At 45.8% G+C, this 57,671-nt stretch carries 44 protein-coding genes (2 of these 44 cut by a window edge); 14 read left to right on the top strand and 30 right to left on the bottom strand.

Translation table 11 applies throughout. The annotated features are described in order from the left end of the window. The 4 genes from rplJ to rpoC all read left to right on the top strand — a co-directional run. Positions 1 to 160, top strand: the final stretch of a protein-coding gene (gene rplJ, locus OC193_RS14785; RefSeq protein WP_010435550.1) for a 50S ribosomal protein L10. 335 nt of this gene lie to the left of the window's left edge; the window shows 160 of its 495 coding nt (coding positions 336–495); the start codon falls outside the window, past its left edge; its stop codon occupies positions 158 to 160. 57 nt (positions 161 to 217) lie between these two features. Beyond that, complete coding sequence (rplL, locus tag OC193_RS14780) at positions 218 to 586, top strand: 50S ribosomal protein L7/L12 (protein ID WP_017631516.1); 369 nt, start codon at positions 218 to 220, stop codon at positions 584 to 586. A gap of 235 nt (positions 587 to 821) precedes the next feature. Further along, positions 822 to 4,850, top strand: coding sequence for a DNA-directed RNA polymerase subunit beta (rpoB, locus tag OC193_RS14775; protein WP_017060526.1), 4,029 nt, complete (start codon positions 822 to 824; stop codon positions 4,848 to 4,850). A gap of 92 nt (positions 4,851 to 4,942) precedes the next feature. Next, positions 4,943 to 9,145, top strand: coding sequence for a DNA-directed RNA polymerase subunit beta' (rpoC, locus tag OC193_RS14770; RefSeq protein WP_048663029.1), 4,203 nt, complete (start codon positions 4,943 to 4,945; stop codon positions 9,143 to 9,145). Between the two features lie 351 nt (positions 9,146 to 9,496). On the opposite strand, the gene OC193_RS14765 is transcribed toward rpoC, so the two are convergent. Continuing rightward, on the bottom strand, positions 9,497 to 9,994 hold the full coding sequence (locus tag OC193_RS14765) for an Rsd/AlgQ family anti-sigma factor (protein ID WP_048605474.1): 498 nt from the start codon (positions 9,992 to 9,994) through the stop codon (positions 9,497 to 9,499). 165 nt (positions 9,995 to 10,159) lie between these two features. Between OC193_RS14765 and nudC the strand changes: the two genes are divergently transcribed. Continuing rightward, positions 10,160 to 10,969, top strand: a complete 810-nt coding sequence (gene nudC / locus OC193_RS14760) for an NAD(+) diphosphatase (protein WP_048663028.1) — start codon at positions 10,160 to 10,162, stop codon at positions 10,967 to 10,969. Positions 10,970 to 11,268: 299 nt separating this feature from the next. Continuing rightward, a complete protein-coding gene (hemE, locus tag OC193_RS14755) occupies positions 11,269 to 12,336 on the top strand; it encodes a uroporphyrinogen decarboxylase (protein WP_017060530.1) in 1,068 nt (355 codons plus the stop codon). A 103-nt stretch (positions 12,337 to 12,439) separates the two neighbouring features. Here the strand turns inward: hemE and OC193_RS14750 are convergent, their stop codons facing one another. Together OC193_RS14750 and OC193_RS14745 are read right to left on the bottom strand one after the other, a co-directional pair. Continuing rightward, entirely contained in the window at positions 12,440 to 13,033 is a 594-nt protein-coding gene (locus tag OC193_RS14750; RefSeq protein WP_048663027.1) for a uracil-DNA glycosylase family protein, read from the bottom strand. Next, positions 13,033 to 13,959, bottom strand: coding sequence for a D-2-hydroxyacid dehydrogenase (locus tag OC193_RS14745; protein WP_048663026.1), 927 nt, complete (start codon positions 13,957 to 13,959; stop codon positions 13,033 to 13,035). Before OC193_RS14745 ends, OC193_RS14750 begins: the two co-directional genes overlap by 1 nt. Before the next feature lie 71 nt (positions 13,960 to 14,030). Here OC193_RS14745 and OC193_RS14740 point away from each other — a divergent pair, with 71 nt between their 5' ends. Beyond that, positions 14,031 to 14,618: a YjaG family protein gene (locus OC193_RS14740; protein ID WP_048663025.1), complete on the top strand. Its 588-nt coding sequence runs from the start codon at positions 14,031 to 14,033 to the stop codon at positions 14,616 to 14,618. Between the two features lie 80 nt (positions 14,619 to 14,698). On the opposite strand, the gene OC193_RS14735 is transcribed toward OC193_RS14740, so the two are convergent. Then, positions 14,699 to 15,865 carry a CNNM domain-containing protein gene (locus tag OC193_RS14735; RefSeq protein ID WP_048663024.1) on the bottom strand — a complete coding sequence of 389 codons (1,167 nt, stop codon included), beginning with the start codon at positions 15,863 to 15,865 and terminating at the stop codon, positions 14,699 to 14,701. 270 nt (positions 15,866 to 16,135) lie between these two features. On the opposite strand from OC193_RS14735, the gene hupA reads away from it, so the two are divergent. After that, the gene (hupA, locus tag OC193_RS14730) at positions 16,136 to 16,408 is read left to right on the top strand and encodes a nucleoid-associated protein HU-alpha (protein ID WP_004729753.1); all 273 of its coding nucleotides are present in this window, start codon (positions 16,136 to 16,138) and stop codon (positions 16,406 to 16,408) included. Positions 16,409 to 16,455: 47 nt separating this feature from the next. Next, complete coding sequence (locus OC193_RS14725) at positions 16,456 to 17,154, top strand: DUF1481 domain-containing protein (protein ID WP_048659209.1); 699 nt, start codon at positions 16,456 to 16,458, stop codon at positions 17,152 to 17,154. Positions 17,155 to 17,336: 182 nt separating this feature from the next. Here OC193_RS14725 and purD read toward each other — a convergent pair whose 3' ends face one another. Next, a complete protein-coding gene (purD, locus tag OC193_RS14720; RefSeq protein ID WP_048612396.1) occupies positions 17,337 to 18,626 on the bottom strand; it encodes a phosphoribosylamine--glycine ligase in 1,290 nt (429 codons plus the stop codon). A 283-nt stretch (positions 18,627 to 18,909) separates the two neighbouring features. Beyond that, complete coding sequence (gene purH / locus OC193_RS14715) at positions 18,910 to 20,502, bottom strand: bifunctional phosphoribosylaminoimidazolecarboxamide formyltransferase/IMP cyclohydrolase (RefSeq protein ID WP_010435512.1); 1,593 nt, start codon at positions 20,500 to 20,502, stop codon at positions 18,910 to 18,912. A gap of 325 nt (positions 20,503 to 20,827) precedes the next feature. Between purH and zntR the strand changes: the two genes are divergently transcribed. Continuing rightward, positions 20,828 to 21,268, top strand: a complete 441-nt coding sequence (gene zntR, locus OC193_RS14710; protein ID WP_048659207.1) for a Zn(2+)-responsive transcriptional regulator — start codon at positions 20,828 to 20,830, stop codon at positions 21,266 to 21,268. A gap of 89 nt (positions 21,269 to 21,357) precedes the next feature. Here zntR and fis read toward each other — a convergent pair whose 3' ends face one another. From fis to OC193_RS14665, 9 genes are all read right to left on the bottom strand, one after another. Next, positions 21,358 to 21,654, bottom strand: coding sequence for a DNA-binding transcriptional regulator Fis (fis, locus tag OC193_RS14705; RefSeq protein ID WP_004729744.1), 297 nt, complete (start codon positions 21,652 to 21,654; stop codon positions 21,358 to 21,360). 23 nt (positions 21,655 to 21,677) lie between these two features. Beyond that, the gene (gene dusB / locus OC193_RS14700) at positions 21,678 to 22,646 is read right to left on the bottom strand and encodes a tRNA dihydrouridine synthase DusB (RefSeq protein ID WP_032546269.1); all 969 of its coding nucleotides are present in this window, start codon (positions 22,644 to 22,646) and stop codon (positions 21,678 to 21,680) included. Positions 22,647 to 22,786: 140 nt separating this feature from the next. Beyond that, the gene (prmA, locus tag OC193_RS14695) at positions 22,787 to 23,674 is read right to left on the bottom strand and encodes a 50S ribosomal protein L11 methyltransferase (RefSeq protein WP_009844690.1); all 888 of its coding nucleotides are present in this window, start codon (positions 23,672 to 23,674) and stop codon (positions 22,787 to 22,789) included. A gap of 170 nt (positions 23,675 to 23,844) precedes the next feature. Next, positions 23,845 to 25,188 carry an acetyl-CoA carboxylase biotin carboxylase subunit gene (gene accC / locus OC193_RS14690; RefSeq protein WP_017062706.1) on the bottom strand — a complete coding sequence of 448 codons (1,344 nt, stop codon included), beginning with the start codon at positions 25,186 to 25,188 and terminating at the stop codon, positions 23,845 to 23,847. 15 nt (positions 25,189 to 25,203) lie between these two features. Beyond that, a complete protein-coding gene (gene accB / locus OC193_RS14685) occupies positions 25,204 to 25,659 on the bottom strand; it encodes an acetyl-CoA carboxylase biotin carboxyl carrier protein (protein WP_048659206.1) in 456 nt (151 codons plus the stop codon). A gap of 74 nt (positions 25,660 to 25,733) precedes the next feature. Continuing rightward, positions 25,734 to 26,183, bottom strand: a complete 450-nt coding sequence (gene aroQ, locus OC193_RS14680; RefSeq protein WP_048659205.1) for a type II 3-dehydroquinate dehydratase — start codon at positions 26,181 to 26,183, stop codon at positions 25,734 to 25,736. 322 nt (positions 26,184 to 26,505) lie between these two features. Next, on the bottom strand, positions 26,506 to 28,455 hold the full coding sequence (gene acs / locus OC193_RS14675; protein WP_009844693.1) for an acetate--CoA ligase: 1,950 nt from the start codon (positions 28,453 to 28,455) through the stop codon (positions 26,506 to 26,508). A 218-nt stretch (positions 28,456 to 28,673) separates the two neighbouring features. Further along, entirely contained in the window at positions 28,674 to 29,306 is a 633-nt protein-coding gene (locus OC193_RS14670) for a 3'-5' exonuclease (protein WP_048663023.1), read from the bottom strand. 11 nt (positions 29,307 to 29,317) lie between these two features. Further along, on the bottom strand, positions 29,318 to 31,150 hold the full coding sequence (locus OC193_RS14665; protein ID WP_048663022.1) for a DUF294 nucleotidyltransferase-like domain-containing protein: 1,833 nt from the start codon (positions 31,148 to 31,150) through the stop codon (positions 29,318 to 29,320). Between the two features lie 190 nt (positions 31,151 to 31,340). On the opposite strand from OC193_RS14665, the gene OC193_RS14660 reads away from it, so the two are divergent. Continuing rightward, complete coding sequence (locus tag OC193_RS14660; protein ID WP_048659203.1) at positions 31,341 to 32,537, top strand: 3-phenylpropionate MFS transporter; 1,197 nt, start codon at positions 31,341 to 31,343, stop codon at positions 32,535 to 32,537. 118 nt (positions 32,538 to 32,655) lie between these two features. Next, complete coding sequence (locus tag OC193_RS14655; RefSeq protein WP_048663032.1) at positions 32,656 to 36,087, top strand: hybrid sensor histidine kinase/response regulator; 3,432 nt, start codon at positions 32,656 to 32,658, stop codon at positions 36,085 to 36,087. Between the two features lie 93 nt (positions 36,088 to 36,180). Here the strand turns inward: OC193_RS14655 and OC193_RS14650 are convergent, their stop codons facing one another. The 4 genes from OC193_RS14650 to OC193_RS14635 form a co-directional block, all read right to left on the bottom strand. Then, positions 36,181 to 37,566: a class II fumarate hydratase gene (locus OC193_RS14650; protein ID WP_048663021.1), complete on the bottom strand. Its 1,386-nt coding sequence runs from the start codon at positions 37,564 to 37,566 to the stop codon at positions 36,181 to 36,183. A 12-nt stretch (positions 37,567 to 37,578) separates the two neighbouring features. Beyond that, positions 37,579 to 37,962, bottom strand: a complete 384-nt coding sequence (locus tag OC193_RS14645; protein WP_026084247.1) for a hypothetical protein — start codon at positions 37,960 to 37,962, stop codon at positions 37,579 to 37,581. 203 nt (positions 37,963 to 38,165) lie between these two features. Next, on the bottom strand, positions 38,166 to 39,869 hold the full coding sequence (locus tag OC193_RS14640; RefSeq protein WP_017062715.1) for a sodium:solute symporter family protein: 1,704 nt from the start codon (positions 39,867 to 39,869) through the stop codon (positions 38,166 to 38,168). Between the two features lie 10 nt (positions 39,870 to 39,879). After that, positions 39,880 to 40,146, bottom strand: a complete 267-nt coding sequence (locus OC193_RS14635; protein ID WP_010435433.1) for a DUF4212 domain-containing protein — start codon at positions 40,144 to 40,146, stop codon at positions 39,880 to 39,882. A 416-nt stretch (positions 40,147 to 40,562) separates the two neighbouring features. Between OC193_RS14635 and OC193_RS14630 the strand changes: the two genes are divergently transcribed. After that, the gene (locus OC193_RS14630) at positions 40,563 to 42,314 is read left to right on the top strand and encodes a potassium/proton antiporter (protein WP_048659201.1); all 1,752 of its coding nucleotides are present in this window, start codon (positions 40,563 to 40,565) and stop codon (positions 42,312 to 42,314) included. Here the strand turns inward: OC193_RS14630 and OC193_RS14625 are convergent. The 11 genes from OC193_RS14625 to aspA form a co-directional block, all read right to left on the bottom strand. Beyond that, positions 42,311 to 42,940, bottom strand: a complete 630-nt coding sequence (locus tag OC193_RS14625) for a response regulator (RefSeq protein WP_019821543.1) — start codon at positions 42,938 to 42,940, stop codon at positions 42,311 to 42,313. The genes OC193_RS14630 and OC193_RS14625 overlap by 4 nt on opposite strands. Before the next feature lie 211 nt (positions 42,941 to 43,151). Beyond that, complete coding sequence (locus OC193_RS14620; protein ID WP_048663020.1) at positions 43,152 to 45,017, bottom strand: protein-disulfide reductase DsbD; 1,866 nt, start codon at positions 45,015 to 45,017, stop codon at positions 43,152 to 43,154. A 175-nt stretch (positions 45,018 to 45,192) separates the two neighbouring features. Continuing rightward, positions 45,193 to 45,681, bottom strand: coding sequence for an arginine repressor (locus OC193_RS14615; protein WP_048659199.1), 489 nt, complete (start codon positions 45,679 to 45,681; stop codon positions 45,193 to 45,195). A 326-nt stretch (positions 45,682 to 46,007) separates the two neighbouring features. Continuing rightward, a complete protein-coding gene (gene pyrI, locus OC193_RS14610; RefSeq protein WP_004729721.1) occupies positions 46,008 to 46,472 on the bottom strand; it encodes an aspartate carbamoyltransferase regulatory subunit in 465 nt (154 codons plus the stop codon). A 15-nt stretch (positions 46,473 to 46,487) separates the two neighbouring features. Beyond that, positions 46,488 to 47,417 carry an aspartate carbamoyltransferase gene (gene pyrB / locus OC193_RS14605; protein WP_017062721.1) on the bottom strand — a complete coding sequence of 310 codons (930 nt, stop codon included), beginning with the start codon at positions 47,415 to 47,417 and terminating at the stop codon, positions 46,488 to 46,490. A 489-nt stretch (positions 47,418 to 47,906) separates the two neighbouring features. Further along, entirely contained in the window at positions 47,907 to 48,917 is a 1,011-nt protein-coding gene (locus OC193_RS14600; RefSeq protein ID WP_048663019.1) for an ornithine carbamoyltransferase, read from the bottom strand. A gap of 147 nt (positions 48,918 to 49,064) precedes the next feature. After that, on the bottom strand, positions 49,065 to 49,976 hold the full coding sequence (gene arcC, locus OC193_RS14595; RefSeq protein ID WP_016790859.1) for a carbamate kinase: 912 nt from the start codon (positions 49,974 to 49,976) through the stop codon (positions 49,065 to 49,067). A 72-nt stretch (positions 49,977 to 50,048) separates the two neighbouring features. Beyond that, positions 50,049 to 51,272, bottom strand: coding sequence for an arginine deiminase (gene arcA / locus OC193_RS14590; protein WP_017062724.1), 1,224 nt, complete (start codon positions 51,270 to 51,272; stop codon positions 50,049 to 50,051). An 820-nt stretch (positions 51,273 to 52,092) separates the two neighbouring features. Continuing rightward, complete coding sequence (locus OC193_RS14585) at positions 52,093 to 53,541, bottom strand: YfcC family protein (RefSeq protein ID WP_048659196.1); 1,449 nt, start codon at positions 53,539 to 53,541, stop codon at positions 52,093 to 52,095. Between the two features lie 510 nt (positions 53,542 to 54,051). Then, entirely contained in the window at positions 54,052 to 55,359 is a 1,308-nt protein-coding gene (locus tag OC193_RS14580; RefSeq protein WP_048663017.1) for an anaerobic C4-dicarboxylate transporter, read from the bottom strand. A gap of 180 nt (positions 55,360 to 55,539) precedes the next feature. Beyond that, positions 55,540 to 56,991, bottom strand: a complete 1,452-nt coding sequence (gene aspA, locus OC193_RS14575; RefSeq protein WP_048659194.1) for an aspartate ammonia-lyase — start codon at positions 56,989 to 56,991, stop codon at positions 55,540 to 55,542. A gap of 284 nt (positions 56,992 to 57,275) precedes the next feature. Between aspA and OC193_RS14570 the strand changes: the two genes are divergently transcribed. Further along, positions 57,276 to 57,671 carry the 5' portion of an FxsA family protein gene (locus OC193_RS14570; RefSeq protein ID WP_048659193.1) on the top strand. The gene runs 129 nt beyond the window's last position, so 396 of the gene's 525 nt are visible here — the first part of the coding sequence; its start codon is at positions 57,276 to 57,278; its stop codon lies off the right edge, out of view.

Here is a 57,671-nt window from a genome sequence, read left to right as displayed (position 1 = left end):
ATTTGAAGGCGCAGTTACTGATGCTGAAGTACTAGCGACACTACCAACTTACGACGAAGCTATCGCACGCCTAATGATGTGCATGAAAGAAGCTTCTGCTGGCAAGCTGGTTCGTACTATCGCTGCTGTTCGCGACCAAAAAGAAGAAGCTGCGGCATAAGCCTTGCTTTTCACTGGTTGCTATTTAAACTTATTGTTGACTTAAAAGAGAATTGTTATGTCTATTACTAACGAGCAAATCCTAGACGCAGTTGCAGAAATGTCTGTAATGCAAGTTGTTGAGCTTATCGAAGCTATGGAAGAGAAATTCGGCGTTACTGCAGCTGCTGCTGTTGTAGCTGGCGGCGCAGCTGGCGGTGACGCTGCTGCTGAGCAAACTGAATTCGACGTTATCCTAACTGCTGCTGGCGCTAACAAAGTACAAGTTATCAAAGCTGTACGTGGCGCAACTGGCCTAGGTCTTAAAGAAGCTAAAGGTCTTGTAGACTCAGCTCCTGCAGCGCTTAAAGAAGGCGTTGACAAAGCTGAAGCTGAAGCTCTTAAAGCACAGCTAGAAGAAGCTGGCGCTTCTGTTGAAATCAAGTAATTATTACTTAATTTCATAGCCGCAAGGCTAATGGCTGGTGGTTTATTAACCACCGGCCTTTTTGCGCTGTAGGGCTATGACGAAATTTCCGCTGTTTAACCGTCATAATCCGAGCAAAAAAACAGTCATTTTTTCGAAATGATTGTTCACTACCACTAAACAGCTGTTTGTCACCACCCCCTCTGAAGAGTGTTTTGGGTGGTTTGGGTCACTTATCAGCGAGCTGAGGAACCCCATGGTTTACTCTTATACCGAGAAAAAGCGCATCCGTAAGGATTTTGGTACTCGTCCACAAGTTTTGGACATTCCATACCTGTTATCGATCCAGCTTGATTCTTTCGACAAATTCATCGAACAGGATCCAGAAGGTCAATACGGTCTTGAAGCTGCTTTCCGTTCTGTATTTCCAATTCAGAGCTACAACGGCAATTCTGAGCTGCAATACGTTAGCTACCGTCTTGGTGAGCCAGTTTTTGACGTTAAAGAATGTCAAATCCGCGGTGTTACTTACTCAAAGCCACTACGCGTAAAACTACGTCTAGTTATCTTTGATCGAGATGCACCAGCAGGTACTGTAAAAGACATTAAAGAACAAGAAGTCTACATGGGCGAAATTCCGCTTATGACAGACAATGGTACTTTCGTAATTAATGGTACCGAGAGGGTTATCGTATCCCAGCTGCACCGAAGCCCAGGCGTGTTCTTCGACAGTGATAAGGGTAAGACCCACTCATCAGGTAAAGTTCTTTATAACGCACGTGTAATTCCTTACCGTGGCTCATGGTTAGACTTTGAGTTCGATCCTAAGGATAACTTATTCGTACGTATCGACCGTCGTCGTAAGCTACCAGCATCGATTATTCTTCGTGCACTTGGTAAATCGACTGAAGAGATCCTTGATCTGTTCTTCGACAAAGTGAACTTCGAAGTTAAAGACCAAACTCTTCTTATGGAGTTGGTTCCTGATCGTCTACGTGGTGAAACTGCGTCATTCGACATCGAAGCAAACGGCAAAACTTACGTTGAGACTGGTCGTCGTGTTACTGCTCGCCATATCCGTCAACTTGAAAAAGATGGCGTTGAGCACATCGAAGTACCAGTAGAGTACATCGTTGGTAAAGTTGCATCTAAAGATTACATCAATGAAGCAACTGGCGAGATCATCGTTGGCGCGAACCAAGAGATTAGCCTAGAAGCACTTGCTAACCTGTCTCAAGCAGGCCACAAGGCTCTACAAACTCTGTTCACGAATGACCTAGATCACGGTCCATTCATGTCAGACACTCTACGTGCAGATAGCACAGTAGATCGCATCTCTGCATTGGTAGAAATCTACCGCATGATGCGTCCTGGCGAGCCACCAACGAAAGAAGCTGCAGAGTCTCTATTCGAAAGCCTATTCTTCTCTGAAGAACGTTACGACCTATCAACTGTAGGTCGTATGAAGTTCAACAGCTCTATCGAGCGTGAAGAAGAAGAAGAGCGCGGTACTCTGGATGAATCAGACATCATCGAAGTGATGAAGAAACTGATTGGTATCCGTAACGGTATTGGTGAAGTGGACGATATCGACCACCTTGGCAACCGTCGTATCCGTTCTGTAGGTGAAATGGCAGAAAACCAATTCCGTGTTGGTCTAGTTCGTGTAGAACGTGCCGTTAAAGAACGCCTAAGCCTTGGTGACCTTGATGCAATCATGCCTCAAGATCTTATCAACGCTAAGCCGATCTCTGCTGCAGTTAAAGAATTCTTTGGCTCTTCACAGCTTTCACAGTTCATGGACCAAAACAACCCATTGTCAGAAGTTACGCACAAACGTCGTATCTCTGCTTTAGGTCCTGGTGGTCTTACTCGTGAGCGCGCAGGCTTCGAAGTACGTGACGTTCACGTAACTCACTACGGTCGTCTATGTCCGATCGAAACGCCTGAAGGTCCAAACATCGGTCTAATTAACTCGCTATCTGCGTTTGCACGTTGTAACGATTACGGTTTCCTAGAAACTCCGTACCGTCGTGTAGTTGATGGTGTAGTAACAGAAGAAGTTGATTACCTGTCTGCAATCCAGGAAGGTCAATTCGTAATCGCGCAAGCAAACACCATTCTTACTGAAGAAGGTACGTTTGCAGATGAGCTAATCACAGCTCGTCAAAAAGGTGAATCTGGTCTTCACCCACGCGATCACGTTGACTACATGGACGTTGCGACAAACCAAGTTGTATCTATCGCTGCTTCGCTTATCCCGTTCCTAGAACACGATGATGCGAACCGTGCATTGATGGGTGCCAACATGCAACGTCAAGCTGTACCAACACTTAAGGCTGATAAGCCTCTAGTAGGTACGGGTATCGAACGTAACATCGCAGTTGACTCTGGTGTTACAGCAGTTGCTAAACGTGGTGGTCAAGTTCAGTCTGTAGACGCTTCTCGTATCGTAGTTAAGGTTAACGAAGATGAATTGGTACCTGGCGAAGCTGGTATCGATATCTACAACCTAACTAAGTACACGCGTTCGAACCAAAACACATGTATTAACCAACGTCCAACTGTACTTCCAGGTGAACCAGTTGCACGCGGCGATGTTCTTGCTGATGGTCCTTCAACAGACCTCGGTGAACTTGCTCTTGGCCAAAACATGCGTATCGCATTCATGCCTTGGAACGGTTACAACTTCGAAGACTCGATCTTAGTATCTGAGCGCGTAGTTCAAGAAGACCGTTTCACGACAATCCACATCCAAGAACTATCTTGTGTGGCTCGTGATACTAAGCTGGGTTCTGAAGAGATCACAGCTGATATTCCAAACGTAGGTGAGTCTGCTCTGTCTAAACTAGACGAGTCAGGTATCGTTTACATTGGTGCTGAAGTTAAGGGTGGCGACATCCTAGTTGGTAAAGTAACCCCTAAAGGTGAAACTCAACTGACTCCTGAAGAGAAGCTACTACGTGCTATCTTCGGTGAGAAAGCATCTGATGTTAAAGATACTTCTCTACGTGTACCAAACTCTGTTTCGGGTACTATCATCGATGTACAAGTCTTCACTCGCGATGGCGTAGAGAAAGACAAGCGTGCACTTGAAATCGAACAGATGCAGCTTAAAGAAGCTAAGAAAGACCTAACTGAAGAGTTCCAAATTCTTGAGGGTGGCCTTCTTAACCGTGTTAAAGCTGTACTTCTGTCTGGTGGTTACTCTGAAGCTAAGCTTGATACTATCGGTCGTAAGCAATGGCTAGAGCAAGTTCTAGAAGACGATGCGCTACAAACACAGCTTGAGCAACTTGCTGAGCAGTGGGATGAGCTAAAAGCAGACTTCGATAAGAAGTTTGAAACTAAGCGTCGTAAAATCACTCAAGGTGATGATCTAGCGCCTGGCGTTCTTAAGATTGTTAAAGTTTACCTAGCGGTTAAACGTCGTATCCAGCCTGGTGATAAGATGGCCGGTCGTCACGGTAACAAAGGTGTAATCTCTAAGATTAACCCTGTTGAAGACATGCCATACGATGAGAAAGGTCAGCCTGTAGACATCGTACTTAACCCGCTGGGTGTACCATCGCGTATGAACATCGGTCAGATCCTAGAAGTTCACTTAGGTTTGGCTGCGAAAGGTATCGGTGACAAGATCAACCAAATGGTTAAGGAACAACAAGAACTGCATAAGTTCCGTGAGTTCCTACAGAAGGTTTACGATCTTGGTGATACTCGTCAGAAAGTTGATATTGCTGAACTGTCTGATGATCAAGTTCGTACACTGATCAAGAACCTACGTGGCGGTCTACCGATTGCTACTCCTGTGTTCGACGGTGCTTCTGAGTCTCTAATCAAAGAACTACTTAAACTGGGTGATCTGCCAGAATCTGGTCAGCTTAAACTGTTTGATGGTCGTACTGGTGATTCGTTTGAGCGTCCTGTAACTGTTGGTTACATGTACATGCTGAAACTGAACCACTTGGTTGATGACAAGATGCACGCTCGTTCAACTGGTTCTTACAGCCTAGTAACTCAGCAACCACTTGGTGGTAAAGCTCAGTTCGGTGGTCAGCGTTTCGGTGAGATGGAAGTATGGGCACTAGAAGCATACGGTGCTGCATATACTCTACAAGAAATGCTAACAGTTAAGTCGGATGACGTTAACGGCCGTACTAAGATGTATAAGAACATCGTAGACGGTAACCATAGCATGGAACCTGGTATGCCTGAGTCGTTCAACGTACTGTTGAAAGAGATTCGCTCGCTAGGTATCAACATCGAGCTAGAAGACGAAGAGTAATCCCTCCTCTTTTTTAAAAGAAGATAGGATTATTTGGTAAAAGGGAGCTTGCTACAGCAGTGAGCTCCTTTAACTCCTTACAGGAGCTGAATGTGAAAGACTTATTAAACTTTCTAAAAGCACAGCATAAGACCGAAGAATTTGATGCAATCAAAATCGGTCTATCTTCACCAGACATGATCCGTTCATGGTCTTTTGGTGAAGTTAAAAAGCCGGAAACAATTAACTATCGTACGTTCAAACCTGAACGAGATGGTCTGTTCTGTGCACGTATTTTTGGTCCAGTTAAAGACTACGAATGTCTTTGTGGCAAATACAAGCGCCTGAAGCACCGTGGTGTTATCTGTGAGAAGTGTGGCGTTGAAGTTACACAAACTAAAGTTCGTCGTGACCGCATGGGCCACATCGAGCTAGCTTCACCAGTTGCTCACATCTGGTTCCTAAAATCACTACCGTCTCGTATCGGTCTACTAATGGATATCCCTCTACGTGATATCGAACGTGTTCTTTACTTCGAGATGTACGTAGTAACTGAACCAGGTATGACTGATCTAGAAAAATCTCAGATGCTTACTGAAGAAGAGTATCTGGATCGTCTAGAAGAGTGGGGTGACGAATTCACTGCTAAGATGGGTGCTGAAGCGATCAAAGATCTGCTTGCAACAATGGACCTTCATCAAGAAGTGGAAGAAATGCGCGAAGAGTTAGAAACAACTAACTCAGAAACTAAGCGTAAAAAAGTTACTAAGCGCCTGAAGCTAGTTGAAGCGTTCATTGCATCGGGTAACGATCCGCAATGGATGATTCTGACTGTACTTCCGGTTCTGCCGCCAGATCTACGTCCTCTAGTACCACTAGATGGCGGTCGTTTTGCGACTTCAGATCTGAACGACCTTTACCGTCGTGTGATCAACCGTAACAACCGTTTGAAGCGTCTTCTAGAGCTAGCTGCTCCGGACATCATCGTACGTAACGAAAAACGTATGCTGCAAGAGTCTGTTGATGCACTTCTAGATAACGGTCGTCGTGGTCGTGCTATCACTGGTTCGAACAAGCGTCCTCTGAAATCTCTTGCTGATATGATCAAGGGTAAACAGGGTCGTTTCCGTCAGAACCTTCTAGGTAAACGTGTAGACTACTCTGGCCGTTCTGTAATCACAGTAGGTCCATACCTTCGTCTACATCAGTGTGGTCTTCCTAAGAAGATGGCACTTGAGCTATTTAAGCCGTTCATCTACAGCAAGCTAGAAACTCGTGGCATGGCTACGACAATCAAAGCTGCTAAGAAGATGGTAGAGCGCGAAGAAGCTATCGTTTGGGATATCCTAGACGAAGTAATCCGCGAACACCCAGTACTGCTTAACCGTGCACCTACACTTCACCGTCTAGGTATCCAAGCGTTTGAACCAGTACTAATCGAAGGTAAAGCGATTCAGCTTCACCCACTAGTGTGTGCGGCATACAACGCCGACTTCGATGGTGACCAAATGGCGGTACACGTGCCTCTAACTCTAGAAGCACAGCTTGAAGCACGTACACTGATGATGTCGACGAATAACATTCTGTCGCCAGCGTCAGGTGATCCGATCATCGTACCTTCTCAGGACGTTGTATTGGGTCTTTACTACATGACACGTGACAAGATCAACGTGAAAGGCGAAGGTATGTACCTTGCTGGCCCTGCTGAGGCTGAAAAGGCATACCGTACTAAGACTGCTGAGTTACACGCTCGCGTTAAAGTACGTATCACCGAGACTGTAGTAGACGAAGATGGTAACAGCACTACTGAAACGAAGATGGTTGATACAACTGTCGGCCGTGCAATGCTATGGCAAATCGTTCCAGCTGGTCTACCGTACAGCATCGTTAACCAAAAGTTAGGTAAGAAGCAGATCTCTACTCTTCTTAACGAGTGTTACCGTAAGCTTGGTCTAAAAGATACAGTAGTATTTGCTGACCAAATCATGTACGCAGGTTTTGCATACGCTGCACTTTCTGGTGTTTCTGTAGGTATCGACGATATGGTTGTACCTCAAGCGAAATACGATGAAATTGAATCTGCTGAAGAAGAAGTTCGCGAAATCCAAGAGCAATTCCAATCTGGTCTTGTTACTGCGGGTGAGCGTTACAACAAAGTTATCGATATCTGGGCATCTACGAATGACCGCGTTGCGAAAGCAATGATGGATAACCTATCTTCTGAAACAGTTATCAACCGTGACGGCGAAGAAGAACAGCAAGAATCGTTCAACAGCATCTACATGATGGCCGACTCGGGCGCACGTGGTTCTGCAGCTCAGATTCGTCAGCTAGCAGGTATGCGTGGTCTGATGGCGCGTCCAGATGGTTCAATCATCGAAACGCCGATCACAGCGAACTTTAAAGAAGGCCTAAACGTCCTTCAGTACTTTATCTCAACGCACGGTGCTCGTAAGGGTCTTGCGGATACAGCACTGAAAACAGCAAACTCGGGTTACCTAACTCGTCGTCTAGTAGACGTTGCTCAAGACGTTGTAGTACACGAACATGACTGTGGCACGCATGAAGGTATCGACATGATGCCTCACATCGAAGGTGGTGACGTTAAAGTTGCACTTTCTGAGCTTGCTCTAGGTCGTGTAGTAGCTGAAGACGTTCTTAAGCCTGGTACTGAAGATGTACTGATTCCACGTAATACTCTGATTGATGAGAAGTGGTGTCAAATCATGGAAGACAACTCAGTAGATAGCATGAAAGTGCGCTCTGTTGTTACCTGTGATGCAGACTTCGGTTGTTGTGCGCAGTGTTACGGTCGTGACCTAGCACGTGGTCACCTAGTGAACCAAGGTGAAGCAGTTGGTGTTATCGCTGCACAATCTATCGGTGAACCGGGTACACAGCTAACGATGCGTACGTTCCACATCGGTGGTGCGGCATCTACTGCAGCAGCAGAGAACAGCATCCAAGCTAAGACAACTGGTACTGTGAAACTTCACAATGCTAAGTTCGTAGTTAACAAAGATAAGAAACTGGTTATCACTTCTCGTGCATCTGAGATGACGATTATTGATGAATTCGGCCGTACTAAAGAGAAGCACAAACTTCCTTACGGCTCGATGCTAACCAAAGGCGACAACGCAGCAGTTACTACTGGTGAAGTTGTAGCTAACTGGGAAGCGCATACCATGCCAATCATCACTGAAGTGGCAGGTCGTATCCAATTCGTAGATATGATCGATGGTATTACAGTTTCTCGTCAAACTGACGATCTAACGGGTCTTTCTTCAAGTGAAGTTACAGACGCAGCAGCTCGCCCAGCAGCAGGTAAAGATATGCGTCCAGCTATCAAACTTGTTGATGAGCAAGGTAACGACGTAATGATCCCTGGTACTGATATGCCAGCTCACTACTTCCTACCTGGCAAAGCGATTGTAAACATTGAAGATGGCGCTGAAGTTGGCATTGGTGACACACTATCTCGTATCCCTCAAAAATCGAGCGGAAACAAAGATATCACCGGTGGTCTACCACGCGTAGCTGACCTATTCGAAGCTCGTAAGCCTAAAGAGCCTGCGATCCTTGCTGAGCACACAGGTACTGTGTCTTTCGGTAAAGAAACGAAAGGTAAGCGTCGTCTAGTAATCACTCGTGAAGGCGGTGACGCTTACGAAGAGATGATTCCTAAGCATCGTCAATTGAACGTGTTCGAAGGTGAGAAGATTGAACGTGGTGATGTAATCGCCGACGGTCCTGAAACTCCACACGATATCCTGCGTCTACGTGGTATCCACGCAGTAACTCAGTACATCGCGAACGAAGTTCAAGAAGTTTACCGCTTACAAGGCGTAAAGATTAACGATAAGCACATCGAGACTATCGTTCGTCAAATGCTACGTAAGTGTACAATCACTCATTCTGGTGACTCTCCGTTCCTACCTGGCGAACAAGTTGAGTACCACAATGTTAAGATTGCTAACCGTAAGCTAGAAGCTGAAGGTAAAGAACTAGTACGTTTCGAACGTGATCTACTAGGTATTACTAAAGCATCTCTTGCAACTGAGTCATTCATCTCAGCTGCATCGTTCCAAGAAACGACTCGCGTACTAACAGAAGCTGCGGTTTCTGGTAAGCGTGATGACCTTCGCGGTCTGAAAGAGAACGTAATTGTTGGTCGTCTGATCCCAGCTGGTACTGGTTTCGCATACCACCAAGAGCGTCAAAAGCAACGTGAAGAAGAGCAAGAAGGTCCTTCAGCTGAACAAGCTACTGACAACCTAGCAGCACTTCTAAACGCTGGTTTCTCTTCAGAAGAGTAAGCTCTACGAGTAGTCTCTAAGAGATAAGAAAAAGGCACCTTTGGGTGCCTTTTTTGTATCTGGCGTATTGGTGTTTAACGAGGGCCTATAGATTAGAATTTGATAGGTTTGCTTGATTGCTTGATTGCTTGGCTGGTGGACTTAGTCACGAGTACTTTTTCGAAGGTAGTTTTGAGTGTTTGCAGCAAGAGCATGAGGGTGAAACTGGTGACAAGTGTTAAGTCTGGTTATCGCAAAACATCAGAGTAGGGACGAACCAATAACCTCTGGTAGAAGAGTTGGATGTTTTAGGTAACGATACAGACAAAACAAAAAGCTTGCACAGAGGCAAGCTTAGAAGATGTTAAGCCATTACGCTCCTGGTGGGACCGCTAGGCTGTCGGCAATTTGTTGTATCAGTTGGTCTTCAACCGCAAATCTCGCCTCAAGAATCTCACCAACGAGTGATAGCTCACTATCAAAGCTTTCTAATGTATCGGTCGCTTCAATGGCAGCGTATTTATCGGTGAAGTTGAGCAGTGGATCTGTGGTAAGAACGATATGACCATAAGATTGGTTGATTTCGTCTGTTGCTTTGAAGCCAGTAGACTGCCATTTATCCATCACCATGTCATAGATTTTGAAATGACCTTCAGAGATGTAATCAACAAGGTGTTGGCTGAATTTTTGGAGCTCTTCTGGAGAAGGCAGTTCGGTGATTGCAGTTGCTTTCGACGATGAAGGCTGCAGCGCGGCAAGCTTACAATACTCAACGATTAGAGACTGTCGAGTTTCGAGCCAATGATCGATGACCTCATTAGAGCCACCCCATTGTTCTTGTATTTGTTTGAATTTATTTAGCATGACCATGTCCTCATGATCTGATCACAACCTTGTGATCAAGTAATTGCCTAAGCAGGGTCCGTTTTATTGGTAGCTACTAAAAGTAATAGCTTGAAATATTCTCTGCTACAACTCTAGTATGAAATTAGATTGCCAGTAAAATGAACGAACTGCAAGCAATGAGGCATAGGGATGTTAAAAAAAAGTGATAAAAAAATGACAGAGCAAGCTTATTGGTGCGTCGTTTCTGGTAGTGATATTTGGGTTAATAATGATCAGTTTCCGTTTGGCTCTGCTGAAGAGCTAGGGCTGAGTATTGAGCATGCAATCTGTATTGGTCAACATCAAGGTCGCAAGGTGTATTGGCTCAACGATTGTGATGTGGAGAATAAGTTGAGCATGGTCAGCCTAAGAGAGTTGCTGCACTGGCCTGAAGCGAGTTTCTTGACTGCAAGCAAAGCCATCCAATATGGGCATATGACTCAAAGTATGCGCTTTTGCCCTCAATGTGGCGGCCGTAATCACCTCAATCATAACCAGGTGGCGATGCAGTGTGGAGATTGCCGCACGCTTCATTATCCTCGTATCTTCCCGTGCATCATTGTCGCTGTACGAAACCACAACAAGATATTGCTTGCGCAGCACCCAAGACATAAAACAGGCATGTATACCGTGATAGCGGGCTTCCTAGAGGTTGGAGAGACTCTAGAGCAGTGTGTGGCAAGGGAAGTCAAAGAAGAAACGGGTATCGATGTCGGTAATATTCGTTACTTTGGCAGCCAACCATGGGCGTTTCCATCGAGTATGATGATGGGCTTTCTCGCAGATTATGCGGGTGGCACGCTTAAGCCAGACTACAGTGAGCTTTCGGATGCTCAATGGTTTGACGTAACAAGTCTGCCTGATGTTGCTCCTGTTGGAACTATTGCGAGACAGTTGATTGAGAAAACAGTTAATGACGTGGTAAAAGTTGGTGTTACGGAGCAGATGCTAGAGCGCTAATTTACCTGTGATAGTATTTGGGCTATGGGTGGTCAAAAGCTAAAAAAAACCCTCCACAAGTGGAGGGGGTAAGTAAGATGTCGTTATGAGATGCTGAGTAGTGACTACTCAGATGTTATAATTGTAATTTTCGCTAGCGAACAAATTTTTAACATGCTCCCGTAATTGGGTGCAAATTAAGCATTGATTTAAAAGTTAATAACTTGATCTAGGTTGCAAAGCACACAGCTTTTACCCTTCAATCAGTGTTAGAATACTTGCCATCAAAACTAGACAAGATTGAATTGGAATTTAACGGAATGACCGAATTAAAAAACGATCGCTATTTACGCGCACTTTTAAAACAGCCTGTTGATTACACACCGGTATGGATGATGCGCCAAGCTGGCCGATATCTTCCTGAGTACAAAGCAACGCGCGCTGAAGCGGGCGATTTCATGTCTTTGTGCAAAAACGCGGAACTGGCATCAGAAGTAACACTTCAACCTTTACGTCGTTTCCCGCTTGATGCGGCAATCTTGTTCTCAGACATCCTAACTATCCCTGATGCAATGGGCTTAGGTTTGTACTTTGAAACAGGTGAAGGTCCTAAGTTTGAGCGTCCTATCACGTGTAAAGCTGACGTAGAGAAGATTGGCTTACCCGATCCAGAAGGTGAGCTTCAATACGTAATGAATGCCGTTCGTCAGATCCGTAAAGACCTGAAAGGCGAAGTGCCGCTGATTGGTTTCTCTGGTAGCCCATGGACTCTAGCGACATACATGGTTGAAGGTGGGAGCTCTAAAGCATTCACTAAGATCAAAAAGATGATGTACGCAGAACCACAAACACTGCACCTGCTTCTAGACAAGCTGGCTGACAGTGTTATCGAATACCTGAACGCGCAAATTAAAGCGGGTGCTCAATCAGTAATGGTATTTGATACATGGGGTGGTGTACTGACTCCTCGTGACTACAACCTATTCTCACTGCAATACATGCACAAAATCGTTGATGGCTTAATCCGTGAAAACGAAGGTCGTCGTGTACCGGTTACTTTGTTCACTAAGAACGGTGGCATGTGGCTTGAGTCTATCGCAGCAACAGGTTGTGATGCGGTTGGTCTAGACTGGACAATCAACATCGCAGATGCAAAAGCTCGCATCGGCGACAAAGTTGCTCTGCAAGGTAACATGGATCCTTCAATGCTTTACGCTCAGCCTGAACGTATTCGCGAAGAAGTGGGCAGCATCCTTGAAGGCTTCGGCGACGGTGGTACAGGTCATGTATTTAACCTAGGCCACGGTATCCACTTAGATGTACCGCCAGAGAACGCTGGTGTATTCGTTGACGCTGTTCACGAATTGTCTAAGCCTTACCACAAGTAATTCTGAGTAAGATGATTGAAAGCGCTGTTGGGAAACCAACGGCGCTTTTTTATTGCCTGAAATTGGCATTTGATGGCGGTTTAATCTTGTTGTGTGCAGTTAATTAGGTATTTGGATCATGGTAGGCCAAATGCTCTGAGATGTGTTTCCTGATATAAGGAATGACTTCATTTTCAAACCAAGGGTTCTTCTTGAGCCAGATATTATTGCGTGGCGAAGGGTGGGGTAATGGCAAAAACTCAGGCGCCCACCTTTGCCAATCACGCACGGTTTCGGTCAATGTGCTGGTGGTTTTGTTTGTTAGGTAATGGTTTTGTGCGTACTGGCCAATCAGCAATGTCATTTGAATATTGGGTAGAGATTGCAGCACTTTGTTATGCCAAAGCTCCGCGCACTCTTTGCGTGGTGGAAGATCACCACTTTTCCCTTTCCCCGGATAACAAAACCCCATAGGCACAATCGCGACTTTTTGCTCGTCGTAAAAAGTATCGCTATCTATCCCTAACCATCCTCTTAATCGTTCGCCACTCGCGTCATTCCAAGGGATGGACGACTCATGCACCTTGATACCCGGCGCTTGACCTATGATCAGCAAGCGCGCGTTTTGATGTGCTTGAATCACCGGGTTAACACCGTGTGATAGGTGAGGCTCACAAGCTCGGCATTGTCGAATCTCTTTAAGTAACGAAGAGGACATCAGTAACCTTTATCAAAATCGATGACATGATTAAGCGTAAAGCCATCTCGCCACTGTTGATAATTCTCTGCGAAGATCTCGACGACTTGTCTTGGCTCACTGAGTGCAGCGATGTGTGGAGTGATGGTGACTTGCGGTAGTTTCCAGAAAGGATGTTCCTGAGAGAGGGGTTCACTTTCAAACACATCTAAAAATGCGTGTTCTACCCATCTGTTTTTTAAGGCGAGCAACAAGGCTTTATTGTCGATGCTTTCCCCTCGACCGACATTAAACAGCAACACATTAGAGCAGTAACCTAACGTGGTTTGGTTCAACAGCTGATAGGTTTCAGCGGTTGATGGCAAGGTGTTGACCACAATATCGGCCTGCTTAAGGGCAGCCTCTATCTCATTGATGTGGAAAGTCTCTTTAAAGGTTTCTTGTTTGGATGGGATGCCCGTACGGTTGACACCTATGGTATGAATGCCAAAAGCCGCCGCGGTTTTTGCCAAATGACTGCCGATTGAACCTGTTCCTAAAATCACCATAGTTTTGTCAGTTAGGCTAGTATAAAGCTGTGGCTGCCAGTTTCGTTGTTGTTGATGCTGGTGGTAATGAGGGAAGTGTCTACAGTGACTGATTGTGTAACCCAATACGTATTCTGCGATAGCCGGGCCAAAGATGCCTTTAACGTTGGTTAGCGTATAGTCCTGACGCAGATCTGGCTGAGTGAGTTTATTGATTCCGGCATAGGTACTCTGTACCCAATCTAGCTCTTTAAACTCGCCGAGGCGCTCTGCGATTAGAGGTGGTGACGCCAAGACAATCTGTGCTGATTCGGGGTATTGAGTGATTTCTAGGTCGGGTAAATCCTGGTTTAGAATCAGTTGCGTATAGGTATCGTCATGCTCAGTAAGAATATAGAGCTTATTCGTAAAATTGTTCATCGGCTTACCTTTTCCCCCCAGGGTTTATCAAGTACACTTTCGCTGTCTTTTTCTGCAATTATTGAGTGACTATGCTTCAGAATCCACTGCAGGTTCGTCTTGAAAAGTTAGAACCTTGGCAACAAATTACCTTTATGGCGTGTCTATGTGAGCGTATGTACCCTAACTATGCCATGTTTTGTGAGAATACAGAATTTGCGGAAGCTCGAATCTATCGTGATGTTTTGGATAGCATTTGGGAAATCCTGACGGTTAAAACAGCAAAGGTGAACTTTGAGCGTCAACTTGAGAAGGTTGAAGAGCTATTCCCTAGCGGTGATGATTTTGATTTTTATGGTGTTTACCCAGCAATGGACGCATGCCAAGGCCTAGCAACACTAATTCATGGCCTGCTTGACCGTGAACATATGTTGGAAGCGGTAATTAAAGTGAGTCAACAATCGGTGAAGACGGTTGCTGAGCTTGAGTTTGCTCAAGGCGCTGAAGAAGTGACCAACGAAAATCAGAAAGAAAACGAAGCGGTGTGTGAAGAGTGGGACGTTCAGTGGGCCATTTTCCGACCTCTACGTGAAACGACTGAGCGTGACTTAGAGTTGATCAAAGACCTACGCCACGAACTGCGTGAAGACTCAGTCAGTAACATTGGTGTTGCGTTATAATTCGCTATCGCACCAAGGTACGAATAAAAACAAAGGCTCCCTAGGGAGCCTTTATTGTATCTGACGATATCAAATTTAGATTAAGCGTCTTTTTTGTCTTCGTTCTGCGCTTTGTCTTTTGATGCGTCGTCGTCATCCGCTGATGTTGAATCTGAGGAATCGTTGTCTGCTGGAGTTTCTTCCTCTAGCTCGTCCTCGTCATCGCGGTTTTCGATAACACCGTGTGTCTCTTTCCACTTTTCCCAGCGTTGGAACGCCAGTTCTTGCATGTCAGTCGTCTTATCTGCTTCGTCGACAATCTCTTCACCCACTAGGTGTTCAAAGATATCTTCTAGGGTGATGATGCCCTGAATGGTGCCGTACTCGTCCACAACTAAAGACAGTTGCAGGCGGTTTGCCATCATCTGGTCAAAGGCCTTAGCCAAGCCCATGTTGTTCAGCAACACGTGGATAGGGCGCATTACCTCACCCAGAGCTTTCTCACCACAACCGGCTTGCTGCAATCTAAACAGCTCTAAGCGGTGAACAAAACCGATGATGTTGTCACTCTGCTCGCTGTAAACCAGCGGGCGTGAGAATGGCGTATCTTTATGTTGTTCTAGGAAGGTATTCACACTCATTTCCGCATCAACACGGAATACCACTGGGCGCGGCGTCATTACCTGAGTCACGGGTACATCTTGAATACCCAGTAGGTTGCTCAGGATTTTTGATTCGCCTTCTGCAAACTCGCCGCTCTCTTTTGCCAAAATCGCCATTGCAGATAGTTCATCACGCATTTTTGGTGCTTGGTGGCCACGAGCAAGACGTTTGGTGATCTGTTCTGAGAACCATACAAACGGTGTTAGGAAGAACACCATCCAACGCAGCACACTTGCTGAAGTAGGAGCAAGTTGACGCCAGTAGGTTGCACCAATGGTTTTTGGAACAATCTCAGACAACACCAAAATACCTAGCGTTAGCACGGCAGAGAAGACACCTAACCATTGGCTACCAAAAACGACAGCCGCTTGTGCACCTGCTGTCGCAGCACCGATAGTATGCGCGATGGTGTTGAGCGTTAAAATTGACGCAAGCGGGCGGTCAATATCTGTTTTCAGTTTGTCTAAAGACTCTGCTGCAGGGTGCCCATTTTGTTTTAGTTGAGCAATGTAGCTCGGACTAATACTCAAAAGTACAGCTTCCAAAACAGAACAAATGAAAGAAACTCCAATAGCAATGGAGACGTAAATAGTTAGCAGCAGCATGTTTGCCCTTAAATTAAATTGTACGCTTTAGCAGCGATTCAGCGTGGATTATAGTGAAAAAGTAGTGGCTAGGTCATCATTAATTTTGCTCTCAGCCCCTTTTAAACAAGGGCTTGCTTAATAAAATCAGTAACAAATTGTGAGTTATTACTCATATTATGGCTAAAACTACGGCATTAGAGCTAAAGATCGACGACAAACCTTTGCCAGATGGGGCATTTATGTTTTAGAGTGAATTGAATTCAAAAATACAAAGAAGGGAAACCTAAAATGAACAAGACTCAATTAATCGACTTTATTGCTGAAAAAGCGGACCTTTCTAAAGCACAAGCTAAAGCTGCTCTAGAAGCGACTCTTGGCGGTGTTACAGATGCTCTTAAAGATGGCGATCAAGTTCAGCTAATTGGTTTTGGTACTTTTAAAGTAAACCACCGTGCAGCTCGCACTGGTCGTAACCCAAAAACTGGTGATGAGATCCAAATCGCTGCTGCAAATGTTCCAGCATTTGTTGCAGGTAAAGCGCTGAAAGATTCAGTGAAATAATCTAAACTGTACCGAGGTAGTCGTATTCCACCTCGGTACAGGTTTTTATGAAAAAAGCATTTCTTCTCGTTTCACTATTATCTACATTTCTTATTGGCTGTTCTTCAACAAGCCCTCGCAAAAACCTAGAGCAATTTGAAACTCACACCGGCGGCCAAGTCATGGGCGACGCGACAAGTTTTTACTGGGTTACAAACAAGCTAACACAACCTCATACTTCAGCTGACTACGTCACTGTAGGCGATTACGGCTGGTACCAAACTGACTATGCTTGGTCAGAAAGTGTGCTTCGTGAATTCATTCGTGAAGGCGAGCAGCGTAACTCTTCTAATAAGCTGGTTCCTTATCGTGTCCATGTGCGTTTCAATAAGTCGGGCGAAGCTGTGTATCAACAGTATCGTATCGACAGCAAAATCTTACCTATCCAAGCTAAGCAGCTTGAAAACTACCAGAAAGAAGCTAAATCGGTTCTAGAGACTACGATGAAGCAGAATGACGAAGGGCTAAGATTGGTTCAGGGTTACTGGGATGGCAGCTCTTTTAAGACGTGCGCTGGTGGTGAATTTGATCGCATTGAATTTAACCAGACTTTACCAAGCTTCGTGATCGACCGATTGGCATCTGTGGAAAGCTATGCGGCGTTTCTTGGCAGTGATTCACTGGGTAAGATGAGCGTGAAAGAGTTACTGATGCTGGCTGAAGACAGCCATGATTGTGTCGTTAGGCCATCATTGTTGAAAGAATAGCTAACAATCAAAGGTTTGAGAGTATTTGGCCTACTGCAGGCCAAGTGCTAATTTGTCTGTACAGGCGCAGATTCCTAGAAAGATTGAGTAATAAAAAAGGCGCCTATCGAGGCGCCTTTTGCTGTTATTCGCTTACTGCTATTTGCTTACTGTTATGGAAAGTAAGCGAGTAACAAAATTGATTACTGCTCTTGCTCGCGCGCAATCGCACGGTAACCAATGTCATTGCGGTGGAACATACCATTCCAGCTAACTTGCTTCGTCAACGCGTAAGCACGCTCTTGAGCTTCAGAAACCGTGTTACCCAGTGCCGTTGCACAAAGTACACGACCACCGTTTGTCACCACGTCGCCAGCTTCGTTATTTGTCGTACCTGCGTGGAAAACCTTTTGGCCTTCAACTTCGCTTGTTGGTAGTGAAATTACGTCACCTTTTGCGTAGTCAGCAGGGTAACCGCCAGCCGCAAGAACAACACCGATAGAAGCGCGTGGATCCCACTTCGATTCTGCTTCGTCTAGTTTCTCGTCGATAGCCATTAGGCAAAGCTCAACAAGGTCTGACTCCATACGCATCATGATAGGTTGCGTTTCTGGATCGCCGAAGCGGCAGTTGTATTCGATAACCTTAGGTGTGCCGTCAGCATCGATCATTAGGCCAGCGTAAAGGAAACCAGTGTAAGGTGCGCCCTCTGCGTCCATACCACGTACCGTTGGGTAGATAACTTCCTCAAGGATACGGTTGTGGATTTCAGGCGTCACAACTGGAGCAGGAGAGTAAGCACCCATACCGCCAGTATTAGGACCAGTGTCTTTGTCGCCAACACGTTTGTGATCTTGGCTGGTGGCCATAGGAAGCACGCTAGAACCGTCAACCATTACGATGAAGCTTGCTTCTTCGCCTTCAAGGAACTCTTCGATAACCACGCGGCTGCCAGCTTCGCCAAATGCGTTGCCCGCTAGCATGTCTTTGATTGCGTCTTCAGCTTCTTCAAGTGTCATCGCAACGATAACGCCTTTACCTGCCGCAAGACCGTCAGCTTTTACTACGATTGGCGCACCTTGCTCACGTACGTAAGCGATAGCCGGCTCAATCTCAGTAAAGTTCGCGTAGTAACCCGTTGGGATGTCATGACGAGCTAGGAAATCTTTAGTGAATGCTTTCGAACCTTCAAGCTGTGCTGCCGCTTGAGTTGGACCAAAGATAGGCAGACCCACTTCGCGGAATGCGTCAACCACACCAATAACTAGTGGTGCTTCAGGGCCCACGATAGTCAGTTCGATTTTTTTCTCTTGAGCAAACGCGACTAAACCAGCGATGTCTTCAACACCGATGTTTACGTTCTCAAGTTTCGGCTCAAGTGCAGTACCTGCGTTACCTGGAGCAATGAATACCGTTTCAACGTTTGGGTTTTGTGCTGCTTTCCAACCTAGTGCATGCTCACGACCGCCGGCACCGATAATTAATACATTCATGTTTTAAAATCCTTATAGCTGCTTCAGAGCCTTTATTTCTGTGCCAAACATGCTCACTTATAGTCATAAGCTCCGCGTGTTTTCCTTGAACTAAAGTCACTGACTTGCTCTACGTATTTCAAATATCGGAATATTTAAAAAAACAAAATTATAAATTCTGCTCAAAGTAGTTGGTGATGTGGCTAGGCAGCAATTGAGCCCATCCCCGGGAGCATAGCGCGCTATGTGACCGGGGTGGACGAAAGCAGCTAACGACGCCACAGTGCCAAATACGAAGAGGAAATTAGTGGCGGAAGTGACGCATGCCTGTGAAGATCATCGCCATGCCGTGTTCGTCTGCTGCAGCGATAACTTCGTCATCACGCATAGAGCCGCCCGGTTGGATAACACACTTGATGCCAGCTTCTGCTGCCGCGTCGATACCGTCACGGAATGGGAAGAACGCATCTGATGCCATTACACAACCTTCAACCTGTAGACCTTCGTCTGCAGCTTTGATGCCTGCAATTTTCGCAGAGTAAACGCGGCTCATTTGGCCAGCGCCAACACCAATTGTCATGTCGCCTTTCGAGTAAACGATAGCGTTAGATTTAACGTATTTCGCTACTTTCCAGCAGAATAGAGCATCTTTCAACTCTTCAGCTGTTGGTTGACGCTTAGAAACCACTTTAAGGTCATCTTCAGACACCATGCCTTGATCGCGGTCTTGAACTAGCAAGCCACCGTTAACGCGTTTCACGTCAAAACCAGTTGTCTTAGTTGTCCACTCACCACACTCAAGTAGGCGAAGGTTTTTCTTAGCCGCTACGATTTCTACTGCCTCAGCAGAAACTGATGGTGCAATGATAACTTCAACGAATTGACGCTCAGTGATAGCCGTTGCTGTTGCTGCGTCTAGTTCACGGTTGAAAGCGATGATGCCGCCAAATGCAGACGTTGGGTCTGTTTTGAATGCACGGTCGTAAGCTTCTAGGATGTCTTCACCTAGTGCTACACCACATGGGTTAGCGTGCTTAACAATCACACATGCTGGCTGGTCGAACTCTTTCACACACTCAAGCGCTGCGTCAGTGTCAGCGATGTTATTGTAAGAAAGCGCTTTACCTTGAATTTGGCGAGCAGTAGACACTGACGCTTCTTCAGGGTTTGCTTCAACGTAGAATGCTGCTGCTTGGTGGCTGTTCTCACCGTAGCGCATGTCTTGTTTTTTCTCGAACTGTTGGTTGAACGTGCGAGGGAATTTAGACTCTTCGTCACCTTCTTTGTTCTCACCGTAAGATGGAACCATAGTGCCGAAGTAGTTAGCGATCATGCCGTCGTAAGAAGCGGTGTGCTCGAATGCCGCGATAGCTAGGTCGAAGCGAGTCTCTAGCGTTAGAGATTTCTCGTTCGCGTCCATTTCAGCCACAACGCGCTCGTAGTCGTGTGCGTTAACAACGATAGTGACGTCTTTGTGGTTTTTCGCTGCAGAGCGAACCATTGTTGGGCCACCGATGTCGATGTTCTCAACAGCGTCAGCAAGGGTACAACCTTCTTTAGCAACGGTTTCTGCGAATGGGTATAGGTTTACAACAACCATATCGATAGGGTTGATACCGTGAGTTTCCATCACGTCATCATCTTGACCACGACGGCCTAGAACACCACCATGAACTTTTGGGTGCAGAGTCTTAACACGGCCATCCATCATTTCTGGGAAACCAGTGTAGTCAGATACTTCTGTAACAGAGATGCCTTTTTCAGCAAGCAGGCGAGCAGTGCCACCGGTAGATAGGATATCTACACCACGGTTAGCAAGAGCTTGTGCAAATTCAACGATACCAGTTTTGTCTGATACGCTGATTAGAGCGCGGCGAATTGGACGAGCGTTATTCATGCTTCCATCTTCCTCAAATTCATGGGGTTAAAATAAAGATATTTGCCAAAAAAGAACTTGTTTCTATCTTCTTAGCGTGGATTATCTTAGATACCAGTAAGAGATAAAATATTGGCCAGTTTTGGTAAAGACCTTTTGGGTTAGTCTTATGATTAATCTATAAGATAACCAACTCCAAATTTGATGGCGCAGATTCTAACTAATTTATTACAAAAAAGCTCGCGCAATCGTTTGGCATCTCAAAATTAATTATGAAAAGTGCCATTTCAGCCTGAAAAGTAACGATAAGGTTAATTGTGGAATGGACGAAACAGTAGGAAAAAACATGTTTCAGATCGGTGAATTAGCGAAACGATGCGGTGTAACAGCCGATACCTTGCGATTTTATGAGAAGAATAACCTGATCGCGCCAGCCAGTCGCAGTGAGTCGGGTTATCGCTTATATGATGAAAATAACCAAAAGCAGGTGACGTTTATTCTCAAATCTAAAGAGTTAGGGCTGAGTTTAGATGAAATCAAAGAATTGCTTGAGATTCGTCTCGAGGCCACACAGCACAGTTGCGCCGAAGTGAAGTCGATTACCTCAGCAAAACTAGAGATGATTGATGAGAAGATTACCGAGTTAACTAAGATTCGCACCGCACTTAAAAAGATTAATGATGCGTGTTGTGGCCACGTGGACGACGATGCAAGCCATTGTTCTATTCTGGCAGCCTTGGATTCAGCAAACGTCGACAAAGGGCGCTGTTGTCGCACTGGAGAGTAATCAGCTACCTATCACGGTTCGACAAGCCAAAAAAAAGCCAAACTCAAAAATGAGCTTGGCTTTCAATTCAATAAATTACGAAAGAACGATTAGTTCATGCCGTATTTTTTAAGTTTCTTGCGAAGAGTACCGCGGTTAATACCCATCATGGTTGCTGCACGAGTTTGGTTACCGCGAGTGTACTGCATGATAGTGTCTAGTAGTGGCTGTTCAACTTCAGCTAATACTAATTCGTATAACTCGCTGACTTCTTGACCGTTTAATTGAGCAAGGTAATTTTTCAATGATGCTTTAACTGAGTCACGTAGTGGCTTCTGCGTGATTTGGTCTTGTGATGTAACTGTAGTTACTGTCAATGCTTCTGAAGTCAGATTTTGTTCGAACATATTCGGTCTAGCTCTTCTCGTAATTATGGTGCAACGTTATCAAAAAAACCTTCTAGCGCTTCAAGCTGCAGATCACCTGCTTCGAATGCGTTGAAGGTACGGCGAAACTCACTCGCTTGTTCATGTTCTTTTAGATACCAACCCACATGCTTACGAGCGATGCGAGGGCCTAAAAACTCTCCATAAAATTCATGTAGAGCGTGCACATGACCAAGCATGATGTCTTTCACTTCCGAAATCGGGAGTGGGTCCATCGTGGTGCCGTTTTCCAAATAGTGTAGGATTTCGTTAAAAATCCAAGGACGTCCTTGGGCAGGTCGACCTATCATTAAAGCATCAGCGCCGGTGTACTCCAGCACAAACTTCGCTTTTTCCGGACTATCGATATCACCGTTAGCGATAACCGGAATAGATACTGCTTGTTTCGCTGCTTTAATGTGTTTGTATTCTGCCTCACCTTTGTACATACAAGCGCGAGTTCTTCCATGGAGCGCAAGAGCTTGTATGCCGCAGTCTTCGGCTATTTTCGCGATTTGGACACAGTTTCTATTGTCTGTATCCCAGCCTGTGCGCGTTTTCAACGTTACTGGAACGTCGACAGCATTTACCACCGCCTTCAGAATGTCTTCAATGAGTTCTGGATGCTGCAGTAGGGCTGAGCCCGCAAGCTTTTTATTCACTTTTTTAGCTGGACAACCCATGTTGATATCGATGATTTGCGCACCGTTATCGACATTAAATTGAGCAGCCTCGGCCATAAGCTGTGGATCTGCACCAGCGATTTGTACTGAACGAATGCCCGATTCGCCTTCATGTACCATACGCTGCTGAGACTTTGACGTTTTCCAAACTTTCGGATTGGAGGACATCATTTCACTGACTGCCATCCCCGCACCGTAGCGAAGACACAACTCACGGAATGGTCTATCCGTTACGCCAGCCATAGGAGCGACGATTAGATTGTTCTTAAGTTGATAATTTCCGATTTTCAAAAATGTCATCACAGTTCTGTACCAGCAAGGGCGCGCATTTTACGCATTTTTTCGCTGCGTGAAAAGACTAATATTTGAGCATTTACAATTTGTTTTTGTAATTTGTTTAAATTTCAGTCAATTAGCGCCCAAAGTCTTGTCTAGCCTTGCTTGCGACCTGAGATTCGGCACCATTCTTGTTGTTCAATGATCGGATCAATGTGAAGCTCATCACGATAATAAGTCGCCACATCTTCCGCTTGTGTATCTAAAACACCCGACATCGCAAGCACACCATTTGGCTTAACTAGGCCTTTGATGATGCCAGAAAGGTCGCGTAATGGACCTGCAAGAATGTTGGCAACAACAACGTCAGCCAGCAAACCTTCCGGTTGATCTTGTGGTAAGAACACTTCGAGTTGTTCAGCAACGCCATTGCGTTGTGCGTTGTCTTTTGATGCAAGCAGAGCTTGAGGATCAATATCGATCCCGATAACTTTTGCCGCGCCTAGTTTGATCGCCGCGATCGCTAGGATGCCTGAGCCACAACCGAAGTCGATTACGGTTTTGCCTGTCAGGTCTAAGCCTTCAAGCCACTCAAGACACAGTGCCGTTGTCGGGTGAGTACCGGTACCAAATGCAAGGCCTGGGTCTAGCATTACGTTGACAGCGTCAGGTTCAGGGATATCGCGCCAGCTAGGGCAGATCCATAAACGCTCACCAAACTTCATTGGGTGGAAGTTGTCCATCCATTCACGTTCCCAATCCTTGTCTTCAATTTGCTCTACTTTATGAGCAAAGTCTGCAGGGAACATGTTACTTGCTTTAATCTGCGCTAGAACGACACCAGTATCAGTCTCAGCGTCGTAAAGCGCGAGAATGTCAGTATCACCCCAAAGGCGAGTTTCGCCCGGCAGAGGCTCAAATACAGGGGTATCTTGTGCATCCAGGAAAGTTACAGAAAGAGCACCAGTCTCTTCCATTAACATGTCGCCGATTTGTTCGGCATTTTCATTGGTAGCATTAAGCTTGATTTGAATCCAAGGCATGGCTGCATCTTCTATATGAGAAAAATTGGATGGCGAGTCTAGCAGAAAATATGAGCAAATTCACCAAAACCCCACGGAATATAATGGGGATTAAAGATTGAGTTTTTCGGCGGCTCAAAAACAAAAATGCTCACCGAAGTGAGCATTTTGACTGTTCTTAAACGAACGGATTATGACAAACCAAGTTTCTTCTCAAGGTAGTGGATGTTTGCACCACCGTGTTGGAAGTTTTCGTCGTTCATAATAGACAGTTGAAGCTCAGTATTAACGTTAATACCTTCAACAATCATTTCACCCAATGCGTTCTTCATACGAGCGATAGCCACATCACGGTTCTCACCGTAAGTGATCAGCTTACCAATCATTGAATCGTAGTGTGGTGGCACTGTGTAACCAGTGTAGATGTGAGATTCCCAACGTACGCCCATGCCGCCTGGTGCGTGGAAACGTTCAATCTTACCTGGTGAAGGTAGGAAACGAACTGGATCTTCAGCATTGATACGACATTCGATTGAGTGGCCGCGCAGCTTAATATCATCCTGAGTGAATGATAGAGGCTGACCAGCTGCAATACGTAGCTGTTCTTTCACTAGGTCGATACCCGTTACCATTTCAGTAATCGTGTGCTCAACCTGAATACGAGTGTTCATTTCGATGAAGTAGAACTCACCGTTCTCGTATAGGAATTCAAATGTACCTGCACCGCGGTAACCGATCTCAATACATGCACGTGTACAGCGTTCGCCGATGTACTTACGCATCTCTTCAGTGATACCTGGAGCTGGCGCTTCTTCCACAACTTTCTGGTGACGACGCTGCATTGAACAGTCACGCTCACCTAGGTGGATAGCATTACCTTGGCCATCTGCAAGCACTTGTACTTCAATGTGACGTGGGTTTTCTAGGAATTTCTCCATGTAAACCATGTCGTTGTTGAAACATGCTTTTGCTTCAGCGCGAGTCATCGCGATAGCTTCTGTTAGCTCTGCTTCAGAACGAACAACACGCATACCACGACCGCCGCCGCCGCCAGATGCCTTGATGATTACTGGGAAGCCAATACGCTTAGCGTGCGCTTTGTTTTTCGCTTCGTCGTCATCAAGAGGACCGTCAGAACCTGGTACACAAGGTACGCCAGCTTTCTTCATTGACGTGATAGCTGACACTTTGTCACCCATCATGCGAATGGTTTCAGCTTTAGGGCCAACGAAGATAAAGCCACTGCGTTCTACCTGTTCTGCGAAGTCTGCATTTTCAGATAGGAAGCCGTAGCCAGGGTGAACTGCTACTGCACCTGTAACTTCAGCTGCGCTGATGATACGAGGGATGTTTAGGTAGCTATCGATACCACGAGCTGGACCGATACAAATGGTTTCGTCTGCAAGTAGTACGTGCTTAAGATCACGGTCAGCAGTTGAGTGAACCGCTACCGTTTTAATGCCAAGCTCTTTACATGCACGCAGAATACGTAGTGCAATCTCACCACGGTTCGCGATTACTAATTTATCTAACATAATGAGTGCTCTCTATTATTCGATAATTACTAGAGCTTGGTCGAATTCTACTGGTTGACCGTCTTCAACTAGGATAGCTGTTACAACACCAGATTTATCAGCTTCGATTTGGTTCATCATTTTCATTGCTTCAACGATACATAGAGTTTCGCCAGCAGTTACAGATTGACCAACTTTAACGAATGGTTTTGCGTCTGGGCTTGGAGCGCCGTAGAAAGTACCAACCATTGGAGAAAGAACTTGGTGGCCCGCTGGAACTGCAGGAGCCGCTGCTTCTGCTGCTACAGGTGCCGCCGCAGGAGCTGCTGCCGCTGCTACAGGAGCTGGAGCTGCTGCATATTGAACAGGTGCTACAGGTGCAGTGCTGTTACGACTGATTCGTACTGACTCTTCACCTTCAGAGATTTCTAGCTCAGAAATACCAGACTCTTCAACCAATTCGATTAGCTTTTTGATTTTGCGAATATCCATTGTTTCTTTCTCTTTATCTGTTAATTGAACTTACTCTTTGACTGAGTAGGTTAGTAATAGTTCGTTGTTTATGTTTACTTTGAGTTGAGCTTGCTGAGCGCAGCGGTCAAAGCAAATTGATAACCTTGGGCACCTAAGCCACAAATCACACCTTCTGCTTTATCAGATAGGTAAGAGTGGTGACGGAATGACTCACGCGCGTGAACATTCGATAGATGGACCTCAATAAATGGGATTGCAACGCCAAGTAGTGCATCACGCAGTGCCACACTGGTGTGTGTAAAGGCTGCTGGGTTGATAATAATAAAATCAACATTTTGATAAGCACTATGGATCGCTTCAATCAGTTCATACTCGCGATTTGACTGTAAGTGAGATAGCTCAACATCGTGTGCTTTCGCCTGCTCGGTCAGTGAGCTAATAATCTGGTCAAGTGTTTGAGAACCGTAGTGTGCAGGCTCTCTAAGGCCTAACAGGTTAAGGTTTGGGCCATTTAAAACTAGAATGCGAAACTTTGTAGACATCGTGGGGCTATCTTCCTTTATCGTGTTTACGAACGTGAATGTTGCCATTTTATTGAAAATTTGGGGTTAATTTCCAGTGAGAAAAACCCAAATTTAAAAATTAGAACCAGATTATAGCTAATTCAGCGCAAATCGCAGCAATTTACTGGTCTAATCTCCTATTGATACAGCGTGGAATTGTTACCAACTTAACAAAAAAGCGTCATAGCCTTAATTTTGTCGAGGATATTTGAGATCAAGATCAGCCATAAAAAAACCGCCACATAGGTGACGGTTTAGGTAAGGTCTGTTTTAAACAGTAATTCAGGGTGTAACGGGTTGCTTATGCCAGTTCTGCTTTCTCAGCAATCAGCTTATCAACCACGCTTGGGTCGGCTAGTGTTGAGGTATCACCTAGGTTACCTGTATCTCCGGTAGCAATCTTACGTAGGATACGACGCATGATTTTACCTGAACGAGTTTTTGGCAGAGAGTCAGTCCAGTGCAGTACATCTGGCGTTGCAATTGGTCCAATTTCTTTACGTACCCAGTCTTTCACCTCTTTATGAAGCTCTGCGGTTGGGAACTCACCATCATTCAGCGTGATGTAAGCGTAAATGGCTTGGCCTTTAATATCATGAGGGATACCGACAATCGCAGCCTCTGCAATCTTATCGAACGCTACTAGAGCAGATTCAATCTCAGCAGTACCCATACGGTGACCAGAGACATTAAGTACGTCATCAACACGACCAGTAATCCAGTAGTAACCGTCTTCATCGCGACGAGCGCCGTCACTGGTGAAGTACATGCCCTTAAATGTAGAGAAGTAAGTCTGTTCGAAGCGGTCATGATCGCCATGAACGGTACGCATTTGGCCCGGCCAAGAGTCTAGAATGACTAGGTTGCCGTCTGTTGCACCCTCAATGATATTACCCATGTTATCAACTAACGCAGGTTGCACACCAAAGAATGGACGCGTCGCTGAACCTGGTTTTAGATCGGTTGCGCCCGGTAGCGGTGCGATTAAGATGCCGCCCGTTTCTGTTTGCCACCAAGTATCGACAATTGGAGACTGTTCGTTACCAATCGTTTTGTAGTACCACTCCCAAGCTTCAGGGTTAATAGGTTCGCCTACTGAGCCCATGATTCTTAGGCTGTCACGAGATGTGCCTTCAACGGCTTCATTGCCTTTCGCCATCAATGCACGAATCGCAGTTGGTGCTGTGTAAAGAATATTCACTTGGTGCTTATCGACCACTTCACTCATACGGCTTGTGTTCGGGTAGTTTGGCACGCCTTCAAACAAAATAGTTTTTGCACCATTAGCTAGTGGCCCGTATACAAGGTATGTGTGACCCGTAATCCAGCCCACATCCGCAGTACACCAAAACGTCTCGCCTTCTTGGTAATCGAATACGTATTTGAATGTCATCGCTGCATAAACCAGGTAACCACCTGTGGTGTGCATAACACCTTTAGGTTTACCCGTTGAGCCTGACGTATAAAGGATGAATAGTGGATCTTCTGCGTTCATCTCTTCTGGTGGGCAATCTGCCGATACGTTTGCAATAGCATCATGCCACCACACATCACGGTGTTCATGCCAAGCCACATCACCGCCAGTACGCTTGAATACTACAACCTTCTCGATGTTCTTCACTTCAGGGTTGGTCAGAGCTTCATCGACGTTTTTCTTCAGTGGAACCGCACGGCCGCCACGCACGCCTTCATCGGCAGTGATAACGACTTTAGAATTTGAATCGATAATACGACCAGACAGTGCTTCTGGTGAGAAACCACCAAATACTACCGTGTGAACCGCACCGATACGGGTACATGCCAGCATTGCTACTGCCGCTTCTGGCACCATTGGCATGTATAAACAAACCACATCACCTTTGCGTACGCCTTGCTCTTTTAGAGCATTCGAAAACAGGCACACTTCTTTGTGCAGTTCATTAAAAGTTAGAGTTTTATCATCTGCCGGGTCATCGCCTTCCCAGATGATAGCGACTTCATCACCGCGTTCAGCAAGGTGGCGGTCGATACAGTTAGCCGAAACGTTAAGCGTGCCATCTTCAAACCAGCGGATGTCGATGTGGCCAGGGTCGAAAGAGGTGTTTTTTACCTGTGTGAAAGGTTTAATCCAATCAACGATTTTTCCGTGTTCACCCCAAAAGCCTTCAGGGTCAGAAACAGATTGCTGGTACATGGCTAGGTAAGTGTCATTATCCGCGTGTGTGGTTGATTTAATATTTTCTTTTACCGGATAAACGTGGGCTTCACTCATTGCATCTCTCCTTGTGCCTACATTCCTAATGAACTGGCAACTTCCTTTGTGTTCAGTTTCTAGGTCTATTACAGAACCATCTTTGTGTTATCACTCTCGGCTAGGACGGCGATTTCCACAATTAGACTTTAGGATGAGACGCTGCTTTTCACTTACAAAATAGCGAGTTAAGTTCATTTTTGAGATATTGCTCTCTATGTGAAGCGCCAGTGGTTGAATTAAGAATAAGAAGAGTTGAAACGGGGCAGGTCACCATGTTTAAGGCGTACAAAGATCAGCGCAGCGGAGATAGCGTCTTGTAATGCATCATGTTTATTGACTGGAATCGGTAAATCGAGCTGGCGACAAATCGCATCCATACTGAGATCAAAATAGGCATTGGGCAGCTGTCTTTCGAGTTTGTCTTGATAGAGTTGGCTCACTTCGACTAATCGGTTAGGCAGTGGAAATCCAAGTTGTTTTAAACAGGCGCGGTCGAGAATTTTTTTATCATAGCGGATGTGATAGCCGACTAAAGGACGATTACCAATGAAGTTCAGTAGCTCAACTAAAGCCTGTTTTTCTTCGATGCCGTGCTTTAGATCTTGATGACGAATGCGGTGGATTTTTATTGAATTGCAATCGAGCGATTGCGGGGCGCGCAATCGGACTTCAAAAGGTTGGCTAGTAATGATTCGGTTACCGATGATCTTGGTCGCGGCAATAGTGACTAATTCCGCCTGATTGGGGTCTAGGCTGGTGGTTTCACAATCGAGTGATACATATTCATGATCAATAGGCGCAGTAAATAGAGGCTGGTAAAGAGAGCCTTTGAGCTTGTGATGCCAGTAATAGCGAACCAACCTATTCATCGTTCAATTGCCTAATCTCGTATCTGATAGTGGTAGCCGAGCCATTGCTTGAATTTCTTCACCACGTGCAGGCTATGACGAAGCAAATCTCTGTCTGCTCGCTCCATCAGTTTGACGTTAATTTTGTTGCTGCTGTGCTGTTGAGAAAGCCTTTGGGCTAAGCGCCACTTAAAGAATTGCTTGAGTGCTTCACTGAGATTATCCGCGGTGCTTTGCTCTAATACCTTCTTGCTGACCAGCTGCTCAATGCGTTCGAAGGTGTTGTTTACGGTGACACCATGCTCAAGACAAAGTGCTCTCACACCATGCACGATAGGGAAAATACCGCCTTGTTTGATATCGAGCCCTGACTTGGATTGCTTCACATTGCCAAATAGAGTGAGGGGTACTGAGAAGTTCAGCGCTGGGCGGCAGAATTCCGTCAAAATCAACTCTTGTCCTAGCATTAAATCACTGAGGTGCTGCTTCACTGGTTTTAATAGTTCCCTATTACCCGCCACAGCGTGTGCGTCCGCCATGATCGCGATATCCATCACTGTCTCTGGCGTTGCTTTGCTTACCCAGCTGGTGAGGGTTTGCTTCCACTCTTGTTCTGAATGAACCCATTTCGGGTTGTTGACCATCACGTTGCCCGGACATAGTGGGTAACCCAATTGCTGCAATGTATGGGTTAGGTCGTTCATGGCACTTTGGCATTGATGCCACTCCAAACCATCTTGAATAATCAGAGCGTTGTCTTGATCGGTTTTGAGAATTTGCTCTCCGCGACCTTCTGAACCCAACACAATTAGGCAGCAGTGGTTATGCAGTGCAGGAGGGATAATCAACTCAAAAGCCTTCTCTATGATCTGTTCGTTGACCGCAGAAATCAGTTCCATGATAAAGCGTGTGCGAATCCCATTACTGAGTAAGCTCTCGACCAGTTGACGCTGTTTGTTAGAGGCCATGGCCAACTCTTCAACGCTGGTGGCACGAGCAATACGCAAAGTGAGAACGTGAGAGTGAGTGGAGAATGCACTGAGGATTTGTGTCATATCCACCATGCCGACAGCATCTAGACCGTCACAAACCATCAACCTTTTTACCCGGTTTCTGGTCATGGTAATCATGGCATTAAATAAGAAATCGCCTTGGTTCACGTGCATCACCGGGAAGGTTGCGATCTCACCGACAGGCGCATCCAATGGGAAATTATCGAGCATCACAGCATGCAATAAATTGGTTCGAGTGACGATTCCATACGGGAAGGAACATGATGATCTAATAGCTTTTGGATCATTATGTTCCAAATGAACTAGAGCCGAGTCCAACCCTTGTTCTTTAAGGGTTTGAGTGACTTGGTTGATAGGTTGGTTCGGTTCAAGTATCAGTGGTGGGTGATAAATTGAGTCGTCTACTTTGGTCAGTATGAACTCGGCAAGATTCTGTTGCTGCTGAGCGGCTTCAATCAGTGCCTTTCGGGTCGATAGGTTACTATCAAAGTAAGCCGCGAATTGGCCATTGGCGTGGTAAAGCTCGAGAAAAGTATCGGTGGGCAGCAGGTAACTTAATGTGTCTTCGAGCGCGATATATTGGTGTTTGGTGTGGGGTTCAAACTGGCTGCGTACATCAAAAATGTCGTCATTGGCATAATGTGCGTAAATCTCACCGTCACTGCTGGCGCGTTCTTCAACGGCCCCTTTGATCAAAATGTGCAGGTGTCGACTTGGCCTATCGGCTTCTAGTATCACTTCTTGAGAACGGTAATACACCACGTCTAATGAAGATCGCAGCTTCAACTGTTCGGTGTCGGACAGGCTATCGAAGGGTGGGTGCTGCATATTAAATTTGTCAGGCATAAGCATCACAAGAAGAAGTGGGAGTCTTTAATCAGTCTGACAAAATACCAGCGAAGCTCCAGACGACTTTAGTCTAAATGCGATATTCAAACTAATTGAATATAGGAATACTATCACCGTAATTATTCCCTTTTTCATCGTATGTGAGATAGGCATAATTGGTGCTGCCTTTTTCTGCACACTTTATAGGTTATTTATGTTTAGCCCTTCACCCTATGGCTGGATCTCTCAGTATTTTCTTGGTTTCTTTTTTGCGTATGGCGTGTATTTGCCATTTTGGGCGTTGTGGTTTGAAGACCAAGGCGTTTCTGCAGGGGACATTGGCGTATTGATTGGTATTGGCTTTGCGACGCGTTGTGTGGCCAACCTAGTGATTACTCCGCGCATCCATAAAGTTGAACATTTGATGCCAGCTCTGCGTTGTTTGAGTTTCGCCGCACTGCTGTTTGTCGGCTTCCACTTCTTCACCGGTGGCAGTTTTATACTGATGTTGTTGGCAACGGTGCTGTTTAACCTGTGTTGTGGGCCGATCATTCCTCTTTCTGATGCCATGGCTAATCATTATAGCCGCTTGAAAATGCTCGACTATGGCCGAACTCGCCTTTGGGGTTCAGTTGCCTTTATCGCAGGTTCAACGGTTGTCGGTTATTTGGTGGCACAATTTGGCACCGACATGATTTTGTATACTGCACTAGCGGGGGTGTTGCTGTCATTGATTCTGGCGATGAGAAACCCGAACGTGATGCCAGTAACGCAATCTGAGCAACAAGCAGTGCGACCAAAGTTAGGTAAACTGTTGCGTGAGCCGTCAGTGGTGAAATTTTTAGCCTTGATGGCGCTGCTGCAAGGTAGTCATGCGGCTTACTACAGTTTTAGTGCGATTTATTGGAAAGAAGCGGGTCACTCAGAAGCGATCATCGGTTATTTGTGGAGCCTAGGTGTTGTCGCTGAGGTGGCAGTATTTGCTCTGAGTAAGCGATTATTCTCTGGCTGGTCACTACGTACTTTGTTTGTCGTCGCGGCTATTGGAGTGATGGCGCGTTGGGGTATTACCGCATCAACCACAGCGATTTTTGCTCTGGTTATGGTGCAGTTGCTGCACGGTGTGACGTTTGCGATGGCACATATTGCCGCTATTCAATACATCCAATCTGAAGAACAAAACAAGATGGTTGCGCTACAAGCTTTGTATAACGCGATTCCATTGGGTGCCTTTATCGCACTAATGACCACCTTAAGTGGTTGGGGTTATGAGCTTTGGGGTGCAAATATCTTCTGGGGTATGGCTGCAATGGGTGCACTTGCTTTGTTCATTAAGTTGGATGAAAGAAGTTCGGTGGTTGAGATTAATCAATCAGATTCAGAACGGTCAGAATCTCACAGCAAATGCTGATAATTAGAGTCTAAAGCACAGAATTTAAGCGATGCGATTGAGTTAATCACCCATCCTTAGTTAAATGAAACCTCTCTCTTATGGAGAGGTTTTTTTATGGATGAAAAAAGGGTTTTCAATGCAAGGATGGATAGTAATTCCTGTCTCTTTAGCCTACTTGGGCGTGTTATTTCTGATCGCTTGGTATGGAGACAGACAGGTTCGTTGGCTATCGCGTTGGCGCCCGTGGATCTATAGCCTTTCGATTGCGGTGTATTGTACCTCTTGGACCTTCTATGGAACTGTTGGTCAGGCGAGCAATAACCCTTGGTCTTTTTTACCCATTTATCTCGCCCCGATTCTGGTCTTTACACTAGGGTGGCGGATCTTGGCGCGGTTGATCCTGATTGCGAAGCGAGAACACATCACCTCGATTGCCGACTTTATCGCGGCTCGTTACGGAAAATCTCAGGGCTTAGCGGTAGCTGTTACGGTTATCGCTGTGGTTGGTATTCTTCCTTATATCGCGCTACAACTGCGCGGTATTACCATGGGGCTGGATATTGTTGCTCCGAGTCTGGCTCAAGATTTTGGCTATCAGGATTATCATGTTTCTTGGTTTGTGGTTGGCGCGCTGGCCATCTTTACGATGTTATTTGGTACCAGGCATATAGATAACACGGAACATCACCGTGGCATGATGATGGCGGTGGCATTTGAGTCCATCGTTAAGCTGGCGGCATTCCTGATTGTTGGTCTGTTTATTATGTACTTGGCGATGAGCAGCGACAAAATCGACTTGCTTGATGTGGCGGCTTCCACCTACGAATCACCGAATATTCCGACTCTAATTATTCATACCGTTTTAACCATGTTGGCGATTGTTTGTCTGCCGCGCCAATTCCATACCATGGTGGTAGAGAACGAACGTCCTCAAGATCTACACACAGCACGTTGGTTATTTCCGCTTTATCTGATTTTGATGGGGCTGTTTGTTCTTCCTATCGCATGGGCGGGGCAAGGGCTGCTTCCAAGCATGCCTGCAGATACGTATGTGATTAGCCTGCCGATGGCTGAAGGCGCCAATCATATTGCCTTGCTCGCGTTCCTTGGTGGTACGTCTGCCGCAAGTGGTATGGTGATCGTATCGACTATCGCATTGGCGATCATGGTTTCGAACGATTTAGTGATGCCATTGCTTCTGCGTCGCATGCGCCTAACTCAAAGAACCCATCGTCATTTTTCGGGGCTGCTACTCGTAATTCGTCGCGGGCTTATTTTATTGCTTCTGCTTGGTGCTTGGTTGTTCTATCAGGCGCTCGACACCATTCACTCCTTGTCTGCGATCGGCTTCCTTTCGTTTGCGGCTATTGCTCAATTTGCTCCGGCACTGATTGGTGGTTTGTACTGGCGTCCGGGTAACCGAAAGGGTGTGTATGTCGGTTTAATGGTCGGTTCTGTGATTTGGCTGATTACCCTGATGAGTCAAACCAGCATGTTGGCAGGCGATAGTGAAAGTAACCTTTTGCTGTGGATGATCACGCCGCCAGAACTGCTCAGTAGCTGGAATATCAGCAGTTCGAACTGGGGCATTGTGCTGAGTATTGTACTTAATACCTTGTGCTATGCCGTGGTTTCGATGTCGACCAGGCCAAGCCTAAGTGAGCGCTTACAATCAGCAGCATTTGTTGGCACGCCACTGCCTGAAAATGAGAACATTAGCCTTTATCAAAGCCGTGTAACCGTGGCTGAATTAGAGATGTTGGCGTCGCGTTTTGTCGGTCGAAAGCGAGCGAAAAGTGCCTTACACAGCTACTGGCAACAACACGGGCAGCCGTTACTTCCTAATCAACAAGCACCTGCGAGTTTGATTCGACACGCAGAGCGTGTACTCGCCGGTGTATTCGGTGCCTCTTCTGCTAAGTTAGTACTTACTTCTGCTTTACAGGGCAGGAACATGCAGCTTGAAGAAGTAGCGACCATCGTTGATGAAGCCTCTGAACTGTACGATTTCAGCCGTGGTTTATTGCAAGGCGCGATTGAACATATTGGCCAAGGCATTGCAGTAATAGACAAACAAATGAGGCTGGTGGCGTGGAATCAACGTTACTTAGAGCTGTTTGAATTCCCTGCGGGTTTGATTCAGGTTGGACGACCCATTTCAGATGTGATTCGTCATAATGCTGAACAAGGTTTGTGTGGCCCGGGTGACCCAGAAGATCACGTTCGCCGCCGTGTTTATCACCTTGAACAAGGCACTCGACACACCTCTTCTCGTATTCGTCCTGATGGTCGAGTGATTGAGGTGCAGGGTAACCCGATGCCAAGTGGTGGTTTCGTCATGAGCTTTACCGACATCACGGTATTCCGACAAGCAGAGCAAGCGCTAAAAGATGCCAATGAAAGCTTGGAATCAAGAGTGCATGAGCGAACTCAAGAGCTCGAGAAACTGAATCATCGCTTGGTAAAAGCAACTCAGATTTCGGATCAAGAGTCCCAATCCAAGAGTCGTTTTTTAGCCGCGGTAAGCCACGACTTGATGCAGCCATTGAATGCTGCGCGCTTGTTTGCTTCGTCACTTTCTGAGGTGGCGAAAGAGCAAGAGGTGAAGCAGCTGTCATCTCACATCGAGAGTGCGCTTGGTGCTGCTGAAGATCTGATTGGTGACTTACTGGATATCTCTCGACTGGAATCAGGGAAGCTAGAAACCAACATTCATGCGATTGCTGTACACGATGTGCTAACCAACTTAAATGCGGAATTTAGTGCCTTAGCGAGACAACAAAAAATTGAGTTCAAGATGATCCCATCGTCATTGTTCATTCACTCTGATCCTAAGTTATTGAGACGTGTGATTCAGAACTTTTTGACCAACGCCTTTCGCTATAACCCGGAAGGTAAAGTGGTTCTGGGTGCAAGGCGAGTGAACGGGCAAGTGCGAATCGATGTGTGGGATAACGGAACCGGTATCGATGAAGACAAGCAACAAGAGATCTTCGAAGAATTTACTCGTGGCAGCCAAGTGCGTTCTGATCAAGGGTTGGGGTTAGGGTTAGCCATCTCGAAAGGTATTGCTCATGTACTTGGTCATCAAATTTCGATGCGCTCATGGCCGGGTCAAGGTAGTGTCTTTTCCATCACCTTAGCTCGAGCGGAAAAAGTGGCTCCAGTTGTGCAAGCTTCAGCGCCAATGGCGACCAGCGACATCGAACATCTGAAAATATTGTGTGTCGATAATGAGCGCGAAATTTTGGTCGGGATGGAGAACCTGATTGGTCGTTGGGGTTGTGAGGTTAAGACCGCGGTTGATCTGGTTGAAAGCTTGAAGTGTCTCGATGACGACTGGCAGCCGGATGTGATCTTCTCTGATTATCGTCTCGACAATGGTCGAACGGGACTTGAGGTGTTGCAACAGTGTCGACTGCGCCTTGGAGACTCTTTTGAAGGGGTCATCATCAGTGCCGATAGAACAGATGACATGTTGGCAGCGATAAAGGCCAACAGCTTTAGTTTTATTGCCAAGCCTGTGAAGCCGCTAAAACTCAGAGCGGTATTGAATCGCGTGAGTTAATTCAAATCACTATTTTTAATTAACTATTAGAGACTAAAAGGCCTCAGATGAGGCCTTTTTTTGATCCGATAGACTTGCTATGAGTTACTGGTTTTAACCAGCAATACCACCCTGCGTCAGTGTGGTTGGATCAAGCAGTTTGCTGAGTTCTTCTCGGCTGAGATCGGTTTCTCTTTCTGCAACCTCAAGGATTGGCAAACCCTCTTTGTAGGCTTTCTTAGCAATATCCGCAGCTTTCAAGTAACCAATCACAGGGTTGAGTGCCGTGACCAGAATTGGATTCTTTGAAAGTGCTAAATCAAGATTGTCTTGGCGCACAGTAAAGGTCGCAACGGCTTTATCAGCCAATGCGATGGAGCTGTTAGCTAAAAGCTCGATACTTTCTAATACGTTATGAGCAATGACTGGCAGCATCACATTCAGTTGGAAGTTGCCTGATTGGCCTGCCACAGTAATCGTCGTGTCGTTACCAATCACTTGTGCTGCTGCCATCGCTGCGGCTTCTGGAATCACAGGGTTCACTTTGCCCGGCATGATAGAAGAACCCGGCTGTAGCGCCTGCAATTCGATCTCACCTAAACCTGCTAGCGGGCCTGAGTTCATCCAGCGAAGATCGTTTGAGATCTTCATGATCGCAACTGCTGCAGTTTTGAGCTGCCCTGAAAAGGCAACGATCGCATCTTGGCTGCTGAGGTTGAAAAAGAAGTTCTCACTCGAGTTAAAACTGATCTTTGTCGATTGAGATAGGTGACTTGCAAACTTATCGGCAAAGCGTGGGTCGGCATTGATGCCTGTGCCCACCGCTGTTCCACCTTGAGCAAGTGCTTTAATTGCGGGCAGGGTGCTTTCAATGGCTTGCTTGGCGTGTTCAATCTGGAACTTCCAGCCACCAAGCTCTTGAGCAAAGGTAATTGGCATCGCATCCATTAGATGAGTACGACCGGTTTTCACTACCTCAGCAAGCTCTTGCTGTTTAACGGTAAGTGCTTCAGAAAGGTGAGTTAATGCAGGCAGCAGTTTGTTTTCAGCCATAAGAGCGACACTGACTTGAATTGCAGTTGGTACCACATCATTGCTGCTTTGGCCCATATTGACATGATCATTCGGGTTTACGTCGCCTTGTAAGCTTCTTGAAGCGAGCGTGGCAATTACTTCGTTGGCATTCATGTTGGAGCTAGTACCAGAGCCAGTTTGATAAACATCGATCGGGAATTGATCGAGGTATTTACCATCGATGATCTCTTGGCTCGCTTCGGCAATCGCGTTGGCGATATCACCTTCCAATAAACCCAACTGAGCGTTGGTGTCTGCGGCGGCCTGTTTAATGAATGCCAATGCTTGAATGAAGCTGGTTGGCATCTTGTGTGAACTAAAAGCAAAGTTATCTGCAGCACGTTGAGTTTGTGCTTGGTATAGCGCATCAGCAGGGACTTTCACTTCCCCCATGCTGTCTTTCTCAATTCGATATTGTAGGGTCATGTTCTATCCTTGTTAGCCAAGTGGGGCTTGGACTTGTTGTAGTGTTTGGCTGAGATTCAAAAAACGCGCTTGGCCTTGAGGCTGCTGGCAGTAGTGGCGTTTCAAATAAAATAGTGGTGAGTGAATAGAGTCTAGGCAGATATGACGAAAGGCGAAACTGCGCTCAGGAGACTCAATCGCTTCAATCAGATGGAAGAAAACTTGGCGCAGGTACAGCTCGCACAACAAGATGTTTTCTTGGGCGGCGTGCTTTTCATAGTAAGCGGAAAGCGTCAGTGCGCACTCGATGTAGTCTCGAATCACAAATGGCTCATGGCCTTGAACTTGTTCTAATGAAGCAAAGCGATCTTGTGCTTTGTAAAACCTCGAATAGAGACCCTGCTGTTCTTTCATCATCAATTGCATCTCTTTATTGGATGTTAATGATAATTATTATCAAATGAAACTTTAAAAACAACCCTTTGTTTGTCTTTTTATAAAATGAAACGGGAAAAGAAAAAGCCGATACATAACGTATCGGCTTTCTGAGATTCAGTACCTAATCCCTACAATGTAAGTACTGATTCATTTTTCTAAACATCTCTGCTTAGTAGTCGTGCTTAGTGGTCGTGAGCTTCACCAGCACCTTTCGGGTAACGGATGTTCTCAACCATATCTTGTACATCTTGTGGTACTTCAGCAGTTACTTTGTTTACAGCAATCGATACTACGAAGTTTAGACACATACCTAGCGTACCGATGCCTTCTGGGCTGATACCAAACCACCAGTTTTCAGGTGTGCTTGCTGCTGGGTTAATGAACTTGAAGTAGATGATGTAGCTTGCTGTGAAGGCAATACCTGACAACATACCTGCAATTGCGCCTTCCTTGTTCATCTTCTTGTAGAAGATACCTAGGATAATCGCTGGGAAGAAGGATGCTGCAGCTAAGCCGAAGGCAAACGCTACTACCTGTGCTACGAAGCCTGGTGGGTTAATCCCCAAGTAACCTGCACCTACAATCGCGACCATAGCTGCCAAACGAGCGGCTAACAGCTCCTGCTTGTCGGTCATGTTTGGTCTGAAGCCTTTCTTCAACAAGTCATGTGAAATCGACGTAGAGATTACCAGTAGTAGACCTGCGGCAGTTGATAGTGCGGCTGCTAGGCCACCGGCTGCAAGCAGTGCTACAACCCAGTTTGGTAGTTTCGCTAGCTCTGGAGAAGCCAGTACGATGATGTCACGGTTAATCTTCATCTCGTTGCGCTCATCGCCCGAGTAGAACATTTTGCCATCGCCGTTCTTATCTTCCCAACCAACTAGGCCAGTGCTTTCCCAGTTTTTGTACCAGCTTGGTGCGTCTGCTGCTGCTACACCTTGCATGTCAGGGCCGTTGATTGTTTCGATCATGTTTACACGAGCGAATGCTGCAACACCTGGTGCTGTTGTGTATAGCAATGAGATGAACAGTAGAGCCCAACCCGCTGAGATACGAGCATCACGTACTTTGGGTACAGTGAAGAAACGAATGATTACGTGTGGAAGACCCGCAGTACCTACCATTAGAGCCGCACAGATGAAGAATACATCCACCATGCTCTTGTTACCTTCGGTATAGGCGGTAAATCCGAGTTCTTCGGTGAGTCCATCCAGTTTATCAAGTAAGTAAACATCTGTGCCTGATAGCGTAGAGCCCATACCAACTTGTGGAAGTGGGTTACCTGTCATCATGATTGACGTAAAGATTGCTGGAACAAGGAAGGCGAAAATGAGGACACAGAATTGAGCTACCTGCGTATAAGTGATGCCTTTCATGCCACCAAGCACTGCGTAGAAGAACACAATACCCATACCAATGATGATACCTAGGTTAATGTCGACTTCTAGGAAACGAGAGAATACAACGCCTACACCACGCATCTGACCTGCAACGTACGTAAATGATACGAAGATTGCACAGAATACCGCTACCATACGGGCTGTTTTCGAGTAGTAACGCTCACCGATGAAATCAGGAACCGTAAACTGACCGAACTTACGTAGGTAAGGTGCTAAACATAGCGCAAGTAGTACATAACCACCTGTCCAACCCATTAGGTAAACCGCACCATCGTAACCAACGAATGAGATGATACCTGCCATTGAGATGAATGATGCTGCCGACATCCAGTCAGCGGCGGTCGCCATGCCGTTTGCCACTGGGTGTACACCACCGCCAGCAACGTAGAACTCACTCGTAGACCCTGCACGAGCCCAGATTGCGATGCCGATATATACCGCGAAAGTAATACCGACGAGAATAAACGTCCAAGTTTGAATATCCATGTTCTAGCCTCTAGTCTTCCTGTACGTTGTATTTTTTGTCGAGCGCATTCATGCGAACAACGTAAATAAATATCAGCGCCACGAAGGTGTATATCGAACCTTGCTGAGCGAACCAAAATCCTAGCTTGAACCCGCCAAACTGAACGGTATTGAGGGCATCCACAAATAAGATGCCAGCGCCGTAAGACACTGCAAACCAGACCGCGAGCAGTGTTCCCATAATTCCCAAGTTTTCCTTCCAGTAGGCTTGAGCATGTTCCGTAGATTCGAACGCCATTGCCTTCTCCTTTATTTCGTTTCCGTAGAAACTGTTTCTGTAGAAAATTATCGTGTTAACGTAATGTTACGATTTAGAATGTAGCAAGGATAAGTAAAGGGATCTGTGCAACTTTAGTCGGGACGCGATTAGCGCTAATCCACTGAAATATGGGAGTTGGAAGACATAACCATAGGAAAATGTGATGTTACAATGTTGTTAAATTAGCCTAAGGTCTAACAAAAACGCATGAATTAGGGTGCGAGTCATAAAATTTAACAACTAAATGACCGAGAAACGGTATTTAGTCCTGCATATGACACGAAGCGAAACATAAGTTTGTTATAGTATCAGCGGCACTTTTACCGACCGCGCCTTGCTTAACGGCAGAAGATCAACATGCTTAAAGCTCGGGTTTTATTCTTTGGGGGGACGAATTGGACGCAATAACTATTAACCATTTATTTTTAACTGGTGCGGTGCTCATCGCCATCAGTGTGCTTTTTTCGCAAGTCTCCTCTCGCTTGGGCGTTCCTATTCTTTTGATCTTCCTTTTCGTTGGCATGTTAGCTGGTGAAGATGGGCCCGGTGGCATCAATTTCGATGACTACTCCCTAACTTATTTGGTGAGTAATCTTGCGCTTGCCGTGATCCTGCTTGATGGCGGTATGCGGACCAAGGTTGCAAGCTTCAAGGTCGCTTTCTGGCCGTCACTGTCACTAGCCACAATAGGCGTGGCCTGTACTGCGACCTTAACTGGACTTATGGCTTCTTGGCTGTTCGACCTGTCACTGATGCAGGGCATTTTGGTGGGTGCGATTGTCGGCTCCACCGATGCGGCAGCGGTATTCTCTTTGTTGAAAGGGCAAAGCCTCAATGAGCGTGTTGGCTCAACCTTAGAGATCGAATCGGGTACCAACGACCCAATGGCAGTCTTCCTGACAGTGACCTTAATTGCGCTACTTGGCACCCCAGATGCCGAGATGGGAATGAACTTCCTACTGAAAAGTTTCGCGATGCAGTTTGGTGTCGGCACGCTTATCGGCCTTGGTGGCGGTTGGGTTCTGTGGAGTCTAATCAATCGAGTGCAGCTGGCTGATGGCCTGTATTCGATTCTGGTGCTCAGTGGCGGTGTAGCTCTGTTTGCCTTCTCTAACATGCTTGGCGGCAGCGGTATCTTATCGATTTACTTAGTGGGCTTGTTCATTGGTAATCGTCCGACACGCTCTCGACACTCGATTCTTAATGTCCTTGATGGCATGACGTGGTTAAGCCAAATCGTGATGTTCTTGGTATTGGGTTTACTGGTGACGCCATCGACGCTGATGGACATTGCTCTGCCTGCGTTAGCACTGGCCTTCGGTATGATTTTGTTTGCTCGTCCGCTGTCGGTTTGGTTGGGTTTGCTGCCGTTCAGAAGCTTTACCACCAAGGAGCGTTGGTTTGTTTCTTGGGTCGGTTTACGTGGTGCGGTGCCGATCATTCTGGCCGTGTTCCCGATGATGGCTGGCCTGCCTAATGCTCAGCTTTACTTCAATATCGCTTTCTTCGTGGTTATGGTGTCGCTGATTGTTCAAGGCGGCAGCTTGATGAAAGTCGCGAGATTGGCTCAAGTGACTTTACCTCCAACACCGACACCGATTTCTCGTACAGGCATTGAAATCTACCCTGCCAGTGAGTGGGAGATGTTTGTCTACAAGCTGAAAGAAGAGAAATGGTGTGTGGGCGAACCACTGAAGCGTTTGTCTATGCCGGAAGGAACGCGCATTACTGCACTGTTTAGAAAGGATACCTTGCTTCACCCATCGGGCAGTACCGTGCTAGAGGCGAACGATATTCTCTGTGTGCTTGGTCAAGATAAAGACCTAGATAGCCTAAGTGAGCTATTCAGTGAGGCACCTTTAGCCGAAGATGCAGCTCGATTCTTTGGTGATTTCTTCCTTGAGGTTGGGTTATCGATTGCTGCCGTGAGTGACTGCTATGGCATTGAACTTGGCTCGGAAGAAGAGCGCGACATGACGCTAAAACAATTGGCTGAGCGAGAACTTGGCGCGCACCCAGTATTGGGCGATAGCTTCGAGTGGCATGACATCACTTGGGTAGTCGCAGAGATAGATGATCATAAAGTCGTCAGGTTGGGTTTATGTTTACCCAAGACGACTTTAGAAGAGGATATGAGCGAAGCCTAATTGTGGACTTCTTGTAGCAAGATAACCGCTTGAGTACGATTTTTCACATCCAGTTTACGGAAGATGGCCGTCATATGTGCCTTGATGGTCGCTTCCGAAACATTCAATTCATAGGCGATTTGCTTGTTCAGCAAGCCGTCAGAAAGCATCCCTAATACCTTGTACTGCTGAGGCGTCAGTGTGGAAATCTTTTCTGCAAGGTCGCTACAGGCAGCATTGTTGGTAATCAGTCCTTCAGGGAAGAACGGGTCGCCATTCAGCACTTGATTCAGTGCACTCACCAATTCACGCATATCACTCGACTTAGGAATGAAGCCAAACGCACCGTGGCTCTTTACTTGAGTCACTACGCTGGCATCTTCACTGGCAGAAATCACCACAATCGGTAGATCTGGGTATTCAGCGCGCAGTTGAATTAAGCCTGACATGCCATTGGCACCCGGCATTTTCAGGTCGAGCAGCAGCAGGTCGGGTTCATCTTCTTTCTTAAGCAGAGTCAGTAAGGCGTCGAGAGAATCAGCCTCAAGCAGGTTCGCACCGCTGATCGCCATATGAACTGACTGAAATAGGGCGTTACGGAAGAGAGGGTGGTCATCAGCAATGATGATGGTATAGGTCGAGTCCATGACGTTCATACTTTTAACAATTTAGTTAATATTTATTATCATCCTGATTGAGTATGTGGACAATATCTATGCATTAAAAGTCTGAACCATATCGACTTTTATCCCTGTTCTTGGAAAGCGTTTCCTATAATCACAAAAAAGCCGCACTGCCATCTCGTTATGAGGAGCAGTGCGGCTTGCGTTAGAGCTTGTATTTAGACGAATGTCGTCGTTATAGCTGGTGGTCTTGCATGTGTTTTAAGAATACATCGGCAGGCATAAAACCAGTGACACGAGCATTTGGAACATGGTTACCCTCGCCATCCCAAAACTCAATCGTTGGTAAGCCGAGTACCTGTAATTGTTTAAGCAGTTCAATATCTTGAGGCATGTTTCTTGTTACGTCAGCCTGAAGCAGTACGAAGTCAGAAAGTTTGTTCTCAACATCAGCTTGATGGAAGGTGTACTTCTCGAACTCTTTACACGCCACACACCAATCTGCGTAGAAATCGAGCATCACTGGTTTACCCAGCTTTTTCGCTTCGATGAGCTGGATTTCTAGCTCTTCAACGGTATTGATGCGTGCAAATTGGATATGCTGTTGTTCTACCGTTACGCTCTTCTCCGCAAACCAATAGTTCAATGCAGGCTGTGCGGAAGCAAACAAGCCAAGCATTGCGATGATACCGACCGCACTTTGCTTCCAGCCGCCGAATGGCAGTGCATTCTTGCTGTGGTACAGCCAACCGAAGGCGATGAAGCCAAGGCCAGACCAAAGTACGGTTGCCCATAACTCAGGGATAATACGCTCTAGCAGGAAGATTGGTGCTGCCAGCAAGATAAAGCCGAATACGATTTTTACCTTGTCCATCCAGCTGCCCGCTTTCGGTAGTAGCTTATTACCAAATACCGCAACTAAGATCAGCGGGATACCCATACCCATCGCCAATGAGTATAGAGCGATCGCGCCAGTAAACAGGTCACCACTTTGAGCCACATACAACAGCGCACCCGATAGTGGCGCTGTGGTACAAGGCGAACACACCAAGCCAGAGATAGCACCCATCGCGAACACGCCCAAGGTATTGCCACCTTGTTGCTTGTTACTTTGGTTGTTGAGCCAAGTTTGAATGCTGCTTGGCAGTTGCAGGTTATAAACGCCAAACATCGACATGGCTAACGCCACGAATAGAACGCTCAACGCAATCAATACGTAAGGGTGTTGCATCGCCGCTTGGAACTGCATACCTGCAGAGGCAACCACTAAACCTAACAGGGTGTAGGTTAGCGCCATACCTTGCACATAGATGAACGACAACATCAGCGCACGACCTTGGCTGAGCTTGCCGCCACCTAAAACGATACCCGTTAGAATTGGGTACATCGGCAGAACACACGGTGTAAAGGCTAAGCCAACACCAAGTGCTAAGAATAATAATGGCGTCCACCAACTGTCACCGAGCTTATCGGCTAGGCTCACTTCTTTTGAAACGGGTGCACTTGATTGTGGAGTGGTGTTAGTTGCAACGTCTGCTTTTAGAGAAGCTTGTTGCGTTGAAACATCGGTTTCATTGTTTGCAGCCGATGACTCTTGCGATAACGCATTAGCTTGAGAGTCGCCTGAACCAGAACCAAAATCTGTAGCCGCAAATGGTTCAATGTCGATGATTCGAGTTTCGGGTGGATAGCAGAAACCCGCATCCGCACAGCCTTGATATTTAACGATCAGCTGTGAGCCATCTTGGTAACTCTGTAGGGGAACTTGAACGAATAGCGGCTGGGTATAAATGCTCACCTCACCAAAGAATTCATCTTGGTGTGGCTTACCATCTTCTAATTCAACGTTACCGATCGCGATATTTTGCCCAGTGAAAGAGAGGCTATGTTGGTAGAGGTAGTAGCCTTCTTTTACTTGCCAGTCGAGAAGCACCTTGCCGTCTTGCTGGTAGTAATTGAAAGGGAAAGCTTGGTCTACAGGGACAAAACCGTTGTTATTGCCTCCGAAGCTTGGCTCGGCGTTGTCATTTCCAAAAAGCGCCCACGCAGGCTGGGTGAACAGGGAAACACAAACAAAAAGTAATGTGGCAAGTCGTCGCATACTATTTAGTCATCAAATTAGAGTTGAAGGTATCTTAACTCAATCAGACCGTAATAGTTTGTGATTAGTTTCATCGACCAGCAAATATCCGCTAGGGCGGGTGAGCCACTTTGCTAGGCAGTCGAGAGAGGGTTAGCTGCGCAACTGCAGTGAACAGCCCTTGCCAGTAAGACATTTAGGCAACACCTAAGCGTGCTCTTACTACTTGTTCGCAAGCATCAATGTTCATCGTATCTTTTGGAATAATGAGCACAGTGTCATTGCCGCCAACAGTACCGATAATCTCTGTATGTGGGTCGATATCGACTAACCTTGCGACCAACTGCGCACAACCAGGGTTTGTTTTGACGATCACCATCGCTTGGTTGTGAGTAATTAATTCGATTTGCGATGAGATGGAGGCATCGACACGCACAGGCGCGCTTTCAACTGTAATGCAGTAAACCTTTTTACCACAGGCATTCTGAATTTTGACAACGCCAAGCTGTGACAAAATGCGAGAGACAGTCGATTGGCTAATGCCTGTATAACCGATCTCGACCAGTTTCTCGCGCAGTTGATTTTGGGTCGAGAAGCTTTGTTGTTGTAGTAAGCGTTTGCACGCCGCAGTCAGTGTTTTATCTTCAGCTGAATACAAGCAACCGTGCTCAGTGATTTCGTTCATGAACAACTCCTTAAGGTCAACGTGTGGATATCGCTTGTCCATAGCGCAGAACGCACTCCCAAAGCCGTAGAGTACGATTATTAATTAGGCTTACCGATGAATCCCGAAGTAGAGAAGGAAGGGTATGCGAGATGTATGATCATCTATGCATTGAGTCTACCACTAAAGGATAGTTATCTTTTTGAAGGCGATCACCAAATAATATTCTGGTTTGTTGCTTTTATTTTGGGGTTTTATTCTTTGGCTAATGGATATTTATTCCGGCTTGGGAATAAATATCCATGTTACTTTAGTGGTTTTTGTTGCGAAGGTAATACCGCTAAGGGTTAGCGAATTTCACTCATGATCTCGCGAGAGAATACTTTTTCACAATAGTGACATTTTAACTGTACGTTTTCGTGTTTTAGCTGCACTTTAAAGCTACTTTCGACAGGTTCACCGTGTGAAATACAGTTGCTATTTGGGCAGGCGAACACACTGTTGATTTGTTCTGGCAGCACAAGGGTTAGCTTGTTGACCACTTTGTACTCTTCAATCTGATTCACTGTCGCTTGTGGAGCGTACAGAGCCAATTGGTTGGCTTGTTCCTTGGTCAGAAAGATGTTCTCAATTTTGATTAGGTCTTTGTTGCCGAGCGCTGATGATGGCAGGTTTAAGCCCATCGTGATGCGTTGTTCTGTTTTATGCAGCTTGAACAGTTTGAGAATTTTAATCCCAAGATGAGCAGGGATGTGGTCAATCACGCTGCCATTACGGATCGCTTCTACTTGTAGCTGAGTTTGTTTAACCATGACTATATCTCCTGCTTATAAAGTGTCGTTTAGAACTAGGGCTAATAAAGCTTCACGTGCGTACACACCGTTTTCAGCCTGTTCGAAGTAGTAAGCGTGTGGCGTTTTATCGACGTCGGTGGTGATTTCGTCGACGCGTGGCAGTGGGTGAAGGACCTTCATATTTTGACGAGCGTCTTTCAATGTATCGGCGGTTAGGATGTAAGCCGATTTCATGTGTGCGTATTCCGACGCATCAAAGCGCTCTTTCTGTACGCGAGTCATGTATAAAACATCCAGTTCTGGCACGACTTCTTCAATGCTGCTGTGAGTGCTGTATTGGATCCCCATCTCTTCTAGCTCTTCACAGATGTAATCTGGCATCTCTAATACTTCTGGTGCGATAAAGAAGAAACGTACGTTATTGAATTTTGATAGCGCTTGGGTTAGTGAGTGCACAGTACGGCCATATTTTAGGTCGCCGACGAATGCGACATTGAGGTTATCAAGCGTGCCCTGCGTTTCGTAAATCGAGAACAGATCCAGCAAGGTCTGAGTTGGGTGTTGGTTGGCACCATCGCCGCCATTTACCACCGGAACACCGTTAGAGAATTCAGACGCTAAACGTGCTGCGCCTTCTTGTGGGTGACGCATCACAAAGGCATCCACGTAAGATGAAATAACCTGCACTGAGTCGGCAAGCGTTTCGCCTTTTTTCGCCAGTGATGTGTTACCGCCATTATCAAAGCCGATGACCGTGCCACCAAGGCGTTGAACGGCGGTTTCAAATGAAAGACGAGTTCGAGTTGAAGGCTCAAAGAAGCAGCTCGCAACGACTTTATTTTTCAGCAACTCTGGGTTTGGCTCGGCCTTGAGTCTTGCTGCTGTGTCGACGATAAGCTCTAGTTCATTACGAGTGAGCTCAGGTATGGAGATGATGTGCTTGTTAAATAACGAATGCGCCATAACGGGTCTTCCTTCTATGCATACAGTCAAATTGCGGACAAAAAAAAGCCCCCTAAAAATAGGAGGCTTCGAAACGATCAATAGAGCAAAATAAAAATGACACCAACGCCACTCTTTGGCGTGTGGTTTGACAATTATGTGCGACAGAATTGCGGTTCATTTTTTGCTCTCTTTAGACAAATTGCGGAGGATTATACTCAGATAAAAAGACCATGCAATACTTTCTGTAAAGTATTCATTTAATGGATTTTTATGCGGAATTGCGTCCGTTTTTAGCTTTCATTTAAGCCTTTGTCGGAACTGCGAATCTCAGGTTTTTTCAGGTAATAATCCTTTCTAGTACATGAAAAAAAATGCGGGTTTTATCCAAGGTCAAAATCCCAAGAACGCCACCCGCATTTCCCTGTTATTGCACTTAACTTGTCAACGTCTTGCGAACAAGTGAGTGCTTAACTTATTAACTTATTAACTTATTAACTTATTAACTTATTAGCTGCCTAGTGTCGCAACCATTACTGCTTTGATGGTGTGCATGCGGTTTTCAGCTTCGTCGAACACGATAGAGTATTCAGACTCAACCACTTCATCTGTCACTTCAACGCCGTCTTTTAGTTGTGGATATTCAGCAGCAAGTTGTTTGCCTACGGTGGTATCTTCGCCGTGGAAAGCCGGTAGGCAGTGCATGAATTTCACATGTGGGTTGCCAGTCGCTTTGATCATGTCCATGTTGACTTGGTAAGGCATCATTAGGTTGATGCGCTCAGCCCACGCTTCTTTTGCTTCGCCCATCGATACCCAAACATCGGTGTATAGGAAGTCACAACCTTGCACGCCTTCTTGAACATCTTCTGTTAGCGTGATTTTGCCGCCTGTGTGTTCAGCAATTTCACGACATTCAGCTAATAGCTCTTCTTGTGGCCAGAATTGTTTTGGAGCAACAAGGCGAATGTCCATGCCCATTTTCGCAGCGCCAACCATTAGAGAGTTACCCATGTTGTTACGAGCATCACCTAGGTAAGCAAAGCTGATTTCATGCAGTTGTTTACCACGGCCGTATTCCGTCATAGTTAGGAAGTCAGCCAGGATTTGTGTTGGGTGGAATTCGTCAGTCAGGCCATTCCATACTGGTACGCCAGCGTAAGCGCCTAGCTCTTCAACGATCTCTTGACCGAAGCCGCGGTATTCAATGCCATCGTACATACGGCCAAGAACGCGAGCGGTATCTTTCATTGATTCTTTGTGGCCAATTTGAGAGCCAGATGGGCCTAAGTAAGAAACTCGAGCACCTTGGTCGAATGCAGCAACTTCAAATGCACAGCGAGTACGAGTTGAGGTTTTCTCAAAGATAAGTGCGATGTTTTTGCCAGTCAGTGTTGGCTGTTCGTAACCGTTGTACTTCGCTTTTTTTAGCTCCATAGAAAGATCTAACAAGTGTTGAATTTCGCGTGGAGTGAAATCTAGTAGTTTTAGGAAGTTACGATTGCGTAGGTTAAAAGCCATGATGTATTCCTTCTTAGATTTAGGCGCTTTCTTGTTACAGGGAAAGAAAATTCAAGAAAGTGCGATTCAATATTTAGTTAAATTTGTTCGGTTCTGTTTGTTTCATTTGATTCTGTGTTTACAAGGACATAGAAACTTATTTGTGCGTTAACCTTTGGTGATATTGGTACCCGCTTGGCCTTGCAGGATTTGCAAGCCATCTTCGAGTGCGCCGATACCCACAACCTTGCCGCCTTGCTCAATGAATTCGCACGATGCTTCGATTTTTGGCCCCATTGAACCCGCATCGAATTCGAACATTGCTAACTCGCTTGGCGTGGTGCTGCGCAATGCGTGTTGAGTCGGTTTGCCCCAATCAAGGTAAACAGCGTCCGCGTCGGTTAAAATAAGCAGTGCATCCGCATCCAGTTGTTTCGCCAAGAAAGCCGCTGACATGTCTTTGTCAATAACCGCTTCCACACCCACTAATTTGCCATTTTCTTTTTTCACTGGGATACCGCCGCCGCCAGTACAAATCACTAAGTGGCCTGCATCGATAAGCTGGGTGATCGCTTCGTGCTCAACAATGCCAGTAGGGCGTGGGCTTGGTACTACGCGACGGAAATGTTGGCCGTCGGGTTTGACGATCCAGTGGAATTTCTCTGCCAATTCACGCGCTTCAGCTTCTTCGTAAATCGGACCAATCGGTTTGGTTGGATCCGCAAATGCAGGATCATTTGGATCAACCGTCATTTGCGTCAACATGCATGAGATGTTGCGGTTAGGCAGGTAGTTCTTGAACTCTTGCATCAGCATGTAGCCGATCATGCCTTGAGTCTCACTGCCCAACACATCTAGCGGGTACGGATTTACTTTTTTGTATTCCAAACCTTGCAGAGCAAGTAAACCAACTTGTGGGCCATTACCGTGTACTAGAACCACGTTGTACACTTTCGCAATTTCAGAGATGGTTTTAACAGCTGTTTCAATATTACGGCGTTGAACATCGGCTTCTAACGGCTCACCGCGACGAAGTAGGGCATTACCACCGAGTGCGACAACAACAGTTTGCTTAGTCATAATTGTGTTCTCTCATTTTGGCCAAGCTGAGATGATTTAAGATCGTTCAACTTGGCCGTTTCGTCTTAGTGATTAGATACCATCACGTTCAATTGGGCAGCTCATGCAGCGTGCGCCACCGCGACCGCGGCCAAGTTCATCGCCTGGAATCGGAAGAACTGTGATGCCTGCTTTGTCGTATTTTTCATTGGTGTATGTGTTGCCTTCGTAGCCAATCACGACGCCAGGTTTAACCGTTAGAACGTTGTTTGCATCGTTCCACTGCTCACGTTCTGCATGGAAGTTGTCACCACCAGTCGTGATTAGGTTTAACTTGTCTACGCCCAATGCTTTTTCGATAGCCGTTACGAAGTAGCCTTCCTCTTTCACTTTTACCGCACCAGACTCATCGCCAGTTAAGTTCCAGCACTGCACGTCTTTACTCACCACTTCAGGGTAAACAGAGAACGTATCTTCGTTCATGTGTGTCATCACGGTGTCTAGGTGCATGCAAGAGCGGTGTTTTGGTAGCTGCATTGCGATAACTTGTTTCGCTTGACCGTGTTTGAATAGGCTAGATGCTAAGTGCTCAACACCTTGTGCTGTTGTACGCTCAGACATACCGATAAGCACTGTGCCACGACCGATAACAAGAACGTCACCGCCTTCAATCGTTGAGTTGTCGTAGCTGATGTTTTCTTCATCGCCGAAGTATTTGATGAAGTCTTGGCCTGCGAATGTTGGGTGCCAGCGGTAAATAGCGCGAACGTGGTTGGTTTCACGTTGACGAGCAGGTTTCGCCATTGGGTTGATTGATACACCGCCATATACCCAGCAAGATGTGTCACGAGTAAATAGGTGGTTTGGTAGAGGTTCGATAATGAAGTCAGTTGGTGCGTGCATGCCTTGCATCATTGAAGATGATTTCATTGGCATCTCAGCGTAAGACAGGCCGCCCGTTAGGATTTTTGCTAGCTCTAGGTTTGGTAAGTCGCCCAAGTAGCAGCGCACGTCGTTAGCAAAAGTTTTGCCTAAGCGGTAATCAGAAACTTGATGATTCAAAAGCCAATCTTTCGCTTCTGGCACTGCTAGCGTGTCCGCTAGTAGGTCAGTAAGAAGAAGAACTTCAACACCTTGATCACGTAGCGTTTGAGTAAATGCGTCATGCTCTTTACCTGCACGCTCAACAGCCAGTACGTCATCAAATAGTAAATCGTGACAGTTAGAGGGTGTTAGGTGAGTCAGTGCGCGTCTTGGACGGTGAACTAGAACGCGGCGTAATTGACCTATTTCAGAACCTACATAGAACTTACTCATGATCGTCTCTCTCTTATATATTTGAATTACTTTTATCGCTAAGAGTAATTATTTATTTTCAGTTGAGAAGAATGAATTATTTATTCATATCTCTTGTCTGGAATTAATATTACGCCTGCTAGTCAGGTATTCTTAGAGATCTATCACAAATCGTTTTTTATCCCTCAGCCCTTTAAAATTAAGGGTTTTAACAAACTTTATGCACTTTTAACTATTGGCTATCCCTTCTAAATAGTTAACTCTTTGGGAACATTATGCATACTTTTTTCACTCGTATTACTAGAATGGAAATTCTAGGGCTTTATATGCAAATTAAATTTATTGATAGGAATGAGCTTAAGGTGGAAGTATGCAATGTTAGTATTTATATATTTAATTTTGAATGTGAAATTAATTATTTCTTAACAATTTAAATGCGAATAAAGCTATTGCGGTCACACTTTATAATCGAGTGTTTTAATCCGGTTTTCTATGAAAATAGCCAATACTAGTCCTTTGCTTATTACAGCGTAAATTACTTTAAATATAATTAACGCTAATAAGTGACTAAGTATTTCTCTAAATATAGTAGCGATGAATATTTGCTTTTTAATTAACCTTAGCGTCGATACTTAAAGGTTAGATTTTCTTTCTAGCAAGTCTCTCAGCTCGTTTACGTTTTGTTGCTTTGATAGATAGGTAGATAGGGTGGTAGGGAGGCTTTTAATGATGCGTGTGCAGCTTGTGAGGGTGTTTCGATGGAAGGGTTTTGTTGGTCATCGATAGTGACAAAAAAGCCGCTAGAAAGCGGCTTTGAGTGAGAAAGTGAGGTGTGTAGGTTTTAGATAAGCGCACCAATACTCAGAACAATGATGCAGAACACCATCAAGATACCGACTAGTGGCATTACCCATTTAACCCAGCGTACATAAGGGACGCGAGCAATCGCCAAGCCACCCATCACTACCGCGGAGGTTGGCGTAATTAGGTTCACCAAGCCAGATGCTGATTGGTACGCGGTGATAACCAGGTCACGACCTACGCCAGCAAAGTCAGCCAGTGGTGCCATGATTGGCATGGTAAGTACCGCCAAGCCAGAGGTCGATGGAACTAAGAACGACAGTAGAATCTCTAAGAAGAACATCACGTTAATGAAGATAACCGAAGAAAGCCCCGTTACCATTTGTTCTGCAGAGAACAGAATGGTATCGGTGATCATACCGCGGTCCATCACCACTACGATACCACGTGCAATACCTATGATAAGCGCAACACCAAGTAGGTCACGGGCACCATCAATAAAGCTGGTGGTAAACTCTTCTTCGCTCATACGAGCCACAATACCGACGATGATGGTTGCTGCTAAGAACATTGCAGAGATCTCTGCCATCCACCACCCAGCAACGGATACACCGTAAATCATTACCGCGAATGAACCACCAAAAATGGTCAGAATCAGTTTACGAGTTGCGGTGAATTCCAGTTTTTCGCCACTTGCGTTGCCAAGGAAGTGCGCTTTGTTCTCTTCGTATTTGTCGTACACAATCGATTTGCTTGGATCGGCTTGAACCATTCTTGCGTAGCGCATCACGTAGGCGACACAGATACCCCAACCAATAATCAACATCGCAATACGCAACACGATACCGTCGGTAAATGGAATGCCAGAGGCGTTGGCAGCGATCACGGTTGCGAATGGGTTAATGGTTGAACCTAGCACCCCAATCCCTGCGCCAAGTAGTACCGTCGCAGCAGCCACCAGAGGGTCAAAGCGAGCAGCCATCATTACAGGCACCAACAATGTATAGAATGGTAGTGATTCTTCCGCCATGCCGTAGACAGTACCGCCTGCGGCGAACAGTGCCATCAGTATTGGTATCATCAACTCTTCTCGCCCTTCTAATCGGGCGGTAACGCGTTCGATACCGGCATCAATCGCCCCCGTCTTAGTTACTAGTCCTAAGAAGCCACCAATGATTAGGATGAACAGCGAAACGTCGATTGCCGCAGCTTCATAGCTATTGTGGTCGTAGAAGCCGTCAATAGGCGCTAGCAGTACGTCAATCACGCCTTGAGGGTTACCTTCTACCGCTTGATAGGTTCCGGTTACGGGTACTTCTCGGCCTAGCTCTTCATTCATTGCTCGGTCGTATTGGCCTGCTGGAACAATCCAGGTAAGCAGAGCGACGAACGCTATCAGAATAAATAGAATGGTGTAGGCAGAAGGGAATTTAAAGTTGGCAAAGAAGCCGCCCTTTTTTTTCTCGCTTGGTATCGTTTGAGTTGTCATGGCTATCTCCTTACATCATCTTAAATAGAAGTGATGTGAATTAGCGACTAATGATTTATAGATTGTAAATACACGGACACTTATAAAGCACTCAACGATATAAAGTTGCTGACTTTAAATTAAGTTTGTTTTTATATTTACTAATCCAAATGAAGTTAGATTTAATTTAGCTGCGGTTATTTTATTCCTTACGTCAGTATTTAAGTTTGGTGCTGTTCACAAAAATAATCGCTAATGAATGGTCTGAAAAATGGCAGAAAAACGGCAAGGTTTTTTGGTTAGTTAGCTTGGATTAATATTCGCTATGGATTAAAGGAAAGCGAGGGGGGATTGATTTGATAGGTGTTGTTTCTAGTTTGGTTGAATAATCTTGGAATTTTATTCAAACTTTATTTTTAGGCGGTTTTTAAAGTTTATAATGGTTATTTGATGTGTATCAAACAACACGTTGAGTAGAAAATAAAAAAGGAAGCCGAAGCTTCCTTTTAAATGTTCAATCATCAGCGAATATTAGATAAACAGACCGCCGAACGCGAAGCCTAGTGCTACCGCTGTACTGATTGTTACCACACCTGGAATGAAGAATGGGTGGTTGAAAACGTAGTTACCGATACGCGTTGAGCCTGTGTCATCCATCTCAACCGCTGCTAGTAGCGTAGGGTAAGTTGGAAGTACGAACAGCGCACTTACCGCAGCAAAAGAAGCAACGGCTGTTAGTGGTGCTACGCCAATCGCTAGTGCTGCAGGCATCAGTGCAACCGTTGTTGCGCCTTGAGAGTAAAGCAGCATCGAAGCGAAGAACAGAACAAGAGCCAGCATCCATGGGTAGTCAGCCAGTAGAGCGCCTGCTACGTCTTTGATTTCAGCAACGTGTGCGTTTACAAATGTTGAACCTAACCAAGCCACACCAAGTACACATACACATGCCGTCATACCAGAGCGGAATGTTGGCGCTGAAGAAATCTTAGCTGCATCAATCTTAGTGAACAGAACGATAGCCGCTGCTGCTGCCAGCATCACAGACATGATCGCTTCGTTACGACCTAGTGCAGGGTTTTCAATTAGGCCAACAGAGCTAGAGATAGCTGCTGCGTAGCACACCACGAAACCAATCGCTGCTAGGAAGATGTAAGTCGCTTTCTTCGCTGTTGGAAGGATTTCGCGTTTCTCTTCTGTTGCCAGTTTGATTAAGCCTTTCTCAAGACGCTCTTGGTAAACAGGATCGTCTTTCAGTTCACTACCCATGTAGTTAGCAACAACCGCACCAACCATACAAGCGATGAAGGTTGTTGGGATACAAACCATCAGTAGCGTTAGGTAATCAACACCGAACGGTGCCAGCATTGCTGCGAAAGCCACAACCGCTGCCGAGATTGGCGAAGCCGTGATAGCGATTTGAGAAGCGACAACTGCGATAGACAGTGGACGAGAAGGACGTACGCCTTGGCCTTTCGCTACTTCTGCAATAACAGGCAGTGTAGAGAATGCTGTGTGACCAGTACCTGCCATTAGTGTCATTACAAAGGTCACAATTGGCGCATAAAAGGTGATACGTTCAGGGTGCTTACGCAAAAAGTTTTCTGCAATTTGCACCAACCAGTCCATACCGCCAGCAACCTGCATTGAAGCAATTGCGGTGATAACAGACATGATGATCAAGATTACGTCGATCGGGATGAAAGATTGGCTTGTTGGAACGCCAAGAATAAGTGAAAGGGCAATAACACCAGCACCACCGGCAAAACCGATACCGATACCGCCAATTCTGGCCCCCAAAAAGATAAAGAGCAGGACGACAAATAGTTCTACTGCAATCATAAGTAACACCTCATTTAGATTTTATTATGTGAACATTCGCCGCTGGAATGTTCACATAATAGTTCTATGGTTTAGGTTCAATTAAGCAAAAGTGCAACATACAGAAATCCACAAAATAAACATGGTTAACCGTATTGGAGCCTAAAAAAGGGCTCCGTTTGGAGCCCTTTCTCGCTAACTTTATTCGTAGCGCTTCGCTTTATACTGAGGATGCATCAAATTTTCAACAGAGAAAATGTCATCAAGCTCTTCTTCGCTCAATAAACCGCGCTCTAGAACCACATCACGCACGCTCTTACCTGTTTCTGCACAGATCTTACCAACAATGTCACCTTCGTGGTGGCCAATGTATGGGTTTAGGTAAGTTACGATACCGATAGAGTTAAATACGTGAGATTCACACACTTCTTTGTTCACAGTAATGCCGTCTACACACTTGTCGCGTAGGTTCACACATGCGTTTGTTAGGATGTCTAAAGACTCAAACATGCTTTGTGCGATAACAGGTTCCATTACGTTCAATTGAAGCTGACCGCCTTCTGCTGCGAAAGAAACCGTGTTGTCATTACCTAGAACTTTAAAGCAAACTTGGTTTACTACTTCAGGTACAACTGGGTTTACTTTAGCAGGCATGATTGAAGAACCCGCTTGCAGTTCAGGTAGGTTTAGCTCGTTGAAGCCAGTGCGTGGGCCTGAAGAAAGAAGACGTAAGTCGTTACAAATCTTAGACAGTTTAACCGCTAGACGTTTAAGTGCACCGTGCGTCATTACGTATGCGCCACAGTCAGACGTTGCTTCGATAAGATCTTCAGCCGCTACACACTCAAGGCCCGTTACTTCTGCTAGGTGTTTAACTGCTAGGCCTTGGTAGCCAGGAGCTGCATTCAGACCAGTACCGATAGCTGTTGCGCCTAGGTTAACTTCAAGCAGTAGCTTTGATGTGTATTCTAGGTTTTTGATTTCTTCATTGATGGTTACAGCCCAAGCGTGAAACTCTTGGCCAACCGTCATTGGAACTGCATCTTGAAGTTGAGTACGACCCATCTTCAAAATGGTGTTGAATTCTTGGCTCTTAAGCTCGAATGCACCTTTTAGGTATTCAATCGCGTCGATCAGTTTTAGTACGCTGTTGTAAACAGAGATACGGAAGCCAGTTGGGTAAGCACAGTTTGTAGATTGGCTACGGTTTACATGGTCGTTCGGGTTGATGAACTCGTATTGGCCTTTTTCTTTGCCCATAAGCTCAAGTGCCACGTTCGCAACCACTTCGTTCGCGTTCATGTTTACAGAAGTACCAGCACCACCTTGGAAAACGTCTGATGGGAACTGATCCATGCACTTACCCGTGTCTAGAATTAGGTCACAAGCTTGGATGATGTATTTAGCCACTTCGCTAGGAATTACACCTAACTCTTTGTTTGCTAAAGCCGCAGCTTTCTTTGTCATCACCATACCGCGAACGAATTCAGGTACATCTGAGATCGTTACATTTGAGATGTTGAAGTTTTCAACTGCGCGTAGAGTGTGGATGCCGTAGTAAGCATCAGCCGGAACATGACGTTGACCTAAAAGATCTTCTTCGAGACGAGTAGCTTGAGGAGCATCAACTTGTGCTTCTGATAGAGTAGCCATAACAGGATCCTTAGAGAATTATTCTGATTATATAGTTAGTTATTAGCCTATTCTGTGTGCAAATACTCCGTTCGCTAGAATATTGGGCTGATAAATCCGTCCTGACTTATGTGGCACATGATACTGTACTTAGCGCATAAAAATATTAAGTTGATCACCTTTTTCGGTTTTGTTTCGTCAATATTTTGCAAAGTTATTCTCGGTCAATAAACACGCTTATTTACAGGATAAATTTGAGATTGATAGGGCTTTCAGCGTAAACTGAATGCAACAAAGGAGGGCGTGTGTTTCCTATCTTATTATTACTATTTATCTTCGTACCCATCATTGAGATTGGGCTATTTATTCAAGTTGGTGGCTTCTTAGGATTGTGGCCAACTATTGCGTTAGTGTTGATTACTGCATTTGTTGGTGCCTCACTGGTTCGTAGTCAAGGCATTCAGACACTAATGTCTGTACAAGGCCGTTTGCAACAAGGCGAAATGCCAGCACAGCAGATTCTTGAAGGCGTGATGCTTGCGGTTGCAGGTGTATTACTGCTGACTCCGGGTTTTATGACGGACGCACTTGGTATGTTGGTATTGCTGCCAGCACCAAGAGCGATGATTGCTAAGAAAATGATGGAAAAAATGGTGGTTAGCAATATGTCTGGCGGTTTCCATGCGGGTGGACAGGCTGGT

Origin of the sequence: Vibrio crassostreae (genome assembly GCF_024347415.1) — a bacterium.
In the GTDB taxonomy this organism is placed as follows: domain Bacteria; phylum Pseudomonadota; class Gammaproteobacteria; order Enterobacterales; family Vibrionaceae; genus Vibrio; species Vibrio crassostreae.
Note: the sequence above shows the minus strand (reverse complement) of the source record. Positions and strands in the feature narration are given on the sequence as shown.

Excerpts from the sequence above, each read along its gene's own strand:
- rplL (WP_017631516.1), top strand. The coding sequence starts at position 218 with ATGTCTATTACTAACGAGCAAATCCTAGACGCAGTTGCAGAAATGTCT.
- rpoB (WP_017060526.1), top strand. The coding sequence starts at position 822 with ATGGTTTACTCTTATACCGAGAAAAAGCGCATCCGTAAGGATTTTGGT.
- OC193_RS14765 (WP_048605474.1), bottom strand. The coding sequence starts at position 9,994 with ATGGTCATGCTAAATAAATTCAAACAAATACAAGAACAATGGGGTGGC.
- nudC (WP_048663028.1), top strand. The coding sequence starts at position 10,160 with ATGTTAAAAAAAAGTGATAAAAAAATGACAGAGCAAGCTTATTGGTGC.
- hemE (WP_017060530.1), top strand. The coding sequence starts at position 11,269 with ATGACCGAATTAAAAAACGATCGCTATTTACGCGCACTTTTAAAACAG.
- OC193_RS14750 (WP_048663027.1), bottom strand. The coding sequence starts at position 13,033 with ATGTCCTCTTCGTTACTTAAAGAGATTCGACAATGCCGAGCTTGTGAG.
- OC193_RS14745 (WP_048663026.1), bottom strand. The coding sequence starts at position 13,959 with ATGAACAATTTTACGAATAAGCTCTATATTCTTACTGAGCATGACGAT.
- OC193_RS14740 (WP_048663025.1), top strand. The coding sequence starts at position 14,031 with ATGCTTCAGAATCCACTGCAGGTTCGTCTTGAAAAGTTAGAACCTTGG.
- OC193_RS14735 (WP_048663024.1), bottom strand. The coding sequence starts at position 15,865 with ATGCTGCTGCTAACTATTTACGTCTCCATTGCTATTGGAGTTTCTTTC.
- hupA (WP_004729753.1), top strand. The coding sequence starts at position 16,136 with ATGAACAAGACTCAATTAATCGACTTTATTGCTGAAAAAGCGGACCTT.
- OC193_RS14725 (WP_048659209.1), top strand. The coding sequence starts at position 16,456 with ATGAAAAAAGCATTTCTTCTCGTTTCACTATTATCTACATTTCTTATT.
- purD (WP_048612396.1), bottom strand. The coding sequence starts at position 18,626 with ATGAATGTATTAATTATCGGTGCCGGCGGTCGTGAGCATGCACTAGGT.
- purH (WP_010435512.1), bottom strand. The coding sequence starts at position 20,502 with ATGAATAACGCTCGTCCAATTCGCCGCGCTCTAATCAGCGTATCAGAC.
- zntR (WP_048659207.1), top strand. The coding sequence starts at position 20,828 with ATGTTTCAGATCGGTGAATTAGCGAAACGATGCGGTGTAACAGCCGAT.
- fis (WP_004729744.1), bottom strand. The coding sequence starts at position 21,654 with ATGTTCGAACAAAATCTGACTTCAGAAGCATTGACAGTAACTACAGTT.
- prmA (WP_009844690.1), bottom strand. The coding sequence starts at position 23,674 with ATGCCTTGGATTCAAATCAAGCTTAATGCTACCAATGAAAATGCCGAA.
- accC (WP_017062706.1), bottom strand. The coding sequence starts at position 25,188 with ATGTTAGATAAATTAGTAATCGCGAACCGTGGTGAGATTGCACTACGT.
- accB (WP_048659206.1), bottom strand. The coding sequence starts at position 25,659 with ATGGATATTCGCAAAATCAAAAAGCTAATCGAATTGGTTGAAGAGTCT.
- aroQ (WP_048659205.1), bottom strand. The coding sequence starts at position 26,183 with ATGTCTACAAAGTTTCGCATTCTAGTTTTAAATGGCCCAAACCTTAAC.
- acs (WP_009844693.1), bottom strand. The coding sequence starts at position 28,455 with ATGAGTGAAGCCCACGTTTATCCGGTAAAAGAAAATATTAAATCAACC.
- OC193_RS14670 (WP_048663023.1), bottom strand. The coding sequence starts at position 29,306 with ATGAATAGGTTGGTTCGCTATTACTGGCATCACAAGCTCAAAGGCTCT.
- OC193_RS14665 (WP_048663022.1), bottom strand. The coding sequence starts at position 31,150 with ATGCTTATGCCTGACAAATTTAATATGCAGCACCCACCCTTCGATAGC.
- OC193_RS14660 (WP_048659203.1), top strand. The coding sequence starts at position 31,341 with ATGTTTAGCCCTTCACCCTATGGCTGGATCTCTCAGTATTTTCTTGGT.
- OC193_RS14655 (WP_048663032.1), top strand. The coding sequence starts at position 32,656 with ATGCAAGGATGGATAGTAATTCCTGTCTCTTTAGCCTACTTGGGCGTG.
- OC193_RS14650 (WP_048663021.1), bottom strand. The coding sequence starts at position 37,566 with ATGACCCTACAATATCGAATTGAGAAAGACAGCATGGGGGAAGTGAAA.
- OC193_RS14645 (WP_026084247.1), bottom strand. The coding sequence starts at position 37,962 with ATGATGAAAGAACAGCAGGGTCTCTATTCGAGGTTTTACAAAGCACAA.
- OC193_RS14640 (WP_017062715.1), bottom strand. The coding sequence starts at position 39,869 with ATGGATATTCAAACTTGGACGTTTATTCTCGTCGGTATTACTTTCGCG.
- OC193_RS14635 (WP_010435433.1), bottom strand. The coding sequence starts at position 40,146 with ATGGCGTTCGAATCTACGGAACATGCTCAAGCCTACTGGAAGGAAAAC.
- OC193_RS14625 (WP_019821543.1), bottom strand. The coding sequence starts at position 42,940 with ATGGACTCGACCTATACCATCATCATTGCTGATGACCACCCTCTCTTC.
- OC193_RS14620 (WP_048663020.1), bottom strand. The coding sequence starts at position 45,017 with ATGCGACGACTTGCCACATTACTTTTTGTTTGTGTTTCCCTGTTCACC.
- OC193_RS14615 (WP_048659199.1), bottom strand. The coding sequence starts at position 45,681 with ATGAACGAAATCACTGAGCACGGTTGCTTGTATTCAGCTGAAGATAAA.
- pyrI (WP_004729721.1), bottom strand. The coding sequence starts at position 46,472 with ATGGTTAAACAAACTCAGCTACAAGTAGAAGCGATCCGTAATGGCAGC.
- pyrB (WP_017062721.1), bottom strand. The coding sequence starts at position 47,417 with ATGGCGCATTCGTTATTTAACAAGCACATCATCTCCATACCTGAGCTC.
- OC193_RS14600 (WP_048663019.1), bottom strand. The coding sequence starts at position 48,917 with ATGGCTTTTAACCTACGCAATCGTAACTTCCTAAAACTACTAGATTTC.
- arcC (WP_016790859.1), bottom strand. The coding sequence starts at position 49,976 with ATGACTAAGCAAACTGTTGTTGTCGCACTCGGTGGTAATGCCCTACTT.
- arcA (WP_017062724.1), bottom strand. The coding sequence starts at position 51,272 with ATGAGTAAGTTCTATGTAGGTTCTGAAATAGGTCAATTACGCCGCGTT.
- OC193_RS14585 (WP_048659196.1), bottom strand. The coding sequence starts at position 53,541 with ATGACAACTCAAACGATACCAAGCGAGAAAAAAAAGGGCGGCTTCTTT.
- OC193_RS14580 (WP_048663017.1), bottom strand. The coding sequence starts at position 55,359 with ATGATTGCAGTAGAACTATTTGTCGTCCTGCTCTTTATCTTTTTGGGG.
- aspA (WP_048659194.1), bottom strand. The coding sequence starts at position 56,991 with ATGGCTACTCTATCAGAAGCACAAGTTGATGCTCCTCAAGCTACTCGT.